At 65.0% G+C, this 55,541-nt stretch carries 53 protein-coding genes and 1 other RNA gene (2 of these 54 running past the window's edge); 25 read left to right on the plus strand and 29 right to left on the minus strand.

From position 1 onward, the window contains the following. On the minus strand, positions 1 to 384 hold the beginning of the coding sequence (gene gyrA / locus AC07S4_RS06175) for a DNA gyrase subunit A (RefSeq protein ID WP_494985802.1). Its footprint begins 2,298 nt before the window's first position; the window shows 384 of its 2,682 coding nt (coding positions 1-384); its start codon is at positions 382 to 384; its stop codon lies off the left edge, out of view. A 420-nt stretch (positions 385 to 804) separates the two neighbouring features. Between gyrA and ompA the strand changes: the two genes are divergently transcribed. The 7 genes from ompA to ssrA all read left to right on the plus strand — a co-directional run bounded on the left by ompA (position 805) and on the right by ssrA (position 11,374). Beyond that, positions 805 to 1,524 carry an outer membrane protein OmpA gene (gene ompA / locus AC07S4_RS06180; RefSeq protein ID WP_161072383.1) on the plus strand — a complete coding sequence of 240 codons (720 nt, stop codon included), beginning with the start codon at positions 805 to 807 and terminating at the stop codon, positions 1,522 to 1,524. 202 nt (positions 1,525 to 1,726) lie between these two features. Continuing rightward, positions 1,727 to 3,427 carry a ShlB/FhaC/HecB family hemolysin secretion/activation protein gene (locus AC07S4_RS06185; protein ID WP_494985803.1) on the plus strand — a complete coding sequence of 567 codons (1,701 nt, stop codon included), beginning with the start codon at positions 1,727 to 1,729 and terminating at the stop codon, positions 3,425 to 3,427. Between the two features lie 132 nt (positions 3,428 to 3,559). Next, a complete protein-coding gene (locus AC07S4_RS06190; RefSeq protein WP_494985804.1) occupies positions 3,560 to 8,356 on the plus strand; it encodes an MBG domain-containing protein in 4,797 nt (1,598 codons plus the stop codon). A gap of 98 nt (positions 8,357 to 8,454) precedes the next feature. After that, positions 8,455 to 9,150, plus strand: coding sequence for a bifunctional 2-polyprenyl-6-hydroxyphenol methylase/3-demethylubiquinol 3-O-methyltransferase UbiG (ubiG, locus tag AC07S4_RS06195; RefSeq protein ID WP_494985805.1), 696 nt, complete (start codon positions 8,455 to 8,457; stop codon positions 9,148 to 9,150). Positions 9,151 to 9,190: 40 nt separating this feature from the next. Then, entirely contained in the window at positions 9,191 to 9,898 is a 708-nt protein-coding gene (locus AC07S4_RS06200; protein WP_494985806.1) for an HAD family hydrolase, read from the plus strand. Between the two features lie 97 nt (positions 9,899 to 9,995). Continuing rightward, on the plus strand, positions 9,996 to 10,952 hold the full coding sequence (locus AC07S4_RS06205; RefSeq protein WP_494985807.1) for a hypothetical protein: 957 nt from the start codon (positions 9,996 to 9,998) through the stop codon (positions 10,950 to 10,952). Between the two features lie 62 nt (positions 10,953 to 11,014). After that, positions 11,015 to 11,374: a transfer-messenger RNA gene (ssrA, locus tag AC07S4_RS06210) on the plus strand. Between the two features lie 354 nt (positions 11,375 to 11,728). Here ssrA and AC07S4_RS06215 read toward each other — a convergent pair. Next, positions 11,729 to 12,364, minus strand: coding sequence for a DUF2971 domain-containing protein (locus AC07S4_RS06215; RefSeq protein ID WP_494985808.1), 636 nt, complete (start codon positions 12,362 to 12,364; stop codon positions 11,729 to 11,731). Between the two features lie 455 nt (positions 12,365 to 12,819). Here AC07S4_RS06215 and AC07S4_RS06220 point away from each other — a divergent pair, with 455 nt between their 5' ends. After that, positions 12,820 to 13,554, plus strand: coding sequence for a hypothetical protein (locus AC07S4_RS06220; protein WP_494985809.1), 735 nt, complete (start codon positions 12,820 to 12,822; stop codon positions 13,552 to 13,554). A 60-nt stretch (positions 13,555 to 13,614) separates the two neighbouring features. Here AC07S4_RS06220 and AC07S4_RS06225 read toward each other — a convergent pair whose 3' ends face one another. After that, on the minus strand, positions 13,615 to 14,157 hold the full coding sequence (locus AC07S4_RS06225) for a hypothetical protein (protein WP_494985810.1): 543 nt from the start codon (positions 14,155 to 14,157) through the stop codon (positions 13,615 to 13,617). Positions 14,158 to 14,183: 26 nt separating this feature from the next. Continuing rightward, a complete protein-coding gene (locus AC07S4_RS06230) occupies positions 14,184 to 14,552 on the minus strand; it encodes a recombinase family protein (protein WP_494985811.1) in 369 nt (122 codons plus the stop codon). A 120-nt stretch (positions 14,553 to 14,672) separates the two neighbouring features. On the opposite strand from AC07S4_RS06230, the gene AC07S4_RS06235 reads away from it, so the two are divergent. After that, positions 14,673 to 15,947, plus strand: coding sequence for an acetamidase/formamidase family protein (locus tag AC07S4_RS06235; RefSeq protein WP_494985812.1), 1,275 nt, complete (start codon positions 14,673 to 14,675; stop codon positions 15,945 to 15,947). A 20-nt stretch (positions 15,948 to 15,967) separates the two neighbouring features. Here AC07S4_RS06235 and AC07S4_RS06240 read toward each other — a convergent pair whose 3' ends face one another. Together AC07S4_RS06240 and AC07S4_RS06245 are read right to left on the minus strand one after the other, a co-directional pair. Next, positions 15,968 to 17,272, minus strand: a complete 1,305-nt coding sequence (locus AC07S4_RS06240; RefSeq protein WP_494985813.1) for a type II toxin-antitoxin system HipA family toxin — start codon at positions 17,270 to 17,272, stop codon at positions 15,968 to 15,970. After that, a complete protein-coding gene (locus AC07S4_RS06245; protein WP_494985814.1) occupies positions 17,269 to 17,559 on the minus strand; it encodes an XRE family transcriptional regulator in 291 nt (96 codons plus the stop codon). The genes AC07S4_RS06240 and AC07S4_RS06245 overlap by 4 nt, the downstream gene beginning before the upstream one ends. A 176-nt stretch (positions 17,560 to 17,735) precedes the next feature. Between AC07S4_RS06245 and AC07S4_RS06250 the strand changes: the two genes are divergently transcribed. Then, complete coding sequence (locus AC07S4_RS06250; RefSeq protein WP_494985815.1) at positions 17,736 to 18,998, plus strand: MFS transporter; 1,263 nt, start codon at positions 17,736 to 17,738, stop codon at positions 18,996 to 18,998. A gap of 2 nt (positions 18,999 to 19,000) precedes the next feature. Further along, positions 19,001 to 20,656: a glycoside hydrolase family 43 protein gene (locus AC07S4_RS06255; protein ID WP_494985816.1), complete on the plus strand. Its 1,656-nt coding sequence runs from the start codon at positions 19,001 to 19,003 to the stop codon at positions 20,654 to 20,656. On the opposite strand, the gene AC07S4_RS06260 is transcribed toward AC07S4_RS06255, so the two are convergent. Then, entirely contained in the window at positions 20,619 to 21,497 is an 879-nt protein-coding gene (locus AC07S4_RS06260; RefSeq protein WP_494985817.1) for a LysR family transcriptional regulator, read from the minus strand. The genes AC07S4_RS06255 and AC07S4_RS06260 overlap by 38 nt on opposite strands. A 101-nt stretch (positions 21,498 to 21,598) precedes the next feature. Here AC07S4_RS06260 and AC07S4_RS06265 point away from each other — a divergent pair, with 101 nt between their 5' ends. From AC07S4_RS06265 to AC07S4_RS06285, 5 genes are all read left to right on the plus strand, one after another. Continuing rightward, positions 21,599 to 22,663 (plus strand): alkene reductase, encoded by a 1,065-nt coding sequence (locus AC07S4_RS06265; RefSeq protein WP_494985818.1) that lies wholly within the window; start codon positions 21,599 to 21,601, stop codon positions 22,661 to 22,663. 71 nt (positions 22,664 to 22,734) lie between these two features. Then, positions 22,735 to 23,508, plus strand: coding sequence for an exodeoxyribonuclease III (gene xth, locus AC07S4_RS06270; protein WP_494985819.1), 774 nt, complete (start codon positions 22,735 to 22,737; stop codon positions 23,506 to 23,508). Between the two features lie 104 nt (positions 23,509 to 23,612). After that, on the plus strand, positions 23,613 to 23,903 hold the full coding sequence (locus tag AC07S4_RS06275; protein WP_494985820.1) for a hypothetical protein: 291 nt from the start codon (positions 23,613 to 23,615) through the stop codon (positions 23,901 to 23,903). 93 nt (positions 23,904 to 23,996) lie between these two features. Next, a complete protein-coding gene (locus AC07S4_RS06280; RefSeq protein ID WP_494985821.1) occupies positions 23,997 to 24,296 on the plus strand; it encodes an antibiotic biosynthesis monooxygenase family protein in 300 nt (99 codons plus the stop codon). 82 nt (positions 24,297 to 24,378) lie between these two features. Next, complete coding sequence (locus AC07S4_RS06285; RefSeq protein ID WP_494985822.1) at positions 24,379 to 24,681, plus strand: hypothetical protein; 303 nt, start codon at positions 24,379 to 24,381, stop codon at positions 24,679 to 24,681. Positions 24,682 to 24,699: 18 nt separating this feature from the next. Here AC07S4_RS06285 and pncB read toward each other — a convergent pair whose 3' ends face one another. The 3 genes from pncB to AC07S4_RS06300 form a co-directional block, all read right to left on the minus strand. Then, positions 24,700 to 25,887 (minus strand): nicotinate phosphoribosyltransferase, encoded by a 1,188-nt coding sequence (gene pncB, locus AC07S4_RS06290; protein ID WP_494985823.1) that lies wholly within the window; start codon positions 25,885 to 25,887, stop codon positions 24,700 to 24,702. A 31-nt stretch (positions 25,888 to 25,918) separates the two neighbouring features. Continuing rightward, a complete protein-coding gene (locus tag AC07S4_RS06295) occupies positions 25,919 to 26,800 on the minus strand; it encodes a cysteine hydrolase family protein (RefSeq protein ID WP_494985824.1) in 882 nt (293 codons plus the stop codon). 126 nt (positions 26,801 to 26,926) lie between these two features. Then, positions 26,927 to 27,541: an FMN-dependent NADH-azoreductase gene (locus AC07S4_RS06300; protein WP_494985825.1), complete on the minus strand. Its 615-nt coding sequence runs from the start codon at positions 27,539 to 27,541 to the stop codon at positions 26,927 to 26,929. A gap of 112 nt (positions 27,542 to 27,653) precedes the next feature. Here AC07S4_RS06300 and AC07S4_RS06305 point away from each other — a divergent pair, with 112 nt between their 5' ends. Next, positions 27,654 to 28,571: a LysR family transcriptional regulator gene (locus tag AC07S4_RS06305; protein ID WP_494985826.1), complete on the plus strand. Its 918-nt coding sequence runs from the start codon at positions 27,654 to 27,656 to the stop codon at positions 28,569 to 28,571. Between the two features lie 36 nt (positions 28,572 to 28,607). Here the strand turns inward: AC07S4_RS06305 and AC07S4_RS06310 are convergent, their stop codons facing one another. The 9 genes from AC07S4_RS06310 to AC07S4_RS06350 are packed head-to-tail and all read right to left on the minus strand — an operon-like array spanning position 28,608 to position 38,246. Continuing rightward, the gene (locus tag AC07S4_RS06310) at positions 28,608 to 29,861 is read right to left on the minus strand and encodes an EAL domain-containing response regulator (RefSeq protein WP_494985827.1); all 1,254 of its coding nucleotides are present in this window, start codon (positions 29,859 to 29,861) and stop codon (positions 28,608 to 28,610) included. Beyond that, the gene (locus AC07S4_RS06315) at positions 29,858 to 30,988 is read right to left on the minus strand and encodes a protein-glutamate methylesterase/protein-glutamine glutaminase (RefSeq protein WP_494985828.1); all 1,131 of its coding nucleotides are present in this window, start codon (positions 30,986 to 30,988) and stop codon (positions 29,858 to 29,860) included. The genes AC07S4_RS06310 and AC07S4_RS06315 overlap by 4 nt, the downstream gene beginning before the upstream one ends. A 9-nt stretch (positions 30,989 to 30,997) precedes the next feature. Next, positions 30,998 to 31,804, minus strand: a complete 807-nt coding sequence (locus AC07S4_RS06320) for a CheR family methyltransferase (RefSeq protein ID WP_494985829.1) — start codon at positions 31,802 to 31,804, stop codon at positions 30,998 to 31,000. A 34-nt stretch (positions 31,805 to 31,838) separates the two neighbouring features. After that, positions 31,839 to 32,384, minus strand: a complete 546-nt coding sequence (locus tag AC07S4_RS06325; RefSeq protein WP_494985830.1) for a chemotaxis protein CheW — start codon at positions 32,382 to 32,384, stop codon at positions 31,839 to 31,841. A 15-nt stretch (positions 32,385 to 32,399) separates the two neighbouring features. Beyond that, a complete protein-coding gene (locus AC07S4_RS06330) occupies positions 32,400 to 34,067 on the minus strand; it encodes a methyl-accepting chemotaxis protein (RefSeq protein WP_494985831.1) in 1,668 nt (555 codons plus the stop codon). A 27-nt stretch (positions 34,068 to 34,094) separates the two neighbouring features. Then, positions 34,095 to 36,320: a chemotaxis protein CheA gene (locus tag AC07S4_RS06335; protein ID WP_494985832.1), complete on the minus strand. Its 2,226-nt coding sequence runs from the start codon at positions 36,318 to 36,320 to the stop codon at positions 34,095 to 34,097. Beyond that, complete coding sequence (locus tag AC07S4_RS06340; protein WP_494985833.1) at positions 36,317 to 36,655, minus strand: STAS domain-containing protein; 339 nt, start codon at positions 36,653 to 36,655, stop codon at positions 36,317 to 36,319. The genes AC07S4_RS06335 and AC07S4_RS06340 overlap by 4 nt, the downstream gene beginning before the upstream one ends. A 39-nt stretch (positions 36,656 to 36,694) precedes the next feature. Beyond that, entirely contained in the window at positions 36,695 to 37,063 is a 369-nt protein-coding gene (locus tag AC07S4_RS06345; protein ID WP_107877119.1) for a response regulator, read from the minus strand. A gap of 10 nt (positions 37,064 to 37,073) precedes the next feature. After that, on the minus strand, positions 37,074 to 38,246 hold the full coding sequence (locus AC07S4_RS06350; RefSeq protein ID WP_494985834.1) for a methyl-accepting chemotaxis protein: 1,173 nt from the start codon (positions 38,244 to 38,246) through the stop codon (positions 37,074 to 37,076). 185 nt (positions 38,247 to 38,431) lie between these two features. On the opposite strand from AC07S4_RS06350, the gene AC07S4_RS06355 reads away from it, so the two are divergent. Then, a complete protein-coding gene (locus AC07S4_RS06355; RefSeq protein WP_494985835.1) occupies positions 38,432 to 38,938 on the plus strand; it encodes a chemotaxis protein CheD in 507 nt (168 codons plus the stop codon). On the opposite strand, the gene AC07S4_RS06360 is transcribed toward AC07S4_RS06355, so the two are convergent. From AC07S4_RS06360 to AC07S4_RS06370, 3 genes are all read right to left on the minus strand, one after another. Continuing rightward, positions 38,904 to 39,242: a MerR family transcriptional regulator gene (locus AC07S4_RS06360; RefSeq protein ID WP_494985836.1), complete on the minus strand. Its 339-nt coding sequence runs from the start codon at positions 39,240 to 39,242 to the stop codon at positions 38,904 to 38,906. The two genes, AC07S4_RS06355 and AC07S4_RS06360, sit on opposite strands and share 35 nt — an antisense overlap. Before the next feature lie 2 nt (positions 39,243 to 39,244). Beyond that, the gene (locus AC07S4_RS06365) at positions 39,245 to 40,225 is read right to left on the minus strand and encodes a DnaJ C-terminal domain-containing protein (protein ID WP_494985837.1); all 981 of its coding nucleotides are present in this window, start codon (positions 40,223 to 40,225) and stop codon (positions 39,245 to 39,247) included. A 91-nt stretch (positions 40,226 to 40,316) separates the two neighbouring features. Continuing rightward, entirely contained in the window at positions 40,317 to 41,027 is a 711-nt protein-coding gene (locus AC07S4_RS06370) for a beta/gamma crystallin family protein (protein ID WP_494985838.1), read from the minus strand. 152 nt (positions 41,028 to 41,179) lie between these two features. On the opposite strand from AC07S4_RS06370, the gene AC07S4_RS06375 reads away from it, so the two are divergent. Together AC07S4_RS06375 and AC07S4_RS06380 are read left to right on the plus strand one after the other, a co-directional pair. Next, positions 41,180 to 42,571 (plus strand): MATE family efflux transporter, encoded by a 1,392-nt coding sequence (locus AC07S4_RS06375; protein ID WP_494985839.1) that lies wholly within the window; start codon positions 41,180 to 41,182, stop codon positions 42,569 to 42,571. 111 nt (positions 42,572 to 42,682) lie between these two features. Further along, on the plus strand, positions 42,683 to 44,899 hold the full coding sequence (locus tag AC07S4_RS06380; RefSeq protein WP_494985840.1) for a S9 family peptidase: 2,217 nt from the start codon (positions 42,683 to 42,685) through the stop codon (positions 44,897 to 44,899). Positions 44,900 to 44,943: 44 nt separating this feature from the next. On the opposite strand, the gene AC07S4_RS06385 is transcribed toward AC07S4_RS06380, so the two are convergent. The 3 genes from AC07S4_RS06385 to AC07S4_RS06395 all read right to left on the minus strand — a co-directional run bounded on the left by AC07S4_RS06385 (position 44,944) and on the right by AC07S4_RS06395 (position 47,904). Next, positions 44,944 to 45,135 carry a CsbD family protein gene (locus tag AC07S4_RS06385; protein ID WP_107877867.1) on the minus strand — a complete coding sequence of 64 codons (192 nt, stop codon included), beginning with the start codon at positions 45,133 to 45,135 and terminating at the stop codon, positions 44,944 to 44,946. Positions 45,136 to 45,231: 96 nt separating this feature from the next. Continuing rightward, complete coding sequence (locus tag AC07S4_RS06390; protein ID WP_494985841.1) at positions 45,232 to 45,873, minus strand: class I SAM-dependent methyltransferase; 642 nt, start codon at positions 45,871 to 45,873, stop codon at positions 45,232 to 45,234. Between the two features lie 9 nt (positions 45,874 to 45,882). Beyond that, positions 45,883 to 47,904, minus strand: a complete 2,022-nt coding sequence (locus AC07S4_RS06395) for a M13 family metallopeptidase (protein ID WP_494985842.1) — start codon at positions 47,902 to 47,904, stop codon at positions 45,883 to 45,885. Positions 47,905 to 48,138: 234 nt separating this feature from the next. Here AC07S4_RS06395 and AC07S4_RS06400 point away from each other — a divergent pair, with 234 nt between their 5' ends. Both AC07S4_RS06400 and AC07S4_RS06405 read left to right on the plus strand, forming a co-directional pair. Continuing rightward, complete coding sequence (locus AC07S4_RS06400) at positions 48,139 to 48,966, plus strand: HDOD domain-containing protein (protein ID WP_494985843.1); 828 nt, start codon at positions 48,139 to 48,141, stop codon at positions 48,964 to 48,966. A 169-nt stretch (positions 48,967 to 49,135) separates the two neighbouring features. Beyond that, a complete protein-coding gene (locus AC07S4_RS06405; protein ID WP_228895371.1) occupies positions 49,136 to 49,417 on the plus strand; it encodes a flagellar protein FliT in 282 nt (93 codons plus the stop codon). A gap of 176 nt (positions 49,418 to 49,593) precedes the next feature. Here AC07S4_RS06405 and AC07S4_RS06410 read toward each other — a convergent pair whose 3' ends face one another. Together AC07S4_RS06410 and AC07S4_RS06415 are read right to left on the minus strand one after the other, a co-directional pair. Continuing rightward, positions 49,594 to 50,811: an aspartate aminotransferase type Ic gene (locus AC07S4_RS06410; RefSeq protein WP_494985844.1), complete on the minus strand. Its 1,218-nt coding sequence runs from the start codon at positions 50,809 to 50,811 to the stop codon at positions 49,594 to 49,596. Positions 50,812 to 50,990: 179 nt separating this feature from the next. Next, positions 50,991 to 52,217: a type IV pilus assembly protein FimV gene (locus AC07S4_RS06415; protein ID WP_494985845.1), complete on the minus strand. Its 1,227-nt coding sequence runs from the start codon at positions 52,215 to 52,217 to the stop codon at positions 50,991 to 50,993. 184 nt (positions 52,218 to 52,401) lie between these two features. Between AC07S4_RS06415 and fumC the strand changes: the two genes are divergently transcribed. The 3 genes from fumC (at position 52,402) to AC07S4_RS06430 (ending at position 54,481) form a co-directional block, all read left to right on the plus strand. Continuing rightward, positions 52,402 to 53,799: a class II fumarate hydratase gene (gene fumC, locus AC07S4_RS06420; protein ID WP_494985846.1), complete on the plus strand. Its 1,398-nt coding sequence runs from the start codon at positions 52,402 to 52,404 to the stop codon at positions 53,797 to 53,799. A 48-nt stretch (positions 53,800 to 53,847) separates the two neighbouring features. Next, positions 53,848 to 54,084, plus strand: coding sequence for an RNA-binding S4 domain-containing protein (locus AC07S4_RS06425; protein ID WP_161072429.1), 237 nt, complete (start codon positions 53,848 to 53,850; stop codon positions 54,082 to 54,084). A gap of 112 nt (positions 54,085 to 54,196) precedes the next feature. Further along, positions 54,197 to 54,481, plus strand: a complete 285-nt coding sequence (locus tag AC07S4_RS06430) for a DUF883 family protein (protein WP_494985847.1) — start codon at positions 54,197 to 54,199, stop codon at positions 54,479 to 54,481. Here the strand turns inward: AC07S4_RS06430 and AC07S4_RS06435 are convergent. Both AC07S4_RS06435 and bufB read right to left on the minus strand, forming a co-directional pair. Then, positions 54,478 to 54,948, minus strand: coding sequence for a DoxX family protein (locus AC07S4_RS06435; RefSeq protein WP_494985848.1), 471 nt, complete (start codon positions 54,946 to 54,948; stop codon positions 54,478 to 54,480). The two genes, AC07S4_RS06430 and AC07S4_RS06435, sit on opposite strands and share 4 nt — an antisense overlap. A gap of 41 nt (positions 54,949 to 54,989) precedes the next feature. Beyond that, a protein-coding gene (gene bufB, locus AC07S4_RS06440; RefSeq protein WP_494985849.1) for an MNIO family bufferin maturase crosses the window boundary here: on the minus strand, positions 54,990 to 55,541 show its final stretch. It continues 1,119 nt past the right edge of the window; 552 of the gene's 1,671 nt are visible here — the last part of the coding sequence; its start codon lies beyond the right edge, outside the window; its stop codon occupies positions 54,990 to 54,992.

Consider the following 55,541-nt stretch of genomic DNA (forward strand, 5'->3'; position numbering starts at 1 on the left):
GTCCAGGCGGCACTCGGTGTAACGCATGGCCGCGGCGTTGTCGCCGTCGACCGAGCCGAAGTTGCCCTGGCCGTCGACCAGCATGTAGCGCAGCGAGAAGTCCTGCGCCATGCGCACCAGCGTGTCGTAAATCGAGGCGTCGCCGTGCGGGTGGTATTTACCCATGACTTCACCGACCACGCGCGCGCACTTGACGTAAGGGCGGTTCCAGACATTGTTCAGTTCGTGCATCCCGAACAGGACCCGGCGGTGTACCGGCTTGAGGCCGTCGCGCGCATCCGGCAAGGCTCGGCCCACGATCACGCTCATGGCGTAGTCGAGGTAGCTCTTGCGCATCTCTTCTTCGAGGGAAATAGGGATTGTTTCTTTTGCGAATTGATCCATGTGTGGGTCGTCTGTTCTTAACTGAGGTTGACTTATCTGTTACGCACGCTGCCGTACACCCGTTGTCCGCAGACAAGCGCACGATTTTAGCATGCGCGTCATGGCTGCTGCGCAATTCCGGCGCCGGGGTCCGCCGCGGCCGGGCCGGGACCGGGACCGGCCGTGTCACGGAGCGGAAACAATGAAACGTTATTATTTCGCTCAGCGTTGCGCGAAAACAACATTTTGGTCAATTGCGGCCCGGATTCAATTTGCGCCATTAGTATTCCATTTCCATCCCTATGGCAAAATGGACTAGAAGTTAATTGCCTGTTTCGCAATCGGGAACCCGCGCGGCAGAGGGGCATATGGTAGGATGCGCCCCATGCACCAACGTCGCGCAGTTTTTCTGCGGATACCACCCCGAAAGGAAGAAAAAATATGAATAAAATTATTGCATCGATTTTTGCCGCGTCGGCAGTGATCGCTGGCTCCGCCGTGGCCCAGCAGCCAACCACCCCGCCTTTCGCCCCCGTGACCCAGGACATCAAAGCCGCCACTCCCAAGAGCGCTTATGTCCAGGATGCACGCGGCATTATCGCCCGCGACCCGTTCGGCCTGTGCTGGCGCACCGGCTACTGGACCCCGGCTGACGCCGTGCCAGGTTGCGATCTGCCTATCTGCGTTGAGCCAGAGAAACTGGAAAACGGCAAATGCGTAGCTCCGCCTCCGCCGCCAGCACCGGCGCCTGCCCCGGCACCTGCACCAGCCCCTGCGCCAGCCCCGGCTCCAGCGCCGACCTCGGAAAAAGTCAGCTTCGCAGCGGACGCCTTCTTCGACTTCGACAAAGCCGTGCTGAAGCCTGAAGGCAAAGCCAAGCTGGACGACCTGAGCTCGAAACTGGGCGCGATCAACCTGGAAGTCATCATCGCCGTAGGCCACACCGACTCCGTCGGCAGCGATGAATACAACCAGAAGCTGTCGGTACGCCGTTCGGAAGCCGTGAAAGCCTATCTGATCTCGAAAGGCGTGGAAGCGAACCGCGTCTACACCGAAGGCAAAGGCGAGAAGCAGCCAGTGGACGACAACAAGACCGCCGCCGGCCGCGCTAAAAACCGCCGCGTGGAAATCGAAGTTGTAGGCACCCGCAGCACCAAGTAATACGCAGCATGCGCGTGCGCTAAACGCACGCGAATAGCACCATTCAAGCCGCCCGGTTCATGCCGGGCGGTTTTTTTTTGCCACGCAAAATGTAGCGTTGTAAATTTGTACTCGCCCCAATTTGTTGTTGACTCGACATCGGCGTTGCAGGACCATTCTTTCCTGTTGGACAATCGCTGAAGTGAGAGAACAGGGGTTAAGCATGATTAACCGCGCTTGGCTTTTCGGCGGCATTGCCGCCGCACAGTGTCTCAACTGCCTGGCCCAAACGGTGCCGGACGCAGGACGGCTGGACGACCGCAACCGGCCGCCGCCCCCCTCCTCCCCGCCCGCCGCGCCGCGCGTGGTGGTCAATCCCTCCGGCCTCCCCTCGCAGCCGGGCCAGCCCGCGCTCACCGAAGGCAGCCTGATGGTGAAGGGTTTCCGCTTCAGCGGCGACCTGGACGGCATTGCGCCGGCCACGCTGGCCAGCCTGACCGCCGGCGACGGCGGCCGCGTGATGGCGCTCAGCGAACTGCACACCGTGGCCGACAAGGTCGAGCGCCATCTGCAGGCCGATCTGGGCCTGGTGGTGGCCAAGGCCTGGGTGCCGCTGCAGGACGTGCAGGACGGCATGGTGGAAATCCGCATCCTGCAGGGCACGGTGGAGCAGCTCAAGCTGGCCAGCGCGCCCGGCCAGCCTGCCGTGCCGTCCGGCGCGCTGGCGCCGGCCCGCATGCTGCTGCCGCCCGGCGCCGCCATCAGCCGCGCCAGGCTGGAGGAAGCGGTGTACCGCATGTCCGACTACGTGGGCACGCCGGTGCGCGCGGTGCTGCTGCCGGCCGCCGCCCTGGGCCGCTACGACATCCAGTTTGAACTGGACGCGGCCGGGCGCGTGAGCGGCAGCATCAGCGTGGACAACACCGGCAACCGCTACACCAGCCAGTGGCACGACACGGTCAACCTGAAAGTGGCCAACCTGACCGGCCACGCCGACCAGCTGCAGCTGACCGGCCAGCTGCTGACCGACAAGCAGCGCAGCCTGCGCGCCCACTACCAGCATCCGCTGCCGGGCGACTACCGCATCGGCCTGAGCGGGCAGGTGTCGCGCTACGAGCTGGGCGGGGCCTTCGAGCCGCTGGACGCGCACGGCCGCACCACGCTGTTCGGCGTGGACCTGCAGCGCGCGCTGGCGCGTTCGCGCGCCTACAATCTGTACGCCAGCGCCGAGGTGCTGCGCCGCAAGCTGACCAACCACCAGCTGGGCGCGCTCACCAGCGAGCACACCGTCAATGAACTGAACCTGGGCCTGCGCACCGACTGGACCAGCGGCACGGCCTTCAACTACGGCTGGGTGACGCTGACCGGCGGCAACGTCAAGCTGGACGGCGCGGCGCTGGACGCGGTCAGCGACCATCTCGGCCCCGACCTGCGCGGCGGCTTCGGCAAGCTGGCCTTCGGCTACACGCGCAGCCAGCCGGTGGGCAAGGACGGCAGCGTCGTGGCCAATCTGTCCGGCCAGCTGGCCAGCAAGAACCTGGACTCGTCGGAGACTTTCCTGCTGGGCGGCATGGGCGCCGTGCGCGCCTACCCCAGCGGCGAAACGGCGGGCGACCAGAGCCTGGTGGCGCAGATCGAGTACCACCGGCAGTTCGGCCAGGCGCTGCGCGGCTTCGCCTTCTACGACATGGGCTGGATCAAGGTGCGCAAGCATCCGTGGCCGGGCTTTGTGGGCGACAACAGCTTCACCTTGAAAGGCGCCGGCCTGGGCCTGGCCTGGCAGCCGGCCAGCCGGGTCGAGCTGTCGCTGATCGCTGCGCGCAAGCTGGGCCACAACCCGGTGGCCGATCCGCTGACCGGCAACGACAGCGACGGCCGCTCGTCGCGCTTCCGGGTGTGGGCGTTCGCGATTTTCCGCTTCTAGCCCGCCCTACGGTGGATACACCGCCGCCCGTTCATCTTAATTTGCTGTTGTGGGGTGCTGATCATGTCCATGCCGCGATTTCCTCTCCAATTTTCTCGCCAAACTCATCTCCAGTTTCCGCTCAAACGGACCGTGCTGTGCTGCCTGCTGGCCGTGGCCGCCATGGAGCGCGCGGCGGCCCAGGCCGCGCCGGGCGCCCTGCCCACCGGCGGCAATGTGACCGCCGGCCAGGCCGCCATCAGCCAGAACGCGGCCGCCATGCAGGTGCGCCAGAGCAGCCAGCAAGCCATTATCGACTGGCAAAGCTACAACATCGGGCGCGACGCCAGCGTGCAGTACATCCAGCCGAACGCCGGCGCCAGCACGCTGAACCGCGTGCTCAACGGCAGCAGCGAGATCGCCGGGCGGCTGAGCGGCAACGGCCGGGTGTTCCTGCTGAACGCGAACGGCGTGACCTTCACGCCCACGGCGCGGGTGGACGTGGGCAGCCTGGGCGTGGCGGCGGGCAGCGCCAGCAATGAATCGTGGCTGGCGGGCGCGGCCGAGGTGCGCAACAGCGGCAGCGTGGTCAACCAGGGCGAGATCCGCGCCGCCGACGGCGGCAGCGTGGCGCTCACCGGCCTGGCGGTGCGCAACAGCGGCAGCATCAGCGCGCCGCGCGGCGCCATCGCGCTGGCGGCGGGCGACGCGGTGCGGCTGAACATCACATCCGACGGCCTGATCCAGGCGCAGGTGACGGGCGCGGCGGCCCAGGCGCTGGTCGACAACAGCGGCCTGCTCGACAGCGAAAGCGGGCGCATTGCGCTGGCGGCCAGCACGGCGGCGGGCACGGCGGGCGGGCTGGTGGCCAACACCGGCATCATCCGCGCCAGCGGCGTGGTCCACAACGGCGGCACCGTCACGCTCACCGGCGGCGAGGTGCAGGCCGGCGGCAGCATTGCGGCCGCGTCCGCCCAGGGCGACGGCGGCAAGGTGGACGTGTTCGGCGATATGCAAAACGGCAGCGTGCGCTTTACCGGCAGCATAGACGCCAGCGCGGGCGGCGCGGGCCAGGGCGGCGCGGTGGAAACATCGGCCGCCAGCGTCAAGGTGGGCGACGGCGCGCGCGTGAATACCCTGTCGGCCGGCGGCAAGACCGGCAGCTGGCTGATCGACCCGCAGGACTTCACCATCGGCACGGCGGCCGGCGACGACATCAGCGGCGCCACCGTGTCGGCCAACCTGGCCACCACCAGCCTGGACATCCAGAGCGCCAGCGGCAGCCGGACCGGCACCGGCACCATTTATATCAACAACCCCGTCAGCTGGAGCTCCAACAACACGCTGGGCCTGCTGGCCGAGGGCGGAATCGTGTTCGGCGCGGGCGGCCAGAACGGACTCACCGCCAGCGGCAACACGGCCGGGCTGGTGATGCGCTACGCCACAGACTACGTGCTGAACGGCAACAAGATCACGCTGTCCGGCACCACGCCGTCGGTCACCATCAACGACGTCAGCTATGTGGTAATGAACGCCAACAGCACGGCGGCCCTGAACACCATACTGCGCACCCAGCCCAACCGTTCCTTCGCCCTCACCGGCGATATCGACGCCAGCGCCACCGCGCTGCTGGACGGCGGCCAGGGCTGGCTGCCGGTGGGCGACGCCGCCAACCCGTTCAGCGGCCTGATGGCCGGCTTCGGCCACACCATCGACAAGCTCAACATCAACCGTCCCGCCAGCAGCGACATGGGCTTGTTCGGCGTGCTCAGCGGCCAGGTGCGCGACCTGGCGCTGACCGGCGCCACCATCAACGGACTGAGCAACGTGGGCGGCATCGCCGGCACGCTGAGCGGCAGCCTGAACGGCGTGAGCGTGGCCGGCACGGTGCGCGGCACCAGCAATGTGGGCGGCCTGGCCGGCAGCGCCGGCAGCAGCGCCCAGATCCGCGACAGCTATGTGCTGGCCAATGTGGCCGGCAACAACGTGACCGCCGCCACCCGCTACACCATCAACGCCCTGGCCGGCAGCCTGCAAGGCGCGGCGGTGAACAGCTATTACGACGTGGATACGGTGCAGGTCAACGGCGCCGCGCGCCTGGGCACGGGCGGCCTGTACCGCGCCCAGTTCCAGGACTGGCTCACGCACGGCAAAACGCTGAGCATCGCCAACTACGCCGCCTCGCTGCCCTTCGACACGGTGCTGGGCGCCTACCTGATCAGCGACGTGCAGGGCATGCGCGACCTGCTCGGCTTCGCCCAGCAGTCCAGCCTGAAATTCCGCCTGGCCGCCAGCCTCGACCTGAGCGCCTCGCCCGGCCTCTACCTGCCCGTCTTCTCCGCCCAGCTGGACGGCGCCGGCCGCAGCATCCGCGGCCTGAACGTGGACGCCTCGGGCGCCGGCGGCCTGGTGGGCGTCAATAGCGGCACTTTGACCGGCCTGAGCATAGAAAACGCCACCATCGCCGGCAGCGCCAACGCCGGCGGGCTGGCCGGCGTGAACAGCGGCACCATCAGCAACTCCCAGGTCAGCAGCAGCACCGTGGGCGGCGGCAGCAACGCCAACGGCGGCGTGGCCGGCCTGAACACGGGCACCGTGCGCGACAGCGCCAGCAGCGCCAGCGTGTCGGCCCCGTCAGCGGCGGGCGCGGGCGGCGTGGCGGGCGGACTGGTGGGCATCAACAGCGGCCAGGTCATCAACAGCTACGCCACCGGCAGCGTGCAGGGCGGCGCCAGCGCGGGCGGGCTGATCGGCTCGGGCGCGGCCAGCGGCGTGACCAGCAGCTATTGGGACACGCAGAAGTCCGGCCAGGCCGCCAGCGCCGGCGGCGGCACCGGCAAGACCAGCGCCGAACTGGCGCAGCAGGCCACCTACACCGGCTGGGACTTCACCAGCGTGTGGCGCACCAGCAGCGCCGGCCCGGTGCTGCGCGTGATTTCGCCGCAGGCCATTGTGCTGACCATCGCCGCCAACAGCCTGACGCGCGTGTACGGCAGCCGGGTGACGCAGCTGGAACTGTCGGTGACGCCGACCGGCCTGGCCGACGGCGACAGCCTGGCCTCGCTGGGCGGCACGCTGAGCTATTCCGGCACCTGGCAGACCGGCACCAATGTGGGCGTGTACAGCGTGATCCCCGGCGGCCTCACCTCCAGCAAATACGACATCGTGTTCGTCAACGGCACGCTGACCGTGACCAAGGCCGACCTGACGCTGGCGGCAGTGAACCTGAGCAAAGTGTACGGCGCGGCCGACCCCACGCTGCGCTTCACCGCCAACGGCCTGAAGTACAACGACACCGTGGCCGTGGTCAGCGGCGCCACCCTGAGCGCGCCCACCGGCGCCGCCGCCGTGGCCGGCAGCCACGCCATCGGCATCAACATCACCAACGCGGTGGCGGACAACTACACCATCCGCAGCGCCACCGGCGGCACGCTGACGGTGAGCAAGGCCAACCTGGTGCTCAACGCCAACAGCGCCAGCACCGTGTACGGCGTGAACCCGTCGCTGACCTTCGGCGCCACCGGCCTGCTGTACAGCGACACGGCCGCCGTGGTGAGCGGCGTGAACTTCGCCACCACCACCGGCGCGGCGGCCAAGGTGGGCACTTACCCGATCAGCATCAGCGGCGGCACGGCGGCCAACTACAACATCACCGGCTACGGCGCGCCGGCCACGCTGACCGTGGGCAAGGCCACGCTGACGGTGCGCGCCGACGACAAATTCAAGCTGCTGGCCGATCCCGACCCCACCCTGACCTACAGCGTGCAGGGCCTGGCCTACAACGACACGCGCGACCTGGTGACCGGCGTGAGCCTGAGCACGCCGGCCGGCGCCGGTTCGGCCGTGGGCAGCTACGTCATCACCGCCGCCGGCGGCGCGGCGGGCGACAACTACATAGTGCGCACCGCGAACGGCGCGCTGGTGGTGTCGGCGCCGCCGCCCCCGCCGCCCATCCCGACGGAGCCGCCGGTGTCCACCCGCGCGCTGGAGACCGTGACGGTGGTGACGCCGCCCGCGCCGCTGCAGGCCGAGCCGGAAAAACCGGCCGCCATCGCCGGCGGCACGGTCAGCGCGCAGCGCAAGGAACTGTTTGCGCCGGCCAACCAGCTCATTAGCAGCAACCCCAATATCGCCCGCCTGCCGGACTGCGGCGCCAACAACGAGGGCGAATGCATCGCCCAGCCGCGCGTGCCGGTGCAGGCGCGCATCGACACCGACGGCCAGGCCGCGCCGGCGGCCCAGATCCGGCGCAAGCTGGCCCTGGTGATCGGCAACCAGCAGTACGGCTCGCCGCTCACCAGCCTGGAAGGCGCGGGCCAGGACGCCGAGGCCATCGGCGACGTGCTGAAAAAGCAAGGCTACGAGGTGGCCAGCCTGAGCAACGCCACGCGGGCCGACATGGTCAACGCCATGAACAAGCTGATCAAGGATGCCGAAGGCGCGGACAGCGTGATGGTGTTCTACGCCGGCCATGGCCACATCCACCCCGGCTCCTCGGTGGGCTACTGGATCCCGGCCGACGGCCGCATCGACAACCCGCGCGGCTGGCTGTCCAATATCGACATCGCCCGCTTCCTGGCCAATATCCCGGCGCGCCAGGTGCTGCTGGTGTCCGACAGCTGCTTCTCGGGCGCGCTGACGCGCGAAACCGGCGCCGCCGGCGCGGGCAGCACGCTGAGCCGCAACGCCATCCTGAACCGGCGCTCGGTGGTGGCCATGACCTCGGGCGGCGAGGAAGTAGTGGCCGACAGCGCCTTCGAAGGACACTCGCCGTTCACCTACTACCTGCTGGCCGAGCTCGACAAGAACAGCGAGCAGCCGGCCAAGGCGGTGCTGGAACGGGTGCGCGAGCAGGTGCGCAAGAACGCCGAGCAGTCGCCGGCCTACGGCGCCATTGTCTCCTCGGGCCACGTCAGCGGCGGCGAATACCTGCTCAACCCGGCCAAATAGCCGCACGGGCGGGCGGCCGGGCCGGTCCCGCCCCGCTTTTCGCGGATTTTGTTGCGCGCCCACTTTGGCGCGCGGCAAAATCCCGCTATCATGCGGATATGAATGCCGACCCTCTAGAAATCCAAAAATTTAGCGAACTGGCCCACCGCTGGTGGGATCCCACGTCCGAATTCCGTCCCCTGCACGAAATCAATCCGCTGCGCCTGGAATGGATCAACGCGCGCGCCCCGCTGGCGGGCAAGAACGTGATCGACATCGGCTGCGGCGGCGGCATCCTGGCCGAATCCATGGCGCGCAAGGGCGCCAAGGTGACCGGCATCGACCTGTCTGAAAAAGCGCTCAAGGTGGCCGACCTGCACAGCCTGGAGAGCGGCGTGCAGGTGCGCTACAAGCTGATCGCCGCCGAGGAGATGGCCGCGCAGGAAGCCGGCCTGTACGACGTGGTGACCTGCATGGAAATGCTGGAGCACGTGCCCGACCCGGGCGCCATCGTGCGCGCCGCCGCCACCCTGGTGAAACCGGGCGGCCAGGTCTTCTTCTCCACGCTGAACCGCAACCCCAAGTCCTATCTGTTTGCCGTGATCGGCGCCGAATACGTGCTGCGCATGTTGCCTCGCGGCACGCACGACTACGCCAAGTTCATCACGCCGGCCGAGCTGTCGCAGTACGCACGCAGCGCCGGCCTGCAGGTGAACGGCCTGAAGGGCCTGGGCTACAACCCTCTCAGCAAGATTTACTCGCTGAACGAGGACACCAGCGTCAACTACATGGTCGCCACCAGCCGCCCCGCCTAACCACATTCCGGCGGCTGCGGCCGCCCTTTACCGCCCTTTCATGAGCCATCCTGCCCCCTTGTCCGCGCCGCGCGCCGTCCTGTTCGACCTGGACGGCACCCTGGCCGATACCGCCCCCGACCTGGCCGCCGCCGTCAACCTGCTGCGCAGCGCGCGCGGACTGGACGCCACGCCCTATGAGCTGCTGCGCCCCACCGCCTCGGCCGGCGCGCGCGGCATGATAGGCGTGTCCTTCGGCCTGACGCCGCAGGACGCCGGCTTCGACGAGCTGAAAAATGGTTTCTTCGACAATTACGAAGCCGCCATCGCCGTGCACAGCACCCTGTTCGACGGCGTGCGCGAGCTGCTGGCCGGGCTGGAAACGGCAGGCATCGCCTGGGGCATCGTCACCAACAAGCCGGCCCGCTTCACCGACCCGCTGCTGCCGCTGATCGGCCTGGCGCACGCCGGCTGCGTGGTCTCCGGCGACACCACTGCGCACGCCAAGCCGCACCCGGCGCCGCTGCTGGAAGCGGCGCGCCGCCTCGGCCTGCCGCCGGAAGCGTGCTGGTACGTGGGCGACGACCTGCGCGACATCCAGGCCGGCAAAGCGGCCGGCATGGCCACCGTGGCCTGCGCCTGGGGCTATTGCGGCGCCACCGAGCCCGTGGCGTGGAATGCCGATTATTTGTTGCCGACACCGCTATCCTTATTGCAAATAGTGCAAAATACCGTAACAGAACAGGCCGCAAACCCGCTTGCAGCCTGATAGATTGTCACGCAGCCATTGCCGCACGGCAATTCTGCGCGTAAGATAAATGGGTAAGCAATAAGGGTAACCAACACGTGAGAACCGGAGTACGCACATGACTAGCGATGAACTAATAATCGCCGACCCCGCTGCGCGCAGCCATACGCCGCAGAGCTGGGATGTGACAGTGTCCGAATCCAAGTTCTACTGGTACGACCTGCTGGTGGACTTTCCGCCGGTGCCGGACTTCCGCGACCCGCTGGGCCGCTACCTGCGCCGCATGCAGTTCGCGGTGGAAGCGACCATGGAAAAGCGGCTGATGTACATGCTGGTGAGCCGTCCGAAGCTGCGCTTTGACACGTCGCGCTCGACCAGCTGGGGCTTTTTCGGCCTGAAGCTGAGCATTCCCCTGCTGGTGGGCGGCGAGCAGAAGCGCGACTCCATCACCATCGAACTGAAAGTCCCCGAAGACGCCACGCTAAAGAAGCCGACAGTGCAGGTGTTCGAGCGCTTCCTCACGCTCAACTGGGGCTCGATGATAGAAACCTATTCGATCCACGACCTGCTGCAAAGCTTTGATACCAAGCACAACTATCCGACCAAGGTGCACTACGTGGGCCAGACCCGCGACCCGGCCGGCCGCCTGCTGAAAGGCCGCATCAGCGGCGTGAACCGCGTGTGCGACAACAACGGCCCGGACTTCGACAATTTCCTGCTGATCCAGCGCCTGGACTTCAGCACCGGCGCGCCCATCCCCGGCGCGGACGGCGACGAGATGCAGGACATGCTGCTCAAGGACCAGATGGACCTGCTCGAGTGCATCCTCATCAAATACTTCGAAGTGGAAAACGAAAAAGTGCGCAGCCCGCGCGAAGTGCAGTCGCGCGAAGCGCGGGTGGCCAGCCTGTACCACGCGCACATGCTGCAGCGGCTGCAGGTCGACCTGGCGCTGGAAGCGCCGGACGCCTTCCAGAACATGTATTCCGACAAGGTAAAAGAATCCAGCCGCCACCTGTTCGAAGTGACGTTCAAGGGCAGCGAGCCGGTGTTCAGGGTGCCGGGCAAGGCGTAACGCAGCGCGGCGCGAATGCATCCTACACACGGCGTAGGAATCGAGTACAATGATAAGTCTGTGGGGACGACCTGGCTTCGACGTGGGTTGCAAAGCAGAACAGGGCATACCGAGGCCTGGTTACCTCGTAAATACACCCAGAAATCAATAACTGCAAACGATAACTCGTACGCACTGGCAGCTTAATTGCTGTTAGCTCCTCAACGCTTCTTCCCTGGGGCGGGCCGTTAAAAGCTGAGGAGTCATTTACAGGGAATCGCGCTATAACGGGTCACTTGAAGTAGCGCTAAATCTAAGGTGAATCGCTGGTACGTAACGTGCACATCCGTGCCGTACTGGTTAAATTAAATGATAGTGCTAAGTATGTAGAACTGTCTGTAGAGTGCTTGCGGACGCGGGTTCGATTCCCGCCGTCTCCACCACCGAACAAAAAAATTGGGTTCCAAGCGCAAGCTTGGGGCCCTTTTTTTTTGTTCGATTGCGCAGACTGTGGAATCGAATCCGCGTCCGTCCCCGACGGGCGCGGGGCTTTTGCGGGAATTCGGCGAGCACCGCTCGCCGCCGCAAAAGCGGGTTGCGCTTGCAAGCGCAACCCTCTCCGATTCGCCCATTCCGAAAATCGCCCTTGGCGATTTTCCGCGTGCACCATCTATTATCTTAGGTCCGAGCTGCCCAGAGAGAACTGGAGAGCACCTCGAGGATTTCCTCCGTACGCATGGCGTAAACCCGGAAATACGAAAATCAAGGGCGACGCTACATTAATCGCATCATTAAAATTATATTCTCGGTTTGATGATGACCTCCTTGAATTTCATCTGCCGCACCATCTTAAATGTTTCGAATGCTGGACGTGCTTTGATGATTCTAATAGGTTTATCCACACAACCAAGGACCATATCAAAGTCCGCAGCGACTTTCTTGCAACGGGCCCCAACTATTATTTCTTTTAACTCAAGCGATGGACCGAATGGAAGGTAATAGCTGCCGTTGGGAGCGCACTCTTCGAGGCTGGACCAAACTCTCCACTCTTCTTCATAACTCCATTGGGAATATTTTGTTGTCAGTATCCTTTCAATGGTTTCCGTTGTCAGACCAGCATATGGGAGTGTTAAGTCAAGGGGGAGCTTGAGTCGCTCCGGCTGGTATAGCATTTGTTTCGCCTTATCATCTTCCACGTCGAAGCCAAGACAAACACCTGAATGATTATCAGCATAGTGCGCCCACATAACCGGGCTTGACCAGTGCTTTCCCATGCAGATGATTCCGAGCCGATTAAACCAATGATCCCGCAGAATTCTATAAGCCGCCCGTCCACGGGGGCCATCAAAGCGCATACTCATTAGTTCAAAAGGATCGTTTAATGCGTCGAATCGAGAGAGCCTCATCCGTCGCTCAGGCAGAATGTACTTCATTGCTGTCTCAAGCTTGGTCATATAGTACAAGCGCATAAAATCACTCCGTCGTAGTAGCATAATGCGATAGTACAACAACCAGGACTGCTTATAGCAGACTTGCTGACCAGCTTTGGTCGGTATGCGCTCAACGCCGGCGATAGTGATCCGGTTCTCGTTAGCCTACACTACGTAAACATCTAACAGTTCGCAGCCCACGCCCCGCTCAGTCATTAACCGGCAGCGTTCATGGGTCTGTCCCACCCTTGATCGACGCCCAAGATGTTCAAGTCTTCATCGTGGGGCATCGTGTAACGCTCGTCGAGCATCCAACGTTCGATCTCCACGCTCCTCAAAAACATCATGATGACCTTGATCTTCGAGATCCGCCTTAGTTTGACTGTTTGGATATCCAGTGCGATGTGGGTAGAGTTTGGAGTACAGTGGACACCTGACTAGTCAAAAAAGGAGAAGTGATGAGCGATGGCGCAGACGAAATGCCTAACAGCAATAAGGAAAGCGAAAGCCATCAATTTTCATTCAACACCCGAGCGGAGGTTGAGCGGTTCGAAGAAATGCTACAGGAGCATATCAGGTTGCGTGTCAGCGGCTTGGTAATGGGAAGACTTCCCCTAACGAAGCTATATGACCTCCACGGGAGACGTAAAGATGACGGTAAGAAAATTTTCTGGGCAGCCGTTGACATACAGATCAACCTCGTAATGCTAACTTGTGACCACTCGGCGGCAAACGGATTAATTAACACACCCCTCATGCAAGATAAGGCTCCGGTGTGTTCGATACTGGACTCGCAGTTGATTTTCGACGCAAAAATGGAAATCCATCGCCATACGACCAACTTCATACTTCGTTGCCGTGCCTTGTGGGAGAAGGTGATAGGGATATTCGTCCTAATTATCGCTCCGAATGAGTACGAGAAGTTTGTAAAGAATAGAAGCCAGAAGAAGGACTTCAAAAAAATCATGGACACCAGCAAAGAAGTTGGTGACTTTGCCGATGCGGTCCTGGCGATCCTCGCCGCTTTTGATAAATTTCGAACACCAGAGGCGCATGGGCAAGGGAGGTTGCGCAAGTCCACGCTATCTATGCAAAGCTACGCGGCGACACCGCTTATCGAAATGCCACTGTACTGGGGTGGTATCAATGGCGTAATTGCGACCCTTGGGGAGTCGTTAAGTCAGGTCGAATAACGGAGCCGCTGAACTCCTAAAAAATCGGGGGAATTAACGTGACCCAGTTCCACTACTGTGCTAGTGGTGTGATTTTTGCTGCTCGTCCCAGATAGCAAGCCATTCGGCAGGGGTAACGACTCTGGCACTGCAGGCCACTTTGAGTTCATCCTTCTTTCTGAGTACCCGGATGTCGGTTGTTATGAAGTACGCGTGATGCGCGCCAGCTTCAACAACATGGGTTGCGTCTGGAAGGTATTTGTCACGCCTGCCGTTGCCAATAATGATAGCTTCGACCAGCAGCTTCTTTCTTTCCTCGTCAGACGATGGCCTTACGGAAAAGGTGAAAGGAATGCCAGTTGCCTTGTCTTTTGCTGCTAACGGGGTACTAGGTGCGTCAACCTCATCCTTCACTGATTTGGACAAAACAAAAACGACCGCCCCGGACTTGCGCAAGAGCAGAATTCGGTTTCTGTCTGGATCACCGTCATGCTCAACAAATAGGCACGAGTCGAGGTAATGGAGGTGATTCCTCAGATCGGATAAGTACTTTCTGAAATCTAAGACGGGCATCGCAATATCCTTGCAGAACTGAGTATGATGCTCAATTATGCGCCAGATCATAGACTGATCAGAAAATTTACGAAAAATTAAACTACTGTTAGGGCTAGGGTGACGAATGGGAAGTCCATACTACCGCTGGCTGACTCAATGGCTGCAAATGCACAGGCACTTGCCTGACGCGCCTCGACATTCAGTTTCAAGTTGGTGGCCCCAGCAGCCCCGAGATTGGCACCACGCTTCTTTGCCACTGCAAGGGCATCCTTTGTGCGCTCGCTAATTCGCCAAGCCTCGTGCTCTGCAAATGCAGCCATCAAGTAGATTGTCAGGTCATTAACATCAGGCATAGCGCACGCCACAAACTTCACAGCATTCTCCCTGTTTCCTCGCGACGCCTCTATCAGCCCTGTAATGAAGTGAACGTTTCGCGCAAGCCGATCCAGCTTGGCGATCAACAATCTCGCTCCCGACTTTCAAAGAGATCAACCAGTCCAAGAAAGTAGAAAAGATATTCTACTTCATCCCTGTTCTTGCTATCATGGCCCGACTCCTTCATCACTACGCGGCCAGCGTACCCTATGCGCAAAATACTCTTCGTGATTCTTCTAGGCGCCGCCATCTCGGTGCAAGCTGCCGAAACCTGGCTGCTGCAACTTGACCGCTGGGGCAACCCTTCTTTCATGACTCTGCATCTGCAGGATGCCGGCGGCAAGCTGTCCGGCACGCTTGATGGCGACAGCCTGAGCGGCACGCGTAAGAATGGCCGGATTCTGCTGAGCGTCACCGACAAGGACGGCAAGCGCTACGAGTACAAAGGCAGTGCCGATGCAAACCGCCTGCAGGGCAGCGCGGATTTTCCGGACACGAATGATGCTAAAGCGCGCGCCAGCCATACCTTCACCGCCCGCCGACTGCCGGAGCGGCCATCCAATGCGCCTCAGCGGCATGAGTTCAAGCCCAAGGACTACGCGAACGAGTTCAGCGCCACCCGCACGCCGGTGCTGACGGTCTGGCCCGGCGACACCATCCACACCACCACCATCGATTCCGGCGGCGTGGATGAGCACGGCGTAACGCGCGCGCTGTATGGCAATCCACAGACCGGCCCCTTCTTCGTCATGGGCGCGGAAGCGGGCGACACCCTGGTCATCCGCCTGCGCAAACTGAAGCTGAACCGCCCTTATGCGGACAGCCTTGACGACATCGTCGGCCGCGCGCGGACGGTGGGCCTTGCGGCCCGCGCCACGGCGCTGGGCAAGCCGGTGCGCTGGGCGCTGGACCTTGAGCGCGGCCTGGCAAGTCCCGAGCGGCCGGGCGATGCTTTGCGCGGCTTCGCCGTCCCGGTACGGCCCATGCTGGGCGGGCTAGCGGTAGCTCCACCAGATGGTCCCGCCGTGTCCACTGGCGATACGGGCCGCTACGGCGGCAATATGGATTTCAACGAAGTCGTCGAAGGCAACACGGTCTACCTCCCGGTGCAGCAGCCCGGCGCCCTGCTCTACCTGGGCGATGCGCATGCGCTCCAGGGTGACGGCGAAACCTCGCAATACGCGCTGGAAACCTCGATGGACGTGGAGTTCAGCGTGGAAGTCGTCAAGGGCAAGGCGATCGGCATGCCCCGCGTTGAATCACCGACGCACATCATGACGCTGGGCCAGGCCGGTTCGCTGGATGACGCCCTGCGCGCGGCCACTGCCGGCATGACGCAATGGCTGGAGCAGGACTACGGCCTCAGTCTATCGGACAGTGCCGTGGTGCTGGGCAGCGCGGTCCAGTACACGGTCGCCAACCTGGCCGGCCGCAGCGTCGGCGTGGCCGCGAAAATCCGGAAAGACCTGCTGCCGCGCCGTTGAGATCCGGCAGGAATTGCAGCTTATTTATACGAATTGGCGAGCGGCAGCGTCTTCAATCTTTCCCGAATGGCACACGCGACAGCCGCAGGCGCATTCATGTCATCAAGCAACTGACCCCACGTCGCCTGCGCACGGTCCACTGCCGATCTGACCGCCGCCACAGCGATCCGGGGTGAAATTCCAGCATCCCGCGCTACTTGCCGATACATATCAAGTGTCTCCTGGCGCTGTTGCCGGTCGATGGCAATATTGGTCGCGTAGCCGGCAAACCCTGGAAGCGCCGACACGCAAACAATATCGTATGCGGGCGAGAGTTCTGGATGGACGCCGTTATGGTAGATGACGGAAAAGTTCCTTAAATGCGCATCGCAGTTACCTACCAGCGTATTGACCGCTTGCCGAATAAAGAACTGCCGCACATCTTCAATACCCCGCACGCTCAAGCGATCAAGCACTTTCACGAATCGGACAAACGCATCGCGCCCCGCATATTTCCGGTGCGGCCTGATCGTCATCGCCTGGCAGGCGTCCTCAATATGCACGGCGCCTCCAGGGCTGCGGTCAAAGCGGTCAACTGCAAGAAAGTGCAACTCATCGCCCAGCAATGCAGCCAGCCCGGGCAAATCGATCTGCGTCAATTTCAGCGGACGGCAAGCCGCCACGTTCACTCCTGCCTTGGACGCGAGCGTCATCGCAACATACTCGTTGAACACTTGAGTATCGTCCCCTGGCGCGGGCAGCTTGGCAACCAGATCCGACAATTGCCCCCTCATCGGCAAGGTGAAGCGTTTGCCGTCCTTCGCTACGGACAGAGCCAACTTGTTCTGCTGGCCAGACAGGGAAGCGGCGCCCTCCGTGGCACGTTCCGGCACGCTGATTTCGAGATTATCGGCCCCGCCTGTCACGCCGTAAGCACGCGCTGCGGCGGTCAGATTGTCGAGATTGGCCGGACGCACCTTCACCGCGCCTGGCAAATCTTCTCCTGCCGCTGCAAGCACGCCAAAATCATCCCTATCCAGTGGATCGTGCCTGGTAGCTTCAAGACGCTTGCGCAACTGCCCCTCAGGCAGCAGCCCCGCAAAAAAAGGCGGCAATTCGCCATGCTCGCTATACAAGGCAGGGTCGAACTGGTTCTTCAGTATCTCTTGCGTGAGCTCCTCATTGCCCGGAACAGTGAGCGAGAGCGACAAGGTAGGCCGGTAAGCGGCGGTTTGGAACGCTTCGCTTGCTACAAAGCGCGTATTGCGGCCGGCTTCGCAAAGCCAGCCGATGTGCGTGTCATACAAATACACATCCAGATAGCGGGGCTCCAAAGCGCTCATCATTTTTCTCCCAACATGCGCTCCATGGCAGATGGAATTTGGTCTGGGCCTACCACTTTGCCGGAAAGCAGCCTGCGCACTTCAGGCATCATGTGCTTGGGGATCAGCGCCCACTCGGCATCAAGACCGCTTGCCAGGGCTTCCAAAGTCGAAGCACGCACGTCTTTTTGGCTGTTCATGGACAGAATCGCCGACAAATACGGTCGGCTAAGGCTGGTCAAGTCTGCCAAAACCTGTGCGGTCCGCTTGAGCTGACGGCGTCTGGTACGAATTTGCTCCATCATAGTCATGTAAGCTATCCCATACATTTACATTCAAAATGTAATGTATAGCATACATCAAGTTAATGCATGCCGGACCACCGCGTTCAAAGACATCCATCCTGAAAAATCCGAAAGATTGCGCAATCATGTAGCGACTTTATTGTGCTATTGTTCGATTCCCGACATTTCATGATTGCGCAAACATGTTCGCTTCCAAGATCAAAGGCCTCCGCTGGTGGATGATCAGCCTGATCATGCTGGGGGCGGTCATCAACTACCTTACGCGCAGCACGCTGGCGGTGTCGGCTCCCACCTTGCTGACCGAGCTGCACATCACTACCCAGGAATACTCATACATCACGGCCGCTTTCCAAGGCGCCATCATGCTGCAGCCGCTGTGCGGCTATGTGCTGGACGTGATCGGCCTGAAGTTCGGCTTTGCCATGTTCGCGGCGGCGTGGTCCGTCATCTGCATGGCGCACGGCATGGCCACCAGCTGGCAAGCGCTGGCCGGCCTGCGCGGCCTGCTGGGACTGGCCGAGGGCTCGGCCAATCCGGCCGGCATGAAAGCCGTGTCCGAATGGTTCCCCGCCAAGGAGCGCGGAATGGCGGGCGGCATCTTCAATATCGGCGCCTCCTTCGGCTCCATGCTGGCGCCGCCGCTGGTGGTGTGGGCGATACTGCATTACAACTGGCAATCGGCCTTCGTCATCACCGGCGCGCTGGGCCTGGTGTGGGTGGCGGCCTGGCTGCTGCTGTACGACGCGCCCGCGCGCCACCGCCGCCTGTCGCAAGCCGAGGCGCAGCATATCGCCGCCGGCCAGGAGCAGCACCTGCAAGGCGACGGCACGCGCCCGTCCATCCTCAGCATCCTCAAGATGCGCAATTTCTGGGGCATCGCCCTGCCCCGCTTCCTGGCCGATCCGGCCTGGGGCACGCTGTCGTTCTGGGTGCCGCTGTACCTGACCACGGTGCGCCATTTCGACCTGATGCAGATCGCCATGTTCGCCTGGCTGCCCTTCCTGGCCGCCGACCTGGGCTGCCTGTTCGGGCCGCTGGTAGTGCTGGCCTTGCAAAAGCGCGGCGTGCGCCTGATTAACGCGCGCCGCGGCGCCTTCACGCTGGGCGCCTGCATGATGATGGGCGTGGCCTTCGTCGGCTTTGTGGACAGCCCTTATGCCGCGATCGCCCTGCTGAGCCTGGCCGGCTTTGCGCACCAGACCTTGTCCGTCACCGTCATCACCATGTCGTCCGACCTGTTCCGGCGCAACGAAGTGGCCACCGTGGCGGGCATGTGCGGCACCTTCGGCAATCTGGGCCTGCTGATCTTCTCGCTGCTGATAGGCGGCCTGATGGCCAGCGTCGGCTACACGCCGTTTTTCGTCAGCCTGGCCGTGCTCGACCTGCTGGCCGCCGCGCTGCTGTGGACCTTGGTCCGTGAACCCTCGCATACTCTGCAACACTAGCCATGATACAAAACCCCATACTCCCGGGCTTCAATCCCGACCCGTCCATCGTCCGCGTGGGCGACGACTATTACATCGCCACCTCCACCTTCGAGTGGTATCCCGGCGTGCAGATCCACCACTCGCGCGACCTGGTGAACTGGCGCCTGCTGAGCCGCCCGCTCACGCGCGCCAGCCAGCTCAACATGCTGGGCGCGCCGGACTCCTGCGGCGTGTGGGCGCCCTGCCTGACCTATGCGGACGGCCTGTTCTGGCTGATCTACACCGACGTCAAGCGCTACGGCCGCACCTCCACCGGCGGCGCCAGCGGCAGCGCCTCGCTGCGCGACTTCCACAACTACCTGGTCACCAGCCCATCTATCGACGGCCCCTGGTCCGATCCGGTCTATCTCAACAGCAGCGGCTTCGACCCCTCGCTGTTCCATGACGACGACGGCCGCAAGTATCTGCTGAACCAGCTGTGGGACCACCGTCCCGGCAGCAACCGCTTCAACGGCATCGTGATGCAGGAATACTCGGTGCAGGAAGGCAAGCTGATCGGCCGCCGCGAGAACATCTTCCAGGGCACGCCGCATGGCCTGACCGAAGGCCCGCACATCTACAAGCGCAAGGGCTATTACTACCTGCTCACCGCCGAGGGCGGCACCGGCTGGAACCACGGCGTGACCATGGCGCGTTCGCGCGATCTGCACGGGCCGTATGAGCTGCATCCCGAGCAGACCATCCTCAGCGCGCGCCATCGCCCGGACGCCGCGCTGCAGCGCGCCGGCCATGGCGACCTGGTCGAAACCCAGGACGGCCAGACCTATATGGTCTACCTGTGCGGACGCCCGCTGCGCAACCGGGGCACCTGCACGCTCGGGCGCGAGACCGCCATCCAGCCCATGGTGTGGGGCGAGGACGGCTGGCTGCGCACCGTGGACGGGCAAGGCATGCCGCAGTTGCAGGCGCCGGCGCCCGGCCTGCCCGCGCATCCCTTCCCTGCCGCGCCGGTGCGCGAAGACTTCGGCACGGCCGAGCTGCCCATCGCCTTCCAGTGGCTGCGCACGCCGTGGCCGGAGGAGCTGTTCAGCCTGACCGAACGCCCGGGCCATCTGCGCCTGTATGGCCGCGAAACGCTGGGCAGCCAGTTCCGCCAGGCGCTGGTGGCGCGCCGCCAGCAAGCGCACTGCTACAGCGCGGCCACGGTGGTGGAGTTCGAGCCCGAGCATTACCAGCAGCAGGCCGGGCTGGTGTGCTACTACGGCGGCGCCAAGTTCCACTACCTCTACATCACACATGACGACGCGGTAGGCAAGCATCTGCGCGTGATGAGCAGCCTGCCCAACCATGTGCAGACCGACACCTTCACCGCCCCCATCCCGCTGCCGGCCGGCGTGCCGCTGCAGCTGCGGGTGGAAGTGGACGAGGAGCGCCTGTATTTCGGCTATCGCGTGGACGGCGGCGATTGGCAATGGCTGCCGCAGCAGTTCGACGCCAGTATCTTGTCCGACGAAGCCAACGCCCCCGGCCAGCCCAACTTCACCGGCGCCTTCGTGGGCATGGCCTGCCAGGACATGTCCGGCAGCGGCCTGCACGCCGACTTCGACTATTTCGACTACCGCGAACGGCCCTACAGCATCACACCTGCCGCAGCCGTTCAGTCAGAAACTCGATAAAGCGCTGCGTCTTGGCCGGCAGCAAACGGGTTGCCGTAATGGCGTAGACGGCCGTGGGCGGCGCTACCCATTGCGGCAGGATCTGCCGCAGGCGTCCGCCAGCCACCTCCTCGGTGACGATCTCCTTGGGGAAAATGGCAATGCCCTGCCCCAGAGCAGCCATGCGCCGCGCCATGCCGATGCTGTTCAGATGGAAGCGGCCGCCCACCTCCACGTCGACCGCGTCCGCGCCGCGCTCCAGCCGCCACACGCTTTTAACGCTGCGAAACACCAGGCATTCGTGCCCCGCCAACTCGCGCGGATGCGCCGGTTCGCCGGCCCGCTCCAGATAGGCCGGCGCGGCGTACACATGGCCGCTCAGCCGCGCCAGCTGCCGCGCAACCAGCGTGGAATCGGGCTGGTCGCCCATGCGGATGGCCAGGTCGAAAGGCTCGGCCACCAGGTCCACATTGCGCGGCGCCAGGTCCAATTCGAAACGCATGCCCGGATACAGCGCGGCGAACTCCACCAGCAGCGGCGCCAGGAAGGTGATGCCAAAATCCACCGCCACGGCAATGCGCAGCACGCCGCTTGGCTGGGCCAGCATATCGTCCAGCTGCTCGTGCGCCAGCCTGGCCTCGTCCACGATGCGCTTGCAGCGCTCGTAGTACACCTGCCCCGCCTCGGTGAGCTCGATCTTGCGCGTGGTGCGGTGCATCAGCCTGAGTCCGATGGCCTTTTCAAGCGCCGTGATGCGCCGCGACAAGGTTGAATTGGGTATGCCGCTAACCTCGGCGGCGCGCGTAAAACTCAGCACTTTGGCGACCTCGACAAACAACGCCATGTCGTTCAACAGTTCCATATGCACTTCACCAAAAATGGATTAATGATTTCCATTTTCTCATGTTTATCCCACCGATGGTATGACGGATACTGGCAGCACGTAACCACTCAAGGACAGACATGAACACCGAACACTTGCTTAGCCCGGTCCGCATCGGCCGCACCAGCTTACCCAACCGCATGATCATGGCGCCGATGACGCGTTCCCGCTCGGACGACGCGGGCGTGCCCGGCGAACTGGTCGCCACCTATTACGCCCAGCGCGCCAGCGCCGGCCTGATCATCACCGAAGGGGTATTCCCCACCGCCATGGGCAAAGGCTATGTGCGCACGCCCGGCGTCGAGACCGATGCCCAAGTGGCGGCCTGGAAAAAAGTAACCAGCGCCGTGCATGCGCGCGGCGGACGCATCTTCATGCAGCTGATGCATTGCGGCCGGATCTCGCATCCGCTGCTGCTGGACGGCGCGCTGCCGGTGGCGCCGTCCGCCATCAAGCCAGCCGGCCAGACCTGGACCATGCAAGGCCAGCAAGACCTGCTCACGCCGCGCGCGCTGACGGTGGACGAGATTGCGGATGTGATCGCGGCCTACGGCCACGCCACGCGCCACGCCCTGGAGGCGGGCTTTGACGGCGTGGAGCTGCACGCGGCGTCCGGCTACCTGCCGGAGCAGTTCCTCTCCTCCGGCGCCAACCAGCGCAGCGACGCCTACGGCGGCTCGCTGCCGAACCGTGCCCGCTTCGTGCTGGAGGTGCTGGCGGCCATGGTGGCCGAAGCGGGCGCCGACCGCGTCGGCATCAAGATCTCGCCGGAGATGAACTACAACGACATCCGCGACGACGCGCCGCAGGAAACCTACGGCTACCTGGTTGAGCAGATAAGCGGCCTGGGCCTGGCTTACCTGCATGTGGCCCTGTTCGGCGCCAGCACCGACTACCACGCGCTGCTGCGTCCACTCTTCAAGGGCGCCTACCTGGCGGGCGGCGGGCTGGACCAGGCCGGCGCCGAAGCCATGCTGGCCCAGGGACGCGCCGACGCCGCCGTCTTCGGCAGCGGCTTCCTGGCCAATCCCGACCTGCCGGAACGCTTCCGCCGTGGCGCCGCGCTCAACGAGCCGAACCGGGCAGCGTTCTTCGCCGGGGACGCCGAGGGCTACACGGACTACCCGGCGCTGCAGGCCGGCTGAGCGGCGAAGGCGTGCGGCAGGCCGGGCCACTTGCCGTCACAATAGGCGTTCCACATGACTGCGGAGGCGCCATGCGCATCGCCACGTTCAACGTCAACGGCATCACCAGCCGCCTGCCTGCCTTATTGCAATGGCTGGGCGAAACCAAGCCCGACGTCGCCTGCCTGCAGGAACTGAAGGCGCCGCAGGAGAAGTTTCCCGAGGCGGCGCTGAACGACGCGGGCTACCAGTGCGTCTGGCATGGCCAGAAAAGCTGGAACGGCGTGGCGATATTGGCGCGCGGCAAGGCGCCGCTGGAGGTCGGGCGCGGCTTGGCGGGCGATCACGAGGACACGCAAAGCCGCTACATCGAAGCGGTGGTGGACGGCGTGGTGATCGCCTGCCTCTACCTTCCCAACGGCAACCCGGCGCCCGGCCCCAAGTTCGACTACAAGCTGAAATGGTTCGCGCGCCTGACCGCGCGCGCAGCCGAGCTGCTGGCAACCGGCGCGCCGGTGGTGCTGGCGGGCGACTTCAACGTCATGCCAACCGAGCTGGACGTGTACAAGCCCGAGCGCTGGGTGGACGACGCGCTGTTCCGCCCGGAAACGCGGGCCGCCTTTCACCAGCTAATGGCGCAAGGCTGGTGCGACGCGCTGCGCACCATGCATCCGGACCAGCGCATCTACACCTTCTGGGACTATTTCCGCAACGCTTACGGCCGCGATGCGGGCCTGCGCATCGACCACTTGCTGCTCAGTCCGGCGCTCGCCGGCGTGCTGAGGGCTGCCAATGTGGACCGCGACGTGCGCGGCCGCGACAAGCCCAGCGACCACGCGCCCACGTGGGTCGAGCTTGATTTATAGCGCAGCTTATAGCGCAGGCCTTCGCTGGATCTATTTTCCTGGACATCGCCGGAGCGGGTCCTATACTCCCCATACCCACGCGTAACCGGAATGAGGAGACCATCATGGACGCATACGAACCACGGCGCCGCAAATTCGAGCAGCAGACCCACTCGGGCACCAGCAGTGTCGGCAGCATGGGCGCAGGCGGCACGGGCGGCAGCAGCCAATCCGGCATCCGCGACGCCGCCGCGCCCGGCAACAGCCAATCAGCCGCCCGCACCGACGATTTGCTCTCCGGCTGCGTCAGCGAAGACCAGCGCGCCGAAGGCTTCCAGCGCGACTGCAACGCCGACGCCCTGCGCCAGGGCCTGGAAACGCCCACCGCGCCCCAGCGCGGCGGCAACCGTCAATAAGCATGCCAGGCCGTTGCGAGTATCGCTGCGGCCGCCTGCATGGTTTTGTGCTTTCGGGCAAAATGGATGGATTGCCAACGAGAGGACCTGACCATGATTTACGAAGTCGCTGAAATCCAGATCAAACCCGACACCAACGCCGCCTTCGAAGCGGCCGTGCAGGAAGCGGCGCCGCTGTTCAAGCGCGCCAAGGGCTGCGAGGCCATGCGCCTGGAGCGCATCATCGAGCGCCCGGACACTTACCACTTGGTGGTCAACTGGGCCACGCTGGAGAACCATACCGTCGACTTCCGTGGCAGCGAGGACTTCCAGGCCTGGCGCGCGCTGGTGGGCGGTTTCTTCGCACAGCCGCCCAAGGTTGAGCACACCGAAACCGTGGTAACCGGCTTCTAAGCCCTGTCCCGGCGAAGGCGGCGACGCAGCGCGCCGCTTTCGCGCACAATTCAGCCATCACGCACACTAGGAGCACGCCGTCATGGCCACCACGATCCACCGCAATTTCATGTCGCAGGAAGACGCCGAGGCCGCGCATGGCGCGCTGCTGGCAGCAGGCTTCCCCGCCAATGCGCTCAAGCTCGCACCGCACCGCGCGCGCGACCAGAGCACCACCGTCAGCGCGGTCGACAATATCTTCAACTCCCTCACGCCCGACGACGCCGACCGCACCGACGAGCGGCGCCCGCGCCCGGTCGCCCTGCTCAGCGTGGACGCGCTGGATGACGAGCAGCGCGAGCAGGCCGAGTCCATCCTGCAGCGCCACAACGCCATCGACGCCTGAGTCCAGGCCCGCGCCCGCTCAAGCCGGGTGGTGGAACACCTGGCGCAGATAGGCCAGGAAGGTCTCGTCCTTGCACATGGTCTTGCCCGGCGAGTCCGACAGCTTGGCCACCGACTGCCCATTGCAGCGCACCAGCTTCATGACGATGTTGAGCGGCGTCAGGCCGACGTCATTGGTGAGGTTGGTGCCGATGCCGAAACCGGTCATGATGCGGCCCGCGAAATGGCGGTACAGGCTGAAGGCGGTCGGCAGGTCCAGGCCGTCCGAGAACACCAGGCGCTTAGTGTTGGCGTCGATGCGCAGCGCCGCGTAGTGCGCCAGCGCCTTCTCGCCCCACAGCAGCGGGTCGCCCGAATCGTGGCGCAGGCCGTCGAACAGCTTGGCGAAATACAGGTCGAAGTCGTCCAGGAAGGCGTCCATGCCCACCACGTCGGTCAGCGCCACGCCCAGGTCGCCCCGGTACTCCTGCACCCAGTCCTCCAGCGCGGCCTTCTGGAAGTCGCGCAGGCGCACGCCGAAGGCCTGGAAGGACTGCATGTATTCATGCGCCATGGTCCCGATGGGCACCGTGCCCAGGCGCTTGGACAGGTAGACGTTGGACGTGCCCTTGAAGTACTGCGGCACTTCCGCCGCCAGGCGCAGCACCACCTCGTCGTGCCACGCGGCCGAGAAGCGCCGGCGCAGGCCGAAGTCGGAAAACTCGAAGGGATGGCGCAAGCCCGGCTGCAGGCCGAAAGCCTTCAGCGACGCGATCTTGTCGACCAGGCGCTCGCGGCCCTCGGCCAGGGCGCCGGGCTGGTCGAAGCGGCGGAAATACAGCTCGTTGACGATGTAGAGCACGAAAATCTCGAAGCCCATCACGTGCACCTGCGGCCCCACCGCGCGGATGGCCAGCGCCTCGCCCACCACTTCCACCTGGATGAATTTGCGCTGGAAGCGGAACACCGCAAGGAAGTCCACGAAGTCCGGCTTCATGTAGCGCAGCGAACGCAGGTAGTCCAGTTCATCGTCGGCAAAGGACATGGCGCACAAATGGTCCAGCTGCGCGTTGACCTCGTCGGCCAGCTCGGCCAGCGGGAACACCGGCGAGTTCCGGCACAGGAACTCGTACTCGGCATGGGCGCCCGGATGGCTGTGCAGCAAAGCCTGCCACATGCTGAATTTATACAGATCGGTTTCAAGCAGGCTGCGTACTACGGGAATCATCAAATCGTTCTCCTGTCGGCCAGCAAAGGCATCAGCGGCCGGCATTGAGCAGCAGCTCCTGCAGCACGTCGCCCGACTGCGCCAGGCGCACGCCGGATTCTTCCATCTCCTCCAGGAAGTCCTGGTACTGGTCGCAGAAACCGGCCACGGGGCTCATGCAGTCGGTGATCAGCACCAGGCGGCGCAAGCCCTCCTCGCCGAAGCGCGCCGCGAACTGCTGCGCGATATGCTCGGTGGTCGCCTTCACGCAATGGCTGCCCGCCTCGCCGGCGATGTAGACCAGATCGGCTTCGGCCAGGCGATCAATCAGCGCCTGGTTCAGCTGCGTGTCCGGGTCGGCGCTGTCGGGCACCTCGGCCATCACGGCCGAATAGTGCTCGGTCCAGGGATTGGCCCCCTTGGTGATCTTGGCGACGGTGCCGAGCGCGGCGTCCTCCCAGCGGTTATAGGCCGAGCGCACGTCCTCGTGCACATTGTGGCCCCAGGAGCCGATCTCGCAGTGCACCGGCCAGATCATCAGGCGGTAGCGTTCGGCCTGTTCCAGCGCGTCCAGATAGGCCAGCGCGCGCGGCAAGGCGGCGCTGTCGCGCGGCAGGAACTTCTTCGCGCGCACGTCGGCGGCGGTGATCTGCGTAAAGGGTTCAGGCGCGGCGCCCTCGGCGTTGAGCCAGAAGCCGGGATGCGCGATGTCGTAGCGGTGGTGGGAATCGAGGGTAACGCTGATGGCGGTCAAGCCGTGGCGGCCGCGGTTGATCAGGCCGGCCAGGCGCAGCATGTCCTGATGCGCGCCGGGGACTGGCAGCGCGGGCGCATGCACGCCCTTGGTGGCCGGATTCTCCGGCAGATAAGCCGGCGGCAGATCGCAAAAATCATTTTGCGGATCAATAACGAGCAGATGCAGATTGCGTTTCATGGGCAGGCTCCGTGGCGCGATAACCCCATGATACCTTCCGCCAAGAATTCCTACAAAAACACCACAGAATCCTACAAGCGACCTGAGCCGCATTCGGGGTCTGACCCCGAATGCGGCTCAGCTTGCTTAGGCGGCGACCAGCTCGTCGATGGACTTGCGGCTCTTGGCCAGGGTGTCGGCGACGGCTTGCTCGCCCATGGCCACGCCTTCGGCCTGGATGAAGGTGACGTCGGTCATGCCCAGGAAGCCCAGCACCGCGCGCAGGTAGGTGCTCAGGTGGTCGTAGCCGGCGGCAGGGCCTTCGCTGTAGACGCCGCCGGTGGCGGTGAATACGTAGACTTTCTTGCCTTTCAGCTGGCCTTCAGGGCCGTTGGCGCCGTACACAAAGGTCACGCCGGCACGGGCGATGTGGTCGATCCAGGCTTTCAGCGTGGAGCTTACCGAGAAGTTGTACATCGGCGCACCGATCACGATCACGTCCGCTGCCTGCACTTCGGCTACCAGGGTGTCCGAGGTCTTGACGGTGTAGGCCTGGTCGGCGTTGCGCGCTTCGGCCGGGGTGAAGAAGGCGCCCATCATCTGCTCGGTCAGGTGCGGCACGGGATTGGCGGCCAGGTCGCGCTCGACAACGGTGTCGGACGGGTTGGCGGCTTTCCATTTGGCGATGAATTCGGCCGACAGCTGACGCGACAGGGAACCGGAATTACGCACGCTGCTGTTGATGTAAAGTACGTTTGCCATGGTGATGCTCCTTCGTTATGTGGGACCCGGCTGGGATTGCATGCATCTTAGTTCGGGTTTAATATCGAGGAAATACTGTAAATTTCTATAGGTAGCATCGATTTTTTAGATCATGAGAGATCCCGGCCTCCCCTCCCTGGACCAGCTGCGCGTGTTCATCGCCGTTATCGACCACGGCGGTTTCGCGCATGCGGCGCGCGCGCTGCACCGCACGCAGTCGGTCATCAGCTACACCATCGCCAACCTGGAGGAGCAGCTCAATATCGCGCTGCTGGACCGCAGCAAGCGCAAGCCCACGCTCACCGAGGCCGGCCGCGCGCTGCTGGCGGACGCGCGCGCCGTGTCCATGAAGGTGGACAGCATGCGTTCGCGCGCCAAGGCGCTGTCGGCCGGGCTGGAGGCGGAGGTGTCGCTGGTGGTCGATGTGATGTTCCCCACCTGTCTGCTAGTGCGCATCCTGAACGACTTCCAGCAGACCTATCCCACCGTGGCGATGCGCTTGCGCACCGAGGCGCTGGGCGCGGTGACGCAGCTGGTGCTGGAGCGGGTGTGCCATATCGGCATTTGCGGCGGCGTGATCGCGCCGCCGGACGCCATCGAGCGCCGCGCGGCCGGCGAGGTGACCATGATGCCGGTGTGCGCGCCGGACCATCCGCTGGCCAAGATCGAGGGCAAGATCCCGGCGGCGGCGCTGCGCGACCATATGCAGCTGGTGCTGACGGACCGCAGCCAGCTCACCGCCGGCAAGGACTTCGGCGTGGTGGGCCTGCGCAACTGGCGCCTGGGGGACCTGGCGTCCAAGCACGCGCTGCTGCGCGGCGGCCTGGGATGGGGCAGCATGCCGCACGCCCTGATCTACGATGATTTGAGCAGCGGCCGCCTGGTGCAGCTCGATATCGCCGACGGCAAGGCCTTCCAGTATCCGCTCTTCGTAATCCACCGCAGCGACGAGGAGCCCGGGCCTGCGGGCCGCTGGCTGATGCAGCAGTTCTTCGACCTTGACCACAGCCTGCCGCACGGCGCGTACTGACGCGCGGCCTGCGCGGCCTGCGCCTCCTGCGCCTACTTAGGGCAGCGCGGCGGCGGGTAGCGACAGCTTGCGCAAACGGGCGCGGTTGCCCTTGATCCAGGAGGCGATCTCGCCGGCCGGCATGGGGCGCGCGATCAGGTAGCCTTGCGCCAGTTCGCAGCCCAGTTCGCGCAGCAGCGTCCAGTCGCTCAGCTTTTCCACGCCTTCGGCCACCGTGGTCACGCCCAGGCGCTGGCCCATTTCGATGGCGCTTTCCAAAATCACGCGCCGGTTGGGGCGCTGCGAGGCGCCGTCCACGAACATGCGGTCTATCTTCAGCTCCGTGAACGGGCAGCGCGACAACTGCTGGATCGACGAGTAGCCTATGCCGTAGTCGTCCATCGCCAGGCCGTAGCCTTTCAGCCGCAGGCGCGCCACGTTGGCCAGCGCTTGCGCCAGGTTGTTCATGACCATGGTCTCGGTGATCTCCCAGATCACCAGCTCGGGCGAAATGCCGTAGGATTCCACCAGCTCATCGAGCTTGTCGATGAAGCCGCGCTCGGCCAGGATGTCGGCCGACAGGTTGATCGACACCTTCATCGACGTCAGGCCGATGCGCTGCCACTCCACCAGCCGCGCCAGCGACTGCCGCACGATGGACAGCGTGAAGCCGGCCATCAGCGGCGTGCCTTCGATGCAGGAGATGAAGTGCCACGGCGCCAGCAGGCCCTGCTCGGGATGCTCCCAGCGCGCCAGCGCTTCCAGGCCTTTGACCAGGCCGGAGTTCATCGATATCTTGGGCTGGAACACCGGCACGAACTGCGACGCGGCCAGGGCCTGCTCCAGGTCTTCCAGCCGCAGGTCCGGACGCTCCAGCACCGCCGCCGGGCTTTGCCGCACCTGGCCCACGCGCCGCAGCAGCACGTTCAGGTCGTCCATCATCACCGGCTTGAGCAGCGTGCCGAGCAGATTCAGGCCGGTGTTGTCGGCGTCCATATTTTCCACGATCTCGAGCAGGCGCGGGTCGCGCGCGCTCATCACGATCAGGCTGTCGGTCTGTTTGCGTTCGTTCAGGTGGCGTATCAGTTCGATGCCGTCCATGCGCGGCATGTCCAGGTCGGTCAGCACCAGCTGCACGCCCGGCTGGCCGCTGCTGCGCAGGTGCTGGTCCAGCACTTCCAGCGCGTCCTCGCCGTTCCACGCTTCCAGCACCAGGCCGAAGCCCAGCGAACGCAGCATGCTCACCATGTGGGTGCGCTGCACGGCGCTGTCTTCCACCACCAGCGCGGTATGGGTGGACCAGTCCTTCATGCGCCGCCCCGCTGCGCCATGATTTCGCGGTCGATGGCGCTCAGCGGCACGATCTTGTCGACCGCGCCCAGCTTCACCGCTTCCTTGGGCATGCCGTACACCACGCAGCTGCGCTCGTCCTGCGCCACGGTGCGCGCGCCGGCCTTGTGCATTTCCAGCATGCCGGCGGCGCCGTCGTCGCCCATGCCGGTCATGATCACGCCCAGCGCGTTGGCGCCGGCGCACTTGGCCACGGAGCGGAACAGCACGTCCACCGAGGGCCGGTGGCGGTTCACCAGCGGGCCGTCTATCACGTCCACGTAATAGTGGTTGCCGCTGCGGCGCACCAGCATGTGCTTGCCGCCCGGCGCAACCAGCGCCAGGCCGGCACGCAGCTGGTCGTTGTTTTCCGCTTCCTTGACGGTGATGGCGCACAGGCTGTCCAGCCGGGCCGAGAAGGCGGCCGTGAATTTCTCCGGCATGTGCTGCACGATGACGATGCCGGGCGCGTTGGCCGGCAGCGCCGCCAGCAGTTCCTCCAGCGCCTGGGTGCCGCCGGTGGAGGTGCCTATCGCCACCAGCGGTTCGGTGCGCACCGAGACCGCGCCGGCCGCCGGGGCGAGGATGGCGTCCGCAGTGAATTTTTCCGGCGCAGGCGGCAGCGGGCCGTATTTGCGGGTGGCGGCGGCAGGCGCCGGCTTCGCCGCAGGCGCGGTCCTTGCCGGCGGCGCCAGCGCCGCTTTCGGCGTGCTGCCGGCGGCCATGCGCACGGCGGCGATCAGTTCATCCGCGTGGCCGTGCAAATATTCGCGCACGTTCAGGCGCGGGCGGTTGACCACCGCCACCGCGCCGGCCGACAGCGCCTCCACCGAGAGCTGCGTGCTGTCCGCCGTCATGGACGAGCAAATCACCACCGGCACCGGCTTGTCCGCCATGATCTTGCGCAGGAAGGTCAGGCCGTCCATGCGCGGCATTTCGATATCGAGCACCACCACGTCCGGCCAGCTCAGGCGCATGCGTTCCATCGCCAGCAGCGGGTCGGCCACGGCGTGCAGCACCTCTATGCCCGGCGCGCCGTTCAGCAGCGCGCCCAGTACCTGGCGCACCACGGCTGAATCGTCGACGACCAGGACCTGGATCTTTTTCATGGCGCGGTCTTAGGGCTTGCGGTAAATCGACGGGGCCACCATGGCCACGTCGTTGTTGATGTCGTTCAGGCTTTCGGAGTGGCCGATGAACAGGTAGCCGCCGGGCTTGAGCAGCTGCGCCACGCGCGCCACCACCTGGCGCTTGGTGTCGGCGCTGAAGTAGATCAGCACATTGCGCAGGAAGATCACGTCGAAGCTGCCCAGCTGCGGCAAGGCCGTGTTCAGGTTCATCTCGAGGAACTGCACCCGCTTGCGCAGCGCGCGCTGCACCAGCAGCGTGCCCGCGTACTGGTCCATGCCCTTCAGGCAGAAGCGCTGCAGATAGTCGCGCGGGATATTGCCGGTGCGTTCCATGGGGTAGTGGCCGTAGCGCGCCTTCTGCAGCACGCGGGTGCTGATGTCGGTGGCGGTGATTTCCCAGGGCCGGTCTTCCAGCACGTCGGCCAGCACCATGGCGATGCTGTAGGGCTCTTCGCCGGTGGAGCAGGCCGCGCTCCACACGCGCAGCGGCTGGCTGCGGCCGCGCGCCTCCTGCGCCACCTTGCGCAGCAGGTCGAAGTGCTTGTTCTCGCGGAAGAAATAGGTCTCGTTGGTGGTCAGCAGGTCCACCGCCAGCTGCATTTCCCCTGGCTCCTGGCCGCTCGAGAGCAGCTTGAAATAGTCGCCGTAGGACTGCACGCGGTGGTGCTGCAGCCGCTTGGACAGGCGGCCGCTGACCAGCGCCTTTTTGCTGGGCGCCATCGTGATGCCGGCGGCTTCAAAAATGAATCGCTGGAACTGTGCGAACTCGTGGTCGCTGATGGCGTCTGGCGTCATGGCGTGGGTCCGGTTTGGCTGCGGTTGTCGGCGCTCAGGCTTCGGCCACGAGGGCGCGCTCGCCCACCGAGGCCATTGCGCTGATTTCGTCCACCGACAGCACCTGGCTGGCGTCGAGCAGGATCACGAACTTGCCGTTCACCTTGCCCATGCCGGCAATGAAGTCGCTGCGGATGCGCGCGCCGAAGGACGGCGCCGGCTCGATGTCGGCGGCGGCAATCTCCAGCACCGCGTTGACCGCGTCCACCATCACGCCTATCACCTGATGCTCGTCGCCCTGCTCCACTTCGACGATGATGATGCAGGTGCGCTTGGTGGCCACGCTGGCCTCGCGGCCGAAACGCGCCGCCAGGTCCATCACCGGCACCACGGCGCCGCGCAGGTTGATAACGCCGCGTATCGCTTCCGGCATCATCGGCACCGAGGTCAGTCCGGCGAATTCGATGATCTCCTTCACCGCCAGGATGCCGATCGCATAGATCTCGCCGCCCAGCATGAAGGTCAGGTACTGCCTGGGCTCAGCGCCCAGCGCCAGTGCGCCCTGCGGCGCGCCGGCGGAGACTTGGGTCATGGCGTGCATATGCTGGTCTCCCGCTTAGAATTTGGTGAAGTGCGCTTCATCCGGCTCGCCGTCCGGGAAGTGCGCCGTGCTTACGTGGCCGCCCGACGGCGCTGCCAGCTTGCGGCCGCCGGCCTTGGCTGCGGGACGGCGCATGGGCGCCACGTTGGCGCGGTGCTGCACTGGTGCGGCCGACGCGCCCGACACGCGGAAGAAGGCGATGGCGGCCTGCAGTTCCTCGGCCTGGCTGCTCATCTCTTCCGCGGTGGAGGCCAGCTCCTCGGAACCGGCGGCGTTCTGCTGGGTGGTGCTGGACAGCTGGCCGACGGCCGCGTTGATCTGGCCCACGCCGGACGATTGCTCTTCGGACGCGGCGGTGATTTCCTGCACCAGGTCCGAGGTCTTCTTGATGTTGGGGACCATGGAGTTGAGCAGCTCGCCGGCGCGTTCGGCCAGGCTCACGCTGCTGGCCGCCACTTCGCCGATTTCCTGCGCCGCCACTTGCGAACGCTCGGCCAGCTTGCGCACCTCGGCCGCCACCACGGCAAAGCCCTTGCCATGCTCGCCGGCGCGCGCCGCTTCGATGGCCGCGTTCAGCGCCAGCAGATTGGTCTGGTAGGCGATGTCGTCGATGATGACGATCTTGTTGGCGATCTGCTTCATGGCCGCCACGGTTTCCTTCACCGCCGCGCCGCCTTCGGTCGCTTCCATGGCGGCCTTGCTGGCCATGGCGTCGGTCACTTTGGCGTTCTCGGTGTTCTGGGCGATGGAGGCCGTCATTTCCTCGACCGAGGCGCTGGTCTGCTCCACGCCGGCCGCCTGCTCGCTGGCCGCCTGCGACAGCGACTGCGCGGTGGCGCTCACTTCTTCGGATGCGCCGGCCAGCACCTGGGCGCCGTTGGTCACTTCGGCCACCACTTGCGACAGCTTGTCCACCATCTGCTTCATCGAATACAGCAGGCTGCTGCGGTCGCCGTCCTTGACGTGGATGTCCAGCGCCAGGTTGCCGCTGGCCACTTCGCTGACGATTTGCGCAGCGTAGTCAGGCTCGCCGCCCAGCTGGCGCAGCAGGCTGCGGATCAGCAGCCAGGACAGCAGTATGCCGAACAGCAGGCCGCCGATGATCAGGCCGACATTCAGCTTGAAGGCCGCGTCGTATTTTTCCAGCGCGCCCTCGTATTCCTGCTTGGCGACGTTCTCCTGCAGGTCGCGCAGCTTGCCCAGCGGGTCGAACGCCGGATTGAACAAGGCGTCCACCGGCGTATAGGCTTCCTTGGCGCCGGCGCGGTTGCCGGTTTTCAGCAGCGCGATCAGCTGGCTGCGCTTGTCATCATAGGCCGCCCAGGCCACCGTGAAATCCGCCACCATGCGCTTCTCGTCGGCCGTCAGGCTGGTGGCGATGTAGTCGGCCCAGTTCTTCTTGAGCATGCCGTCGTATTTCACCAGGGCCTGCAGCGACTCTTCCTGTTCGGCCTGGGTGCTCGCGTTGACGGCTTGCAGCGTGCGGTTGCGGATGCGCAGGCCGGCTTCGGTCACCTTGCCCAGCTGGACCAGCGCCACCGTGCGGTCTTCATACACGGTCTTCAGCTTTTCGTTGCTGAACGACATGCCGGTGATGCCGGAATAGCCTATGCCCAGCATGATGACGGACAGGACGACCACAAGCAGGCCGAGGCGAACGCCCACCGATAATTTATTAAACATGTTCATCTCCAAAAGATACTGTAATTGTTATGCTGCGTGCTGTTGCAGTTGATGCGTCCCTGCGCCGCCGGCCTGTTGCAGCAGCGCCGCCACGTCCAGGATCAGCGCCACTTCGCCGCTGCCCAGGATGGTGGAGCCGCTGATGCAGCGCACCCCGCTGAACACGGGGCTGAGCGGTTTGATCACGGTCTGGAATTCGCCCAGCAGGGTGTCGACCACCAAGCCGGCGCGCTGGCCGGCGTGCTTGATCACCACGATGGACTCGCGCCGCCCGGCCGTGCCCTGCGCGCCGAACAGCTCGCGCAGGCGCACGAAGGGCAGCACCTGGCCGCGCAGATTGGCGTAGTCCTGCCCCGGCTCGGCGGCGAATTCTATGCATTCTTCTATGGTGTCGAGCGGGATCACATAGGTGGACTTGCCCAGGCCGACCAGGAAGCCGTCGATAATGGCCAGCGTCAGCGGCAGGCGCACGGTGACGATGGTGCCGCGGCCTTCGGTGCTGTCTATGCCCACGCTGCCGCGCAGCGCGTTGATGTTGCGCTTGACCACGTCCATGCCCACGCCGCGCCCGGACAGGTTGGTCACCTGTTCGGCGGTGGAGAAGCCGGGCTCGAAGATCAGCGCGTAGATTTCGCTGTCGCTCATCTTGCGGTCCGCTTCCACCAGGCCGCGCTCGACCGCCTTGGCGAAGATGCGCTCCTTCTTCAAGCCGCCGCCGTCGTCGCTCACCTCGATGACGATGCTGCCCGAATCGTGGAAGGCGTTCAGCCGCACCGTGCCGCGCGCGGGCTTGCCTGCCGCGCGGCGCTGCTCGGCCGGTTCTATGCCGTGGTCGATGGCGTTGCGCACCAGGTGCATCAGCGGGTCGCCGATTTTTTCCACCACGGTCTTGTCCAGCTCCGCGTCCTCGCCGTTGACCACCAGGCCGATATCCTTGCCCAGCTCGCGCGACACGTCGTGCACCACGCGCTGGAAGCGGTTGAAGGTGGCGCCGATTTTCACCATGCGCAGCTGCAGCGCGCTGTCGCGCACTTCCTCCACCAGCGTGGACAGGCGCGAGGTGCTTTCCTGCAGTTCGCTGTTGCGCACGCGGCGCGCGATCAGGTTGGCCGAGGCGCCCGCGATGATCAGTTCGCCCACCAGGTTGATCAGGTGGTCCAGCTTGTCGGCGTCCACGCGCACGGTGCGCGCCTCCGCCGGTTTCTGCTCGGCGGCCTGGCCCTGCTTCTGCTTGTTCAGCGCGGCGGCCACCACTTCCGGCTCCACCGTGCCCTGCCCCACCAGGATGGCGCCCAGCGGCGCGCTGGCCGCTTGCGCGCCGCCGCTGCCGGCCGGACTCCAGTTGGCCGCGTCGAGCTGCTGGTCCAGCGCCACGCTCAGTTCGCGCGCCGTCACGCTGCCGCAGCGCACCAGGATTTCGCCCAGGCGGCCGGCGCGCTCCGGCAGTTCGCGGATCAGCTGCACGTATTCTTCGATGCGGCTGCGCGGCGGCACGATGCGCAGCGTGCAGTCGTCCTGCACGAACTCGAACACCGCTTCGATGGTGGCCTTGTCGGCCGCGCTGTCGAAGGCGATTTCAAAGCCCAGGTAGCAGGACTCGGGGTCCATCTGCTCGTTCTCCGGCATGGCGTCCGGCAGGGTGGCGATGGCGGTGATGCGGCCGATCTGGTTCAGGTAGCGCAGGAAGGACAGCGGGTCCATGCCGTTGCGCAGCACGTCCGGGCCGAAGCGCAGCGAGATATGCCAATGGTCGCCGTCGGCGCCGCTGCCCGCCATGCGTTCCACGCCGTCCGCCTCGGCCGTCAGCGCAATGGCGCCTGCGCCCGCCGCCGCTGCGCCGGGAACGGCGTCCGCGTGCTCGTCGCCCAGGTAGGCGGACAGTTGCTGCAGCAAGGGCGCGCCGCGCTCCACGGTGGCGGCGTCGGCGCTGGTCTGGCCGGCCTCCACCGCGTCCGTCATGCTGCCGATATGGTCGCAGCAGGACAGCAGCAGGCTGACCAGCTGGCTGTCCGTCTCCACCGCGCCGGCGCGCACTTCATCGAGCACGCTTTCCAGCACGTGGGTGAAGGCCACGATGTGGTCCAGGCTGAACAGGCCGGCCGAGCCCTTGATGGTGTGGGCGGCGCGGAAGATGGCGTTCACCGCTTCCAGTTTGTCGCCATGGCGCCCCAGCGACAGCAGCGCGTTTTCCATGTCCTCCAGCAGCTCGCGGCTCTCCGCGATGAAGGTTTGCAGTGCGTCGTCGAGGTTCATGCGGCGCTCCCGTTGCCGCGTTCGGCGGCCATCACCAGCGGGTCGCCGAACCAGGCGGCCAGGTCCAGCAGCTCGAACACGTCCAGCACGGCGGGGCTGTGCGCCACCAGGCGCAGCTCGCGCTGCAGCTGCAAGGCGGTGCGCTTGGCCAGCATCAGCAGCTGCACGCCGGTGCTGTCGATCTCGGTCACGCCGGCCAGGTCCACTTCCAGTACCTGGGCATGCGCATGGGCGTGATGCACGGCGCCCAGCAGAGCCTCTTTCAGCTCGGCTGCGCGGTAGATGTTCAGGTCGCCTTCAATAAACAGCAGACCCGGCTCGGTTTCACCTGGCATGGCGGCTCCTGTGGTTCAAGTTCAAGGTCAAGGTCAAGGTCAAGGCAAGCAGAGTTTTTGCACCGCGCCCAGCAGCACCTCGGGCTTGAAGGGCTTGACCACCCAGGCGCGCGCGCCGGCCGCCTGGCCTTCGCGCTTCTTGGCCTCCTGCGACTCGGTGGTGAGCATGATCACCGGGGTGAACTTGTGGCTGGCCTGCTGCTTGAGCTCGCGCACGAAGGTGATGCCGTCCATATTGGGCATGTTCACGTCGCACACGATGAGGTTGATCTTCTTGTCGCCCAGCTTGCTCAGCGCGATCTGGCCGTCGGCCGCCTCGATCACGTCGTAGCCCGCGCTTTTCAGCGCAATGCCGACGACCTGCCGCAGCGAAGCCGAATCGTCTACTACCATAATGGTCTTGGCCATCCCCTACTCCTTAAAAGAACGTGACTTCATCCGCCGGCGCGGGTAGCGCCGCCGCTTGTTTCGTGCCGGCCGGCCCGGTCTGCCGGTCCAGCGCGTATTCCTCAGCCATGGCATACGTTTTTTCCAGCGACGCCAGCAGCCCGGCCGCGTCAAGCGGCTGCAGCTGGCGGTCCTGGGCGTAGCTGTCGCAGTTCTGTTCCAGCGCGCTGCGCAGCAGGTCGATGTTCTGCTTCACATGGCTCATGATCTGGGTCACGCGGTCCTGGAACTGCAGCTGCACCAGCGCTTCGCCCACCTCGTACTGGATGCCCACGCTTTCTTCCTTCAGCAGGTTGCTGGACTGGACCAGCGCGTCGGTCACGCCGCGAAAACCGTCCAGCACGCTGGCGATGGCTTCCTCGGACAGCCGCGTCGATTCCTCCTCCAGCGCGCCCGACTGCTGCGCCGCCTGCGTGGTGGCGACGATGGCGCTGCTGACCAGCGCCACCTTTTCGGCGATGCGGCGGCCGGTGTCGGCCGACTGGTTGGACAGCATGCGCACTTCCTTGGCCACCACGGCGAAGCCGCGTCCGCGCTCGCCGGCGCGCGCCGCCTCGATGGCAGCGTTCAGCGCCAGCAGATTGGTCTGGGCCGCGATGCTGGCGACGTCGGCCGCCATGTCCTTCAGTTCGCGCACGAACTGGCCCAGGCCGTTCACCTTGTCCAGCATGGCGGCCTTGCTTTCGGTGGCCGAACGCAGCGAGGCGACCACGCCCTGCAGCTCGCGCTCGCTGTTGGCGAACACCGTCACCAGGCCGTCGCCGCCGTCCATGGAGGCGGTGGCCACGCTGGAGGCGCCCACCGCCTGGTCCAGGCGCTCGACGATGCCGCCGAAGCGGCCGGCCAGCGCCGCCACCGCCTCGTCCATCTGCGTGATGGAGTTTTCGATATGGCGCGACCAGATCGGCGCCACCGACGCGCCCAGCGCGCGCTGGCCGTCCAGATATTGGTCCACCGACTGGTGGAAAGTGCTTTGCATGGCTTTGAAATACAGGCCGCTGGCGTAGCCGCAGCCCACCAGCAGCAGCACCGTGAGCAGGCCGGCCAGACTGAAGCCGCTGAAGGCCAGCACCGCGATGGCCGCCAGCAGCGCCAGGCCGAGCGGGAGTAGCAGGCAGGAATGGCTGCGCACAAAATTATTCACTGCTGGAATTCTCCAAGGAAGGCGCCGCCCGTCCATTCGGGTGGCTAGCCTACGGACTGTATCCAGCAGGGAACACTCTGTAACCTGTACTTTGGTACAGTGTGACATTTCCTGTATGCACCAAAGTACAAGTTACAGCGGGCAGGCCGCGCCGGTACAGTGTCGTTATGGCTAGGAATAAAAACATGATCGACATTTTCCTGCTGCCCGGCGAGTACTTCGTCGGCGGGCCGGAATACCGCATCCGCACCCTGCTCGGGTCCTGCGTTTCGATTACCCTGTGGCATCCGGTGCGGCGCATCGGCACCATGTCGCATTTCCTGTTGTCCGCACGCAACTCCTCCAGGGAAGCCGGCTTGAACAGCCGCTACGGAGAGGAGGCGCTGGAGCTGATGCTGGCCGAGTTGCGCAGCATGGGCGTGGAACCCGGCGAATGCCAGGCCAAGATTTTCGGGGGCAGCAAGATGTTCCCCGGACTGGAGGACCGCAGGGCCGGCAATATCGGGCGCCAGAACGGTGAAGTGGCGCTGCGCCTGCTGCGCGCGCACGGCATCCCCATCGTGTCCGAAAGCCTGTACGGCGTGGGACACCGCAGCATTATTTTCGACATCAGCAGCGGCCACGTGTGGAGCCGCCAGGCGCAGCCGGAGGAAACGGCTATGGTGTTCCCGGGCTGTGCAGCTTTGACTTGAGGCGGCGCACTTCCTCGCACAGGTCCACCACCAGGGCGGCCAGGACCTCGTCGGCCTCGAAGTCGCGCTCCACGCGCAGCAGGCTGAGCGCGCGCCGCAGCTCGCCGCTGGCAAAGCGCCACGCCTGCGGCGACGCCATCGCCTCGCCCGCCGTATCGACCACGATGGCCGCCCCTTCCGCGCTGCACAGCAGCGCCCCGCTGCTGACATGGCGCAGCACCCATTCCGGTTCCACCGCGCAGGCGCGCGCCAGTTCGTCCAGGGTCAGCGCCGCGTCGTCCAGCAACTCGCCGTGTATCTGCATAATCACGCTCCCATGCCGGCGCGCGGGTTGAAGTCCAGCTCGCGCGCCATGGTTTCATACAGCTGGCGCGCGCGCTCGGTATCGGCGGGCGGCAGCACCAGCTCCAGTATCAGGTAAAGATCGCCGCCCGGCGTGCCGGCCTGCGCCTGCGCGCGCGAAGGCGGGATGCCGCGCCCCTTGAGCCGCAGCTTGCGCCCGCCCTGCGACTTGGGCGGCACCGTCACCGTCACCCGGCCCGAGGGCGTGGCCACGTCGATCTGCGCGCCCAGCGCCGCTTCCCACGGCGCCACCGGCACCGTCTGGTAGACGTCGCGCCCTTCGGCGCGGTAGCGCGGATCGGGCCGGAAACGGATTTCCAGGTAGAGGTCGCCGGACGGCCCGCCGCCGCCGCCCGGATGGCCCTGGCCGGACAGGCGCAGCTGCTGGCCGGCCGTAATGCCCTGCGGGATGTTCACGTCCAGCGTGCGCTCGCGCGTGACGGCGCGGCCATGCGCGTCCTCCTCCTGCAGGCGGACGCTGACGGTGCGGCTGGCGCCGTGATAGGCGTCGGCCAGGTCGATTTCCAGGCCGGCGTGGCTGTCCTCGCCGCGCTGCTGCTGCGGCCGGCCGGGACGGCCCCGGCGGCCGCCGCCGATATTGGCGAACAGGTCGGCGAAGAAGTCGCTGTCGAAGCCGCCCGCGCCGGCGCCGCCGCCGAAGCCGCCGCCCGCAGCGCCGCCATTGCCCCAGTCCGGCGGCGGACGGAATTCCTGGCCGGCGCGGTACTGGCCGTTCTTGCCCAGCGCATCGTAGGCGGCGCGTTTTTCCGCGTCGCCCAGCACGCCGTAGGCTTCGTTCAATTCCTTGGTTTTTTTGTCCGCGTCGGCTTCCTTGCTGACGTCCGGATGGTATTTGCGCACCAGCTTGCGGTACGCTTTCTTGATCTCGTCGGCGCTGGCGGTCTTGGGGACGCCCAGCGCCTGGTAGTAATCCTTGTATTCCACGATGGCGTATCTCCAGGCAACCCTGTCCGGCCCAGACTACAAGGAAACGCGCGCCTCGGGCGCGCGTTAGCAGGCCGGCACAGCGGCTCGATTAACGGATGCGGCGCAGCGACGAAGGCTTGTCGTTCATCGGACCCAGGTTGTCGTAGCGGCCGGGGCCGTAGACGACGCACTGGCCGCCGAAATTGTCATGCTCGCACAGCTGCCACTGGCCTTCGTAAATGACCATGGAGCTGGCGCGGTCGTTGAAGTCGGCCGCGCGCAGGCTGCGCACCTCGCCCTGGAAGGACACGCGGCGGCCCTCGAAGCGCGCGTTCTCGAACAGCTCGATCGGGTCCGGACGGTTGAAGCCTGGGCCGCCCTGGCCACCGCCTGGGCCGCGGTCGTCGCGGCGGTCGCGCCATTCTTCACGGCGCTCGGCGCGGTCGTCGCGGCCGTCGCCGTCGCGGTCGCGGAAGCCGCCGTTGCCATTGCCGCGTCCGCCGCGTTCGACCTGGCGCAGCGAGGAAATGCTGTTGTTGAAGCGGCGCAGGTCATTGTGCTGGCCGCGCTCGAACACCGCGCAGTAGCCGCCGAAGTCCTTGTGCTCGCACACCTCCCATACGCCCGAATGCACGATCAGGCTCGAGGTGCGGTCGTTGAAGCCGGCATCGCGCAAATCGCGCGCGCTGTCGCGGATGGTCACTTCCTCGCCACGGAAATTATCGCGCGAGAACAGCGTGACTTCGCCGGCGTGGGCGGCGGCGATCTGGCTCAGCAGGGCGGCCGCGAAGGCCAGGGTCTTGAGGGTAGTGCGTTTCATGGTATTAGCTCCGTAGTTTTCTTCTCGTCCAGCGTTCGATGCTTTCTATCAACGAATCAGCTGGAGCATCAGCCTACACGACTGTGTAACAAATTCCTACTGCGGCCCGCCGTAGCTAGTAGAATCGTTGCTTTCTCCTCAAGTTTTCATCCATGCCGACCACCTTCACCCTGCCCAATATCCGCACCGAAGCCGCCGCCCTGTGGAAGCTGGCCTGGCCGGTGCTGGTGGGCCAGCTGGCGACGGTGGGCATGGCCGTGGCCGACGTGGCCATGACCGGCCACGCCAGCGCGGACGAGCTGGCCGCCGTGTCGCTGGGCGCGTCGATCTGGTCCATCATCCTGGTCACCGTGAGCGGCACCATGATGGCGATTAACAGCGTGGTGGCGCACGAAGTGGGCGCCGGCGCCTTCGGCACCATCCCGCACTCGGTGCGCCAGGCGCTGTGGAAGGCGCTGGGCGTGGGCGTGATCGCCGCGCTGCTGGCCAACCTGGCCACGCTGCTGTTCAACCACCTTTACCTGGCGCCCGAGATCAATGCGCGCGCCTCGCTGTTCGTGCACATCATCAGCCTCGGCCTGCCGCCGTTCGCGGCCTACCGCGCGCTGTACGGCTACTCCACCTCCATCAACCAGACCAAGCCGGTGATGGTGATCGCCCTGCTGGGGCTGGCGTTCAACGTGGTGGTGAACTGGCTGCTGATCTTCGGCCACTTCGGCCTGCCCAAGCTGGGCGGCATAGGCTGCGCGGTGGCCACGGCCGGCTGCATGTGGCTGATGCTGGCCGCCATGGTGTTCTGGATAAGCAAGGCCCCGGCCTACCGCCAGACCTATCCCTTCACGCACTGGGAATGGCCGCACTGGCCGGAAATCCGCAGCATGCTGCAGCTGGGCCTGCCCATAGGCGTGACCTATTTCGCCGAGGTGAGCGCCTTCGGCGCCGTCAGCCTGCTGGTGGCGCGCTTCGGCGTGGTGGTGGTGTCGGCGCACCAGATCGCGCTCAACTTCGCCTCGCTGGTGTTCATGGTGCCGCTCAGCTTCGGCATCGGCCTCATCACGCGGGTGGGCCAGGCCATGGGCGAAGGCAACCCGGCGCGCGCCCGCTTCGCCTCCTGGGTCGGCGTGTCCATGTCGCTCATCTTCGCGCTGCTGTCGGCCATCTTCATTGCCGTGTTCCGGCACCAGATCGCCGCCGCCTACACCTCGGACCCGGCGGTGCAGGCGCTGTGCGTGCAGCTGCTGCTGTTCGCCGCGCTGTTCCAGCTGTCCGACGCCACCCAGGTGGCCACCTCCTGCGCCATCCGCGGCTACAAGGTCACGCGCCAGCCCATGCAGATCCAGCTGCTGGCGTTCTGGGTGTTCGCGCTGCCGCTGGGCTATGTGCTGGGCCTGGCGCCGCAGTGGCTGCGCGAATGGCATCTGGCGCCCGCCGCGCCCATGGCCGCCGGCGGCTTCTGGATAGGCCTGGTGCTGGGACTGACCATCGCCGCCGTGCTGCTCACCTGGTCGCTGCACCGGCTGTCGCTGCGGCGTTTGCAGGCCTGACGCGCCGCGCCCAGGCGCCGAATGAACCACGGTTTTTCGGCGCGTTTTCCAAATCCCAGTAGTGCGCCACTCTGGTATTGTCTTGCCCACACGAACAATTCGGGACCACCCATGCGCTTTATTCTCTCTTTCCTGGCATTGGCAGCGGCCATGCCCGTCCATGCTGAACGTTTGACCCTGGACCGCATCTACGGCGACCAGGCCCTGGCTGGCGCCGGCGTGCGCAGCCTGAAGGTGTCGCCGGACGGCGCCCGCGTGACCTTCCTGCGCGGCCGCGACGACAACCAGTACCAGCTGGACCTGTGGGAATTCAATATGAAGGACAAGACCCAGCACCGCCTGGTCGACTCCAAGACCCTGGTGCCCGAAGAAAACCTGTCCGACGCGGAAAAAGCCAAGCGCGAGCGCGAGCGCACCGCCAGCCTGAAAGGCATCCTGAGCTACAGCTGGTCGCCGGACGGCAAGCAGCTGCTGGTGCCCATCGCCGGCAACCTCTACCTGATCGACACCGCCAAGCCGGACGCGGCGCGCCTGGTGGCCTCCGGCGCGGTGCTGGACCCGAAAATTTCGCCGCAGGGCCGCTACGTGTCCTTCGTGCGCAACCAGAACCTGTTCGTGATCGACCTGTCCACCGGCAAGGAGCGCCAGCTCACCACCGACGGCGCCGGCCAGATCCACAACGGCGAAGCCGAATTCATCGCCCAGGAAGAAATGGGCCAGCGCACCGGCTACTACTGGGCGCCGGACGACAGCGCCATCGCCTACAAGCGCTACGACGAAAGCCAGGTGCCGGTGGCGCGCCGCTTTGAAATCTACGCCGACCGCACCGACGTGGTCGAGCAGCGCTACCCGGCCGCAGGCGACCCCAACGTGACCGTGCAGCTGAAAATCGTCTCCCCCGCCAGCGGCGAAACGCGTTCGGTGGACCTGGGCGCCAACCCGGACATCTACCTGGTGCGCGCCGACTGGAGCGCCAACAGCAAAGCCCTGCTGTACCAGCGCCAGAGCCGCGACCAGAAGACCCTGGAACTGGTGTCGGTGGACGCCGCCACGCTGAAACAGCGCGTGCTGCTGACCGAAAAATCGGACACCTGGACCACCATCCACGACGACCTGCGCTTCCTGAAAAACCGCGACGCCTTCATCTGGTCGTCCGAGCGCAGCGGCCGCAACCACCTCTACCTGTACAGCCTGGACGGCAAGCTGCTGCACGCCCTCAGCAAGGGCGACTGGGGCATCGACAACGTGCTGGCGGTGGACGAGAAGGCCGGCAAGGTCTACATCGCCTCCAACCGCGACGCCGTGGTCGACAAGCAGACCTACGTGCTGGCCCTGGACGGCAGCACGGCCGACAAGCCCAAGCGCATCACCCAGGGCGACGGCTGGCACGACGCCTCGTTCTCGCGCAACGGCGAAGTGTTCGTCGACACCTACTCCAGCCCGAGCATTCCGCCGCAGGTCAGCATCCGCCGTCCGGACGGCAGCATGGTCGACTGGCTGGAGCACAACGAGCTGAACGACAAGCACCCCTACGCCAAGTTCCAGGCCGACCACCTGCCCACCGAGTTCGGCACCCTGCCCGCGAAAGACGGCCAGACCCTGTACTACTCGATGATCAAGCCCTACAAGTTCGACGCCAGCAAGCGCTACCCGGTCTACCTGTCCACCTACGGCGGCCCGCACTCGCAGCACGTGTCGCGCAAATGGGGCAACTACTTCGACCAGTACATGGCGCAGCAGGGCTTCGTGGTGTTCCGCCTGGACAACCGAGGCTCCTCGCGCCGCGAGCGCGTGTTCACCGACGCCAACTACAAGCGCCTGGGCACGGTGGAAGTGGAAGACCAGCTGGCCGGCGTGGAATGGCTGGGCAAGCAGAGCTTCGTGGACGCCAAGCGCATCGGCGTATTCGGCTGGAGCTACGGCGGCTTCATGACGCTGCGCCTGCTGTCGCAAGCGTCGGACAAGATCGCCATGGGCGTCTCGGTGGCGCCGGTGACGGACTGGAAACTGTACGACACCCACTACACCGAGCAGTTCATGAGCACGCCGAAGGACAACGCCGAAGGGTACAAGCAGGCCAGCATCTTCCCGCACGTGGACGGCCTGAAATCGCCGCTGCTGCTGATGCACGGCATGGCCGACGACAACGTGCTGTTCACCAACACCACGCGCATGATAGACGCGCTGGTCAAGCGCAACGTGCGTTTCGAGCTGATGACCTACCCCGGCGCCAAGCACGGCATCTCCGGCACCACCAGCCAGCGCCATGTGTACGGCAACATCGAAGCCTTCTTCAAGAAGAACCTCAAGCCCGATACGGTGCAATAAAACAAAAAAGCCCGCGCAAGCGGGCTTTTTTTGTGGCTAAGGGCTTAGCGGTTGCCGCGGTCGATGGCGTCCTTGACCGCTTCCTTGGCGTCGCCTACGCCTTTTTGCAGCTTGCCTTCGGATTGCTTGGCCAGGCCCTTGGCCTGCTGCTCGGAACTGCCTACCAGCTTGCCAGCTTCTTCCTGAACTTTACCGGCGATGTCTTTCGCTTTGCCTTTGACTTGGTCCTTGTTCATGGTGCTCTCCTTGGTTGGTTAGGCTCACACGCAGATGCGGTGTGCTGGAGTGCATCGTAGCCTTTGAGCATGGCCGCTTCTGTACGCCAGCGCACGCTAAAGGCTGATTGGCTTGCGCCACAGGCTGGCCAGCCAGGGCTGCTGCTCGCGCGGCAGGCCGGGCGGCCGGTAGTAGTGGCCGAGCGGCTCGAAGCCGGCGGCCGTCAGGTAGCGTTCCCAGGTGTCGTAGTCGTAATAGCTGCCGTAGCGCGGGCCGTTCCAGCCTTCGCGGTTGTCGCCGCGCGGGTTGGAGCTGAACAGCACGCCGTCCGGCTTGAGGGCGGCGTACAGGCGCAGCAGCACGTCCGGCAAGGCCGCGCTGGGGATGTGGAACAGGGAGGCGTTGGCGAAGATGCCGTCGAACTCGGCGGGCGGCAGGTCGAGCCGGACAAAGTCCTGCTGCCAGACTTCGCAGCCGCTCCATTCGCGCGCCATGCGCACGAACTCGGCAGAACCGTCAACGCCGACTGCGCTGTGGCCCAGCCCGGCAAAGGTTTTCAGGTCGCGCCCCGGCCCGCATCCCAGGTCGAGGATGCGGTACGGGGCGGCGGACCGGATGGCGCCCAGCAGCGCCGACACGTTCTGGCTCACGTCGTGGTCGCGCGTGCCCTCGAAAAACTGCTGCGCACTGTGTTCGTAGTGCCGCAGCGTGGCCTGCGTGATTTGCGTGATGCTGTCGATGTCTTTGTCCGGTTCCATCCCCCTACTTTACCAGACGCGCACGCGCTGCTCCGGCGCCAGGTACAGCTGCTGCCCGGGCTGAACGTTGAATGCCTTGTACCAGGCATCCAGATTGCGCACGGTGTAGGTGCGCCATTTCGACGGCGCGTGGCCGTCCGTCATCACCTGGCGGCGCAGCGACTGCTCGCGCGACAGCCCGCGCCAGCTTTGCGCGTAGCCCAGGAAAAAGTCGCGGTCGTCCGCTTGCGGATTGGCGGCCTTGAAGGCGTCGTAGGACGCGGCCAGGCCGGCCAGGTCGGACAGGTTTTCGCTCAGGGTGAGCTGGCCGTTGATGGCTAGGTCCGCAAACGGCTTGTAGGCGGAGTACTGCGCCACCAGCGCGCCGGACGCGGTCTTGAAGTGGGCCGCGTCGGATGGGGTCCACCAGTCGCGCAGGCGGCCCTGGGAGTCGAACTGGGAGCCGGTGTCGTCGAAGCTGTGGCTGATTTCATGGCCGATGACCGAACCGATGGCGCCGTAGTTCAGCGCGTCCGGCCCTTTGGAATCGAAGAACGGCGGCTGCAGGATGGCAGCCGGGAAGTTCAGCGCGTTCTGCATCGGCATATTGACGGCGTTCACCAGCTGCGGCGGCATGCACCATTCCTTGCTGTCGACCGGCTGGTTCAGCTTGGCCAGTTGCTGCTGGTAGCGCAGCCGGGAGGCGCGCTCGGCGTTGCCGTGGGCGTCGTCCGCTTTCACCGCCAGGGCGCTGTAGGAAGTGAATTTGTCGGGATAGCCGACGCCGACGTAGAGCGCGTCCAGCTTGGCGTGCGCTTCCTTGCGGGTGGCGGGCGCCATCCAGTCCAGCTTGTCGATGCGGGCGTGGAAGGCCTGCACGATATTGCCCACCATGTGCTGCAGCTTGGCCTTGGCTTCGGGCGGGAAATAGGTGGCGACGTAGAGCTTGCCGACCGCGTCCGGCATGCCGTCGTTGACGGCGGCCAGGGCGCGCTTCCAGCGCACCGCCATTTGCGGCGTGCCGCCCAGCGTGCGGCCGTAGAAGTCGAAATGCTGCTCGGTGTAGGCTTGCGGCAAGTGGCCGGCGCTGGTGTTGATGGCGTGGAAGGCGAGGAAGTCTTTCCATGCGTCCAGCGAACACTCTTTCACCAGCGCGGCCACGCCCACCACGGCGCTGGGGTGCCACAGCATGAAGCTTTGCTGCTTGCCCAGGCCGGCGTATTTGAGGAACAGCTTCCAGTCCATGCCGGGCGCTTTCTGGCTGAAATCGGCCGCGGTCCAGGTGTTGTTGGCCTTCATCACGTCGGCCGAATCTTCGCGGCTGGCGTGGGTCAGGGCCAGCTTGCGCTCCAGCTCGAACACGCGGGCGGCGCGGGTTTCCGGGTCGCTATAGCCGGCCAGCTTGAACATGGCGGCGATATGGGCCTGGTAGGCGGTGCGCAGCTTGTGCATGCGCTCGTTGTCCTCCAGGTAGTAGACGCGGTCCGGCAGGCCCAGGCCGCCTTGCAGCAGGTAGGGCATGTTGCGCTTGGGGTCGTTCAGGCCCTGGGCCACCCACAGGCCGAAGATGTTTTCAGTATGGAATTCGGTGGCGTTGAGCGGATCGACGTCGGCGCGCACGGTGGCGGCCAGCATCTTGGTCAGCTCGGTCTTGTCGGCGATGGCGGCGATTTTTTTCAGCGCCGGGCGCAGCGGCTCCACGCCTTTGGCTTCGATGGCGGCCTCGTTCATGTAGGCCAGGTAGTAATCGCTCACCTTGCGCGCTTCCGCGCCGGCGTGCTTGTCGCCCGGCACGGCTTCGATCAGCTTGATGATGCGCTGGTTGGTGTCTTCGGCCAGCTGGGCTCCCGCGCTCCAGCTGCCCCGGTCGGCCGGGATCTGGGTGGCGGCCAGCCAGTCGCCGTTAGCGTAGGCAAAGAAGTCGTCGCCGGGCAGCAGCGCGGCCTTGGCGGTGGAGACCGGCGCGTCTGCCTGGGCCGCATAGCAAGGGGACAGCGCCTGGAGGGCGCCGGCCAGCGCAAAGCCGAGTACGGTCTTGATGGGTGCGTGCATGTCTTGTTCCTGTTGTTGTGTTTTTAAACGGCGTGGTACGCCAGACTCCACTCTAAGCAAGCGCGCGGCCGGAAGCGAGCGCCGCGCGACAGACTGCAAAATACAGCGATGCGCTGCAGAATACGGGGAATGCGGTGCATCTATGCTACGCGCAGCGCAAAAAGGCCACAACGATGCAAGGAATCCCTATATAGTTCACTTACAGCAACGCATACAAAACAAGGAGAGCCCCCTATGAAACTTGAAGCCCTTTTCCAGAACCCGACTGCGTTGCCTACGGCTCCCAAAGTTGTCGAAGAACTGATCAGCAGCTTTGACAAGGCCAGCGTTTCCACCGAGGAAATCGCGAAAAAACTGTCCACCGATCCCGTCCTGAGCGCCAAGCTGCTGCGCCTGGCCAACTCGGCCTACTACCATGTCTCGCGCAGCATCGGCACGGTGGAAGACGCGGTGCTGATGCTGGGCTTTGTCACCGTGCGCACGCTGGTGATCAGCTCCGGCCTGGTGAGCGGCTTCAAAACGGTGCCCGGCCTGGACCTGAAGCAATTCTGGCGCTACAGCCTGTACACCGCCTGCTCGGCCAAGTGGATCGCCAAAAAGACCAAGGAAAACACCGACCTCGCCTTCACCATCGGCATGATGCACGCCATCGGCCAGCTGGTGATGCACGCCGCCATGCCGGAACAGGCCATGCAGCTGGACAAGGTCGCCGGCCCGCTGGACTCGCGCCGCCTGGACGCCGAACAAGCCTCGCTGGCCTACACCTTCGCCGACGTGGGCGCGGAACTGGCCAAGCGCTGGAAGTTCCCGGAAGCCTTCTCCGAGACCATCATGGCCTTCCCCGACCCGATGAACCACGAGCACGGCACCCGCCTGGCCGGCATCATCCACCTGGCGGCCTGGCGCGCGCGGGTGGAGGAAAACAAGCTGACGGACGAGGAAATCGAAGCCTGCTACCCGACCGAGATCGCCGAAGAGCTGGGCCTGGAGCCGAACGCGCTGATCGACGACATGCCGCCTCCTAGCGAGCTGAGCGCAGGCCTGGAAGAACTGGTCAAGTAAATCACACCCCGCCATGAGGCCGGCGCCGCCCTTCGAGGCCGCGCCGGCCTTGTCATTTTTGCCACATCAAAAATAATTTCAAATTATTTTCAAAAAACCCTAAAGTTCCCGCGCGGCATGACGTTAATCCAGACAAGCAGTAGTCCATTTTTATTTTTCAGGATGCGCCATGACCTCCAACGAAGTGCTCGCCATGTACGAAAATGTTGCCACCTTGACCAATAACATGGTGATGGCAGCGCGCGCAAGCGACTGGGAGAGCCTGGGCCGCCTGGAAAACCAGACCGCCGTGGCCACCGCCACCGTGGCAGCCGGCGCCACCGTCGCCCCGCTGGAAGGCGCAGCCCGCCAGCGCAAAATCGACCTGCTCAAGCAAATCCTGGCCAACGACCGCGCCGTGCGCGACGTCACCGAGCCATGGCTGAACCGCGTCCCCGGCATGCCGCAATAAGCCGCCCCGCCCCAACGACAAAAGCGCCTTCACGGCGCTTTTTTATTTCCCCAACAAAAAATCAACCCTGACCCCTTTTTGCTTTGCAGGAAAATGGGGTCAGGGTTGATATTGCCGAAAAGCCAAAAGGGGTCTGACCCCTTTTTGGTTTTCGGCAAGGCGCGAGGCGTGCTGGCTTATTGGCTGACCGCTACGCGCAGCGAGAGGGCGATGCCCTTGGCGGCCTGGCGGATTTCGTCCAGCGAGGGGAAGCTGGGGGCGATGCGGATGTGGCTGTCCTCGGGGTCCAGGCCGTAGGGGTAGGCGGCGCCGGCCGGGGTCAGCGTGATGCCGGCTTCCTTGGCCAGCGCGATGGTGCGCTTGGCGGCGCCCGGCGGGGTGACCAGGTCGATGAAGTAGCCGCCCTTGGGACGGGTCCAGCTGACGCCGGGCACGCTGCCGAGGTGCTCTTCGAACAGGGCCAGCACGGTGTCGAACTTGGGCTTGAGCAGCGCGCGGTGCTGCTCCATCAGCGCTTCGACCGTGGCCTTGTCTTTCAGGAAACGCACGTGGCGCAGCTGGTTGACCTTGTCCGGGCCGATGCTGCGGATGCCGGCGTGCTTGGTCCACCAGGCGATATTGGCCGGCGACGCGGCCAGCGCGGCCACGCCGGAACCTGCCCAACTGACCTTGGAGCTGGACGCGAACACGATGGCGCGGTCCGGATTGCCCGCCTTGGCGCACTCGTCCAGGATGTTGGCCATGCCGATTTTCTCGTCGCCCAGGTGGTGGAAGCGGTAGGCGTCGTCCCACATCAGGCGGAAGTCGGGGGCGGCGGTTTTCATCGCGGCCAGGCGGCGCACCACTTCGTCCGAGTAGACCACGCCGCCCGGGTTGCTGTACTTCGGCACGCACCACATGCCCTTGATGCTGGCGTCCGACGCCACCAGGCGCTCGACCAGGTCCATGTCCAGGCCGTCTTCGGTCATCGGGATGTTGACCATCTTGATGCCGCGCTGTTCGCAGATGGCGAAGTGGCGGTCGTAGCCGGGCACCGGGCACAGGAAGGTGACCGGCTGCGCGCCCATCCACGGCGCATGGCCCGGCACGCCCAGCAGCAGGCTGTAGACGATGACGTCGTGCATCAGCGACAGGCTGGCGCTGCTGTCGACCACGACCTGCGCGGCCGGCACGTCCAGCAGTTCGCCGAACAGGGCGCGCGCTTCCGGCAGTCCCACGCCGCCGCCGTAGTTGCGGGTGTCGGTGCCGTCGTGCGCGGCGTAGCCGTCCAGCGCGGCCATCAGCGCGTTGGACAGGTCCAGCTGTTCAGGCGCGGGCTTGCCGCGCGACATGTCGAGTTTCAGGCCGAGTTGCTTGAATTCGTCGTATTGGGACTGTAATGGTGCGGTGCTCATGATGCCTTTCCTGGGGATTGAAAGCGGGTGCGCAATGCGCGGGCACCACCCAGCGCCTGTCGCCAGGCGGGAACGCTGGCGGGTGCTGGTTTAGCTGGACTGAGGGGGATGGGTGCAGAAAAGCACGGCATGAGTATAGCGCGTTTCGCGCCGCATTGCCGGGGCCGCCCGTATGGCGGCTATTCTTTTTCGGGTATGGCGGCTTCGGCGGACGCGGGCTCCGCTTCGGGGGCTTTTTTGTCCTTGCGCCAGCCTTGCCAGACCTTCAACGGGGCGGTGGAAAATTTGATCTTCTTGCGGCGGATCAGGTAGTACAGCAGGCCGCCAAGCAGCGCCAGCAACAGGACGCCACCTATCGCCATGGTGGTGGTGTTCACGCCGCCGGGCTCGCGTTTCTTTTTGCCGTTGGCCTTGGCTGGGGTGGACGGCGGAATCACGGCGCCCGCCTTGTTGGCCACCTCAGGCGCGCTGGCGTCGGCCGAAGCACTGGCCGGCGCGGGCGATGCGGCGGCCGGTGCGGCGGTGGATGCGGCGCCTGGCGCAGCGGGCGCGCTGGCGGCTGGCGCGGCGGCCGAGGCGGCGGACGCAGCGCCGGCGCCGGGCGCGGCGGCCGTTGCGGCGCCCGCCCCCAGCGCGGTCTGCAATTGCTTGACCTTGTTTTCCAGATCGATCAGCTTGGTTTTCAGTTCCGCATTGGTCTGGTCCAGCGCCAGGCATTGCTGGGCCTCGCCGTCCTGCTGCCCCGGCGCGCAGACGCCCTTGGCGGCCGTTTTGCTTTTGGCGGCGCGCGGCTCCGGGCCAAGCTTGATGGGAACCGCAGCCGGCCCCGGCTTGACCTCGGCGCCTGCCTGCGGGGCGGCGTCGCCGGCCGCGCTACGCGCCGCATTCGCCGCTGCGCGCATCCTGGCTGCGCGTAAAGCCGCTGCACGGTTGGCGGCCGCCTGCGCGTCCTGCGCGGCGCCTTCCGCTTCGGACGGCTTTGCCGCAGCAGGCGCGGCAAGCTGCGGCCGTGGCGCGGGCAGCGGCGCAGGGGGCAGCACAGGCGCGGGCTCGGGCGTCAGCCACAAGGTTGCCGACCGCACGCTGGCCCGCGCGCCCGTCCCCAGTTCCACAAACAGATGCAGCAATTCCGCATCCACCGGCTGGAACGTGGTCAGGTGCAGGAACTGCCGGTTGTCGCGCTTGACCACGCTCATGCGCAGCGACGACAGCACCGGATTCATGCGCACATTGGCGCCCTGGTACACATTCGGCCCCGCCAGCCTGACCTGCACGCCCGCCAGATCCTCCGGCGCCAGCATCACCAGTTCTATATCGGCCGACAACTGCTGCCCGATGTGGGAACGCACCACCACGTCGCCCAGCTCGGCCGCCAGGGAAGCGGACGACAGGACGGCTGCCAGCACGAGGCCGCCGGCGCGAAGGGCTAGAAAACGGTGAGGACGACGCTGCATGTATTCGGGATCGCTAAGCTGCGAATTTCTAAAGTGTAACAGTCTTAACGGCTGGAATTTCCCGTTTTGAAGTCCCGCGCCGGAAATTGGACTCTGCGCTACACTAATTGCATATTCCATCATGACAGAGGCATCCATGAGCATCCGTATCGAGCGCGACAGTTTTGGTCCTATCGACGTCCCCGCCGGGCAGCTGTGGGGCGCGCAAACCCAGCGCTCGCTGGAACACTTCGCCATCTCCACCGAACGCATGCCGCCCGAGCTGATCCATGCGCTGGCCAGCGTCAAGCGCGCCGCCGCGCGCGTGAACCTGGACTTGGGCCTGCTGGATGAAGCCAAGGCCGGCGCCATCACCCAGGCGGCTGACGAGGTACTGGCGGGCAAGCATCCCGGCGAATTCCCGCTGGCCGTGTGGCAGACCGGTTCCGGCACCCAGTCCAATATGAATATGAACGAGGTGCTGGCCAACCGTGGCTCGGAAATCCTGGGCGGCGAGCGCGGCGAGAAGCGCCTGCTGCACCCGAACGACCATGTGAACATGGGCCAGTCGTCCAACGACATCTTCCCCACCGCCATCCACGTCGCCTCCGCCAACGCGCTGGCGCACGCCGTGCTGCCGGCCCTGCGCGACCTGCGCGCCACGCTGGACGCCAAGGCCAAGGCCTTTGCCGGCATCGTCAAGATCGGCCGCACCCATTTGCAGGACGCCACGCCGCTGACCCTGGGCCAGGAATTTTCCGGCTACGTGGCCCAGCTGGACTATGCGGACCTGGCCATCACCGCCGCCCTGCCCCCGCTGCTGGAGCTGGCCGCAGGCGGCACGGCGGTGGGCACCGGCCTGAACGCGCATCCGGAATACGCCACCCGCATCGCGGCCGAGCTGGCAGACCGCCTGCAGCTGCCGTTCCAGACCGCCGACAATAAATTCGCCGCGCTGGCCGGGCACGACGCGCTGGTGGCGGCCCACGGCGCCATGAAAACCCTGGCCACCGCGCTGATGAAAATCGCCAACGACGTGCGCTGGATGGCGTCCGGTCCGCGCTCCGGCTTGGGCGAGATCACCATCCCGGAAAACGAGCCGGGCAGCTCCATCATGCCAGGCAAGGTCAACCCTACCCAGTGCGAAGCCGTTACCATGCTGTGCTGCCAGGTGTTCGGCAACGACGTGGCCATCACCATCGGCGGCGCCTCCGGCAATTTCGAGCTGAACGTCTATAAGCCATTGATCGCGCACAACTTCCTGCAAAGCGCGCGCCTGCTGGCCGATGGCATGCGCAGCTTCGATCACCATTGCGCCCAAGGCATAGAACCCAACCTGGGCCGTATCAGCGAGCTGATGGAACGTTCGCTGATGCTGGTCACTGCGCTGGCGCCGCATATCGGCTATGATCGCGCCGCGCAAATCGCCAAGAAAGCGCAGCACGAGGGCACAACGTTGAAGGAAGCGGCGCTGGCGCTTGGTTTTGTCAGCGCGGAACAGTTTGAACAGTGGATAGTTCCGCTGGAGATGACACAACCCAACGCCCATGGGTGATTTTTTTAATAACTGAACTACAAGTCATCGCGACTGAGGATAAAATAAATGCAAAAGGTTAGTTTTGAACTGACGTCGGAATTCATCGAATTGAACCAGCTGTTGAAGAATGTCGGCCTGTGCGACAGCGGCGGCGCCGGCAAAGTGCTGGTGGCCAGCGGCCAGGTGAAGGTCGACGGCAAGCAGGAATTGCGCAAGACCTGCAAGATACGTGCAGGCCAGCAAGTAAGCGTGGGCGATGTGCGCATCAGCGTGCTGGGCGACAGCGGCGCCGACGGCGCTTGATGGTGCGGACGGAAATTTACTTGCATTTGAGCAATCTGCCGCTAAGCTGAAAGCGGGACGGGCCGTGCCTGTTCCGCAAACTAGTGCTCAACCAGCTGGAGGGGGAGGCGCCATGGACGGCCCGGAACAGAAGCTGCAAAACCAGGAGCGCCTGATCGGCGATTTGCGGCAGGTCATCGAAAATGCGGAAGAACTCCTGAAGAATACCGACCAGTGCACCAGCGCGCTGTACCAGAATGCGCGCGCCAAGCTCACCCAGGCGCTGCTGGCCGCCACCGAAGAACTGGCGCGCTTTGAAGACGCCCAACTGGGGCGCATGATCGCCGCCACCCACGCCGCCAATCTGCAATTCCACGACATCAGCGGTGAAGCCAAGCTGATGCGCGCCTTCCGCTAAATTTGGCCCCGCCCCTGGCGCGCCATCAGCGCGTCCAGCGAAAAGCGGCCCGGCCCAAACGCCACCAGCACCAGCAGCATCACGCCCCAGAAGAAATGGTCGTTGACCGCCGCCGGGCATTCAAAACTGAACAGCTGCGGGTAGGACAGCACCGCCACCGCGTTGACAAAGAACAACGCCAGCGCCGCCGGGCGCGAGAACAGGCCGATAAACAGCAGCAGCGGCAACACCAGCTCGCCGCCCGCGCCCATGTAGGCGGCCAGGTCCGGCGGCAGCAATGGCACTTTGTATTCGTCGTGGAACAGCGCCAGCGTGGCGCTCCAGTCGTTCAGCTTGGCCAGTCCGGCTTTCAGGAACTGCCAGCCCACGTACAGGCGCAGCGCCAGGCTGGCCAGCGACCCGCCCCAGTCGCCCAGCGCGGCATCGTAGCGGGTGGACAGGCGATGCAATGCAAACAGGTTTTTCATGTCGGTCTCGTTTCAGTCAGGAAGCAGCCGGGGCTGCGGGGTCAATTGATGGCGCTGAACACCGCGTGCTCCAGCCATTGCTGCAAATGCGCGGCAACGTCGAAGGTTTCGTCGATATCGAACGCGGCGTCGAGCGCGGCGCCGAAATTGCCGCCGCCGTGCAGCACGGCCAGGGCGGCGTAAGCGGCCGGACTCAGGGGCAGCACTTCCGTCTTCCAGCGCGGGCGGGCGACCAGCGCGTGGCTGGGCGCATCCATGTGCTGGGGAAACGGCGGGCCATCGGGCTGGTGGGCCTGCCACAGTTGCACCACGCTGTAGCCGAAGGCGAGCGGCGTGCACGCCGGCCGCAGCGGCAGGCGCGCGTCCTCGATTGCTTCGGGCGGAACGGCCGCCAACTCGGCGGCGCTGACGGCGGGCGCATCGGCGGCGTAATGGGCGCGGTGCAGCGACCATTCCAGCCGGGCCATGTCGGGCAGATAGGGCAGCTCGGCGGTGTGCGGGAATGTGTGCAGGAAACCGGCGAAGCCGGCGCCGAACTGGTTCAGGTCCCCGCTGGAGGATGGATGGGCGCGGCCGTATTCGGCGCTCAGCGC

Source organism: Pseudoduganella sp. GW821-FHT05F09, assembly GCF_059419605.1.

Bases quoted from the DNA above. Each gene is read 5' to 3' on its own strand.
- AC07S4_RS06345 (WP_107877119.1), bottom strand. From the start codon at position 37,063: ATGGCCAAGACCATTATGGTAGTAGACGATTCGGCTTCGCTGCGGCAG.
- AC07S4_RS06245 (WP_494985814.1), bottom strand. From the start codon at position 17,559: ATGACTATGATGGAGCAAATTCGTACCAGACGCCGTCAGCTCAAGCGG.
- AC07S4_RS06275 (WP_494985820.1), top strand. From the start codon at position 23,613: ATGGACGCATACGAACCACGGCGCCGCAAATTCGAGCAGCAGACCCAC.
- AC07S4_RS06330 (WP_494985831.1), bottom strand. From the start codon at position 34,067: ATGTTTAATAAATTATCGGTGGGCGTTCGCCTCGGCCTGCTTGTGGTC.
- AC07S4_RS06295 (WP_494985824.1), bottom strand. From the start codon at position 26,800: ATGAAACGCAATCTGCATCTGCTCGTTATTGATCCGCAAAATGATTTT.
- AC07S4_RS06320 (WP_494985829.1), bottom strand. From the start codon at position 31,804: ATGACGCCAGACGCCATCAGCGACCACGAGTTCGCACAGTTCCAGCGA.
- ubiG (WP_494985805.1), top strand. From the start codon at position 8,455: ATGAATGCCGACCCTCTAGAAATCCAAAAATTTAGCGAACTGGCCCAC.
- AC07S4_RS06355 (WP_494985835.1), top strand. From the start codon at position 38,432: ATGATCGACATTTTCCTGCTGCCCGGCGAGTACTTCGTCGGCGGGCCG.
- AC07S4_RS06240 (WP_494985813.1), bottom strand. From the start codon at position 17,272: ATGATGAGCGCTTTGGAGCCCCGCTATCTGGATGTGTATTTGTATGAC.
- ompA (WP_161072383.1), top strand. From the start codon at position 805: ATGAATAAAATTATTGCATCGATTTTTGCCGCGTCGGCAGTGATCGCT.
- pncB (WP_494985823.1), bottom strand. From the start codon at position 25,887: ATGATTCCCGTAGTACGCAGCCTGCTTGAAACCGATCTGTATAAATTC.
- AC07S4_RS06340 (WP_494985833.1), bottom strand. From the start codon at position 36,655: ATGCCAGGTGAAACCGAGCCGGGTCTGCTGTTTATTGAAGGCGACCTG.
- AC07S4_RS06235 (WP_494985812.1), top strand. From the start codon at position 14,673: ATGCGCAAAATACTCTTCGTGATTCTTCTAGGCGCCGCCATCTCGGTG.
- AC07S4_RS06335 (WP_494985832.1), bottom strand. From the start codon at position 36,320: ATGAACCTCGACGACGCACTGCAAACCTTCATCGCGGAGAGCCGCGAG.
- AC07S4_RS06200 (WP_494985806.1), top strand. From the start codon at position 9,191: ATGAGCCATCCTGCCCCCTTGTCCGCGCCGCGCGCCGTCCTGTTCGAC.
- AC07S4_RS06220 (WP_494985809.1), top strand. From the start codon at position 12,820: ATGAGCGATGGCGCAGACGAAATGCCTAACAGCAATAAGGAAAGCGAA.
- AC07S4_RS06280 (WP_494985821.1), top strand. From the start codon at position 23,997: ATGATTTACGAAGTCGCTGAAATCCAGATCAAACCCGACACCAACGCC.
- AC07S4_RS06405 (WP_228895371.1), top strand. From the start codon at position 49,136: ATGACCTCCAACGAAGTGCTCGCCATGTACGAAAATGTTGCCACCTTG.
- AC07S4_RS06205 (WP_494985807.1), top strand. From the start codon at position 9,996: ATGACTAGCGATGAACTAATAATCGCCGACCCCGCTGCGCGCAGCCAT.
- AC07S4_RS06260 (WP_494985817.1), bottom strand. From the start codon at position 21,497: ATGGAACTGTTGAACGACATGGCGTTGTTTGTCGAGGTCGCCAAAGTG.
- AC07S4_RS06395 (WP_494985842.1), bottom strand. From the start codon at position 47,904: ATGCACGCACCCATCAAGACCGTACTCGGCTTTGCGCTGGCCGGCGCC.
- AC07S4_RS06435 (WP_494985848.1), bottom strand. From the start codon at position 54,948: ATGAAAAACCTGTTTGCATTGCATCGCCTGTCCACCCGCTACGATGCC.
- AC07S4_RS06255 (WP_494985816.1), top strand. From the start codon at position 19,001: ATGATACAAAACCCCATACTCCCGGGCTTCAATCCCGACCCGTCCATC.
- xth (WP_494985819.1), top strand. From the start codon at position 22,735: ATGCGCATCGCCACGTTCAACGTCAACGGCATCACCAGCCGCCTGCCT.
- AC07S4_RS06360 (WP_494985836.1), bottom strand. From the start codon at position 39,242: ATGCAGATACACGGCGAGTTGCTGGACGACGCGGCGCTGACCCTGGAC.
- AC07S4_RS06305 (WP_494985826.1), top strand. From the start codon at position 27,654: ATGAGAGATCCCGGCCTCCCCTCCCTGGACCAGCTGCGCGTGTTCATC.
- AC07S4_RS06310 (WP_494985827.1), bottom strand. From the start codon at position 29,861: ATGAAGGACTGGTCCACCCATACCGCGCTGGTGGTGGAAGACAGCGCC.
- AC07S4_RS06185 (WP_494985803.1), top strand. From the start codon at position 1,727: ATGATTAACCGCGCTTGGCTTTTCGGCGGCATTGCCGCCGCACAGTGT.
- AC07S4_RS06215 (WP_494985808.1), bottom strand. From the start codon at position 12,364: ATGAAGTACATTCTGCCTGAGCGACGGATGAGGCTCTCTCGATTCGAC.
- AC07S4_RS06285 (WP_494985822.1), top strand. From the start codon at position 24,379: ATGGCCACCACGATCCACCGCAATTTCATGTCGCAGGAAGACGCCGAG.
- AC07S4_RS06225 (WP_494985810.1), bottom strand. From the start codon at position 14,157: ATGATCTGGCGCATAATTGAGCATCATACTCAGTTCTGCAAGGATATT.
- AC07S4_RS06250 (WP_494985815.1), top strand. From the start codon at position 17,736: ATGTTCGCTTCCAAGATCAAAGGCCTCCGCTGGTGGATGATCAGCCTG.
- AC07S4_RS06380 (WP_494985840.1), top strand. From the start codon at position 42,683: ATGCGCTTTATTCTCTCTTTCCTGGCATTGGCAGCGGCCATGCCCGTC.
- AC07S4_RS06325 (WP_494985830.1), bottom strand. From the start codon at position 32,384: ATGCACGCCATGACCCAAGTCTCCGCCGGCGCGCCGCAGGGCGCACTG.
- AC07S4_RS06400 (WP_494985843.1), top strand. From the start codon at position 48,139: ATGAAACTTGAAGCCCTTTTCCAGAACCCGACTGCGTTGCCTACGGCT.
- AC07S4_RS06410 (WP_494985844.1), bottom strand. From the start codon at position 50,811: ATGAGCACCGCACCATTACAGTCCCAATACGACGAATTCAAGCAACTC.
- AC07S4_RS06390 (WP_494985841.1), bottom strand. From the start codon at position 45,873: ATGGAACCGGACAAAGACATCGACAGCATCACGCAAATCACGCAGGCC.
- AC07S4_RS06425 (WP_161072429.1), top strand. From the start codon at position 53,848: ATGCAAAAGGTTAGTTTTGAACTGACGTCGGAATTCATCGAATTGAAC.
- AC07S4_RS06315 (WP_494985828.1), bottom strand. From the start codon at position 30,988: ATGAAAAAGATCCAGGTCCTGGTCGTCGACGATTCAGCCGTGGTGCGC.
- AC07S4_RS06370 (WP_494985838.1), bottom strand. From the start codon at position 41,027: ATGAAACGCACTACCCTCAAGACCCTGGCCTTCGCGGCCGCCCTGCTG.
- fumC (WP_494985846.1), top strand. From the start codon at position 52,402: ATGAGCATCCGTATCGAGCGCGACAGTTTTGGTCCTATCGACGTCCCC.
- AC07S4_RS06265 (WP_494985818.1), top strand. From the start codon at position 21,599: ATGAACACCGAACACTTGCTTAGCCCGGTCCGCATCGGCCGCACCAGC.
- AC07S4_RS06375 (WP_494985839.1), top strand. From the start codon at position 41,180: ATGCCGACCACCTTCACCCTGCCCAATATCCGCACCGAAGCCGCCGCC.
- AC07S4_RS06430 (WP_494985847.1), top strand. From the start codon at position 54,197: ATGGACGGCCCGGAACAGAAGCTGCAAAACCAGGAGCGCCTGATCGGC.
- AC07S4_RS06300 (WP_494985825.1), bottom strand. From the start codon at position 27,541: ATGGCAAACGTACTTTACATCAACAGCAGCGTGCGTAATTCCGGTTCC.
- AC07S4_RS06385 (WP_107877867.1), bottom strand. From the start codon at position 45,135: ATGAACAAGGACCAAGTCAAAGGCAAAGCGAAAGACATCGCCGGTAAA.